The 56,826-nt window shown below is 65.7% G+C and carries 54 protein-coding genes (1 of these 54 only partly in view); 13 read left to right on the top strand and 41 right to left on the bottom strand.

The genetic code is table 11. The features are described 5' to 3' along the window. From cysG to F579_RS0100205, 14 genes are all read right to left on the bottom strand, one after another. Positions 1-149, bottom strand: partial view of a siroheme synthase CysG gene (gene cysG, locus F579_RS0100270; RefSeq protein WP_019024776.1) — the 5' end (the start) only. Its footprint begins 1,318 nt before the window's first position; 149 of the gene's 1,467 nt are visible here — the first part of the coding sequence; the start codon lies at positions 147-149; its stop codon lies off the left edge, out of view. Between the two features lie 2 nt (positions 150-151). Next, complete coding sequence (locus F579_RS0100265) at positions 152-2,842, bottom strand: nitrate reductase (protein WP_019024777.1); 2,691 nt, start codon at positions 2,840-2,842, stop codon at positions 152-154. 1 nt (position 2,843) lies between these two features. Next, positions 2,844-3,215, bottom strand: coding sequence for a nitrite reductase small subunit NirD (gene nirD / locus F579_RS0100260; protein ID WP_018138314.1), 372 nt, complete (start codon positions 3,213-3,215; stop codon positions 2,844-2,846). Continuing rightward, positions 3,212-5,692, bottom strand: a complete 2,481-nt coding sequence (gene nirB, locus F579_RS0100255; protein ID WP_019024778.1) for a nitrite reductase large subunit NirB — start codon at positions 5,690-5,692, stop codon at positions 3,212-3,214. The genes nirD and nirB overlap by 4 nt, the downstream gene beginning before the upstream one ends. Continuing rightward, positions 5,692-6,492, bottom strand: a complete 801-nt coding sequence (locus F579_RS0100250) for an ABC transporter ATP-binding protein (protein ID WP_019024779.1) — start codon at positions 6,490-6,492, stop codon at positions 5,692-5,694. Before F579_RS0100250 ends, nirB begins: the two co-directional genes overlap by 1 nt. 25 nt (positions 6,493-6,517) lie before the next feature. Then, complete coding sequence (gene ntrB / locus F579_RS0100245) at positions 6,518-7,450, bottom strand: nitrate ABC transporter permease (protein WP_019025552.1); 933 nt, start codon at positions 7,448-7,450, stop codon at positions 6,518-6,520. Positions 7,451-7,498: 48 nt separating this feature from the next. Continuing rightward, complete coding sequence (locus F579_RS0100240; protein WP_019025551.1) at positions 7,499-8,803, bottom strand: CmpA/NrtA family ABC transporter substrate-binding protein; 1,305 nt, start codon at positions 8,801-8,803, stop codon at positions 7,499-7,501. A gap of 467 nt (positions 8,804-9,270) precedes the next feature. Continuing rightward, the gene (locus F579_RS0100235) at positions 9,271-10,596 is read right to left on the bottom strand and encodes a nitrate regulatory protein (protein WP_019024782.1); all 1,326 of its coding nucleotides are present in this window, start codon (positions 10,594-10,596) and stop codon (positions 9,271-9,273) included. Positions 10,597-10,722: 126 nt separating this feature from the next. After that, positions 10,723-11,079, bottom strand: coding sequence for a DsrE family protein (locus F579_RS0100230; RefSeq protein ID WP_018862470.1), 357 nt, complete (start codon positions 11,077-11,079; stop codon positions 10,723-10,725). A gap of 91 nt (positions 11,080-11,170) precedes the next feature. Further along, entirely contained in the window at positions 11,171-11,413 is a 243-nt protein-coding gene (locus F579_RS0100225) for a hypothetical protein (protein ID WP_019024783.1), read from the bottom strand. A 70-nt stretch (positions 11,414-11,483) separates the two neighbouring features. Next, positions 11,484-12,122, bottom strand: coding sequence for a TIGR04282 family arsenosugar biosynthesis glycosyltransferase (locus F579_RS0100220; RefSeq protein WP_019024784.1), 639 nt, complete (start codon positions 12,120-12,122; stop codon positions 11,484-11,486). Then, entirely contained in the window at positions 12,115-12,819 is a 705-nt protein-coding gene (locus F579_RS0100215) for a TIGR04283 family arsenosugar biosynthesis glycosyltransferase (RefSeq protein WP_019024785.1), read from the bottom strand. Before F579_RS0100215 ends, F579_RS0100220 begins: the two co-directional genes overlap by 8 nt. Positions 12,820-12,833: 14 nt before the next feature. Continuing rightward, positions 12,834-13,529, bottom strand: a complete 696-nt coding sequence (locus tag F579_RS0100210; RefSeq protein ID WP_019024786.1) for a TVP38/TMEM64 family protein — start codon at positions 13,527-13,529, stop codon at positions 12,834-12,836. Between the two features lie 6 nt (positions 13,530-13,535). Beyond that, positions 13,536-14,900 (bottom strand): replication-associated recombination protein A, encoded by a 1,365-nt coding sequence (locus F579_RS0100205; protein WP_019024787.1) that lies wholly within the window; start codon positions 14,898-14,900, stop codon positions 13,536-13,538. Between the two features lie 136 nt (positions 14,901-15,036). On the opposite strand from F579_RS0100205, the gene F579_RS0100200 reads away from it, so the two are divergent. The 4 genes from F579_RS0100200 (at position 15,037) to F579_RS0100185 (ending at position 19,698) form a co-directional block, all read left to right on the top strand. Then, positions 15,037-16,272, top strand: a complete 1,236-nt coding sequence (locus F579_RS0100200; protein WP_019024788.1) for a GTPase family protein — start codon at positions 15,037-15,039, stop codon at positions 16,270-16,272. Continuing rightward, complete coding sequence (locus F579_RS0100195) at positions 16,269-17,804, top strand: GTPase family protein (protein WP_019024789.1); 1,536 nt, start codon at positions 16,269-16,271, stop codon at positions 17,802-17,804. Before F579_RS0100200 ends, F579_RS0100195 begins: the two co-directional genes overlap by 4 nt. Further along, positions 17,801-19,003 carry an MFS transporter gene (locus F579_RS0100190; protein WP_019024790.1) on the top strand — a complete coding sequence of 401 codons (1,203 nt, stop codon included), beginning with the start codon at positions 17,801-17,803 and terminating at the stop codon, positions 19,001-19,003. Before F579_RS0100195 ends, F579_RS0100190 begins: the two co-directional genes overlap by 4 nt. A gap of 134 nt (positions 19,004-19,137) precedes the next feature. Then, on the top strand, positions 19,138-19,698 hold the full coding sequence (locus F579_RS0100185; RefSeq protein WP_019024791.1) for an SRPBCC family protein: 561 nt from the start codon (positions 19,138-19,140) through the stop codon (positions 19,696-19,698). A 27-nt stretch (positions 19,699-19,725) separates the two neighbouring features. Here F579_RS0100185 and F579_RS0100180 read toward each other — a convergent pair whose 3' ends face one another. Genes F579_RS0100180 through F579_RS0100170 form a run of 3 tightly spaced genes read right to left on the bottom strand, consistent with a single transcriptional unit; the run spans position 19,726 to position 24,358 of the window. After that, positions 19,726-20,946 (bottom strand): acetoin utilization protein AcuC, encoded by a 1,221-nt coding sequence (locus F579_RS0100180; RefSeq protein ID WP_019024792.1) that lies wholly within the window; start codon positions 20,944-20,946, stop codon positions 19,726-19,728. Further along, positions 20,943-23,501, bottom strand: a complete 2,559-nt coding sequence (locus F579_RS0100175; RefSeq protein ID WP_019024793.1) for a nitric oxide reductase activation protein NorD — start codon at positions 23,499-23,501, stop codon at positions 20,943-20,945. Before F579_RS0100175 ends, F579_RS0100180 begins: the two co-directional genes overlap by 4 nt. Continuing rightward, entirely contained in the window at positions 23,498-24,358 is an 861-nt protein-coding gene (locus tag F579_RS0100170) for a CbbQ/NirQ/NorQ/GpvN family protein (RefSeq protein ID WP_012982064.1), read from the bottom strand. Before F579_RS0100170 ends, F579_RS0100175 begins: the two co-directional genes overlap by 4 nt. A gap of 245 nt (positions 24,359-24,603) precedes the next feature. On the opposite strand from F579_RS0100170, the gene F579_RS0100165 reads away from it, so the two are divergent. Then, entirely contained in the window at positions 24,604-24,921 is a 318-nt protein-coding gene (locus F579_RS0100165; RefSeq protein ID WP_012982063.1) for a hypothetical protein, read from the top strand. A 90-nt stretch (positions 24,922-25,011) separates the two neighbouring features. Here F579_RS0100165 and F579_RS0100160 read toward each other — a convergent pair whose 3' ends face one another. The 20 genes from F579_RS0100160 to F579_RS0100065 all read right to left on the bottom strand — a co-directional run bounded on the left by F579_RS0100160 (position 25,012) and on the right by F579_RS0100065 (position 42,492). Next, positions 25,012-25,398, bottom strand: a complete 387-nt coding sequence (locus F579_RS0100160) for a hypothetical protein (protein ID WP_019024794.1) — start codon at positions 25,396-25,398, stop codon at positions 25,012-25,014. A gap of 54 nt (positions 25,399-25,452) precedes the next feature. Beyond that, complete coding sequence (locus tag F579_RS0100155) at positions 25,453-26,499, bottom strand: lipoate--protein ligase family protein (RefSeq protein WP_019024795.1); 1,047 nt, start codon at positions 26,497-26,499, stop codon at positions 25,453-25,455. 3 nt (positions 26,500-26,502) lie between these two features. Then, a complete protein-coding gene (locus tag F579_RS0100150; RefSeq protein WP_019024796.1) occupies positions 26,503-26,922 on the bottom strand; it encodes a hypothetical protein in 420 nt (139 codons plus the stop codon). 142 nt (positions 26,923-27,064) lie between these two features. Beyond that, positions 27,065-28,036 (bottom strand): hypothetical protein, encoded by a 972-nt coding sequence (locus F579_RS0100145; protein ID WP_019024797.1) that lies wholly within the window; start codon positions 28,034-28,036, stop codon positions 27,065-27,067. A gap of 213 nt (positions 28,037-28,249) precedes the next feature. Beyond that, the gene (locus F579_RS0100140; protein ID WP_019024798.1) at positions 28,250-29,578 is read right to left on the bottom strand and encodes an OmpP1/FadL family transporter; all 1,329 of its coding nucleotides are present in this window, start codon (positions 29,576-29,578) and stop codon (positions 28,250-28,252) included. A gap of 250 nt (positions 29,579-29,828) precedes the next feature. After that, on the bottom strand, positions 29,829-31,001 hold the full coding sequence (locus F579_RS0100135; RefSeq protein WP_019024799.1) for a radical SAM protein: 1,173 nt from the start codon (positions 30,999-31,001) through the stop codon (positions 29,829-29,831). A gap of 50 nt (positions 31,002-31,051) precedes the next feature. After that, on the bottom strand, positions 31,052-32,134 hold the full coding sequence (locus F579_RS0100130; RefSeq protein WP_019024800.1) for an NAD(P)/FAD-dependent oxidoreductase: 1,083 nt from the start codon (positions 32,132-32,134) through the stop codon (positions 31,052-31,054). Between the two features lie 37 nt (positions 32,135-32,171). Then, on the bottom strand, positions 32,172-33,263 hold the full coding sequence (locus tag F579_RS0100125; protein WP_038029429.1) for a biotin/lipoate A/B protein ligase family protein: 1,092 nt from the start codon (positions 33,261-33,263) through the stop codon (positions 32,172-32,174). Next, the gene (locus tag F579_RS0100120; RefSeq protein WP_019024802.1) at positions 33,256-34,434 is read right to left on the bottom strand and encodes a radical SAM protein; all 1,179 of its coding nucleotides are present in this window, start codon (positions 34,432-34,434) and stop codon (positions 33,256-33,258) included. The genes F579_RS0100125 and F579_RS0100120 overlap by 8 nt, the downstream gene beginning before the upstream one ends. A gap of 77 nt (positions 34,435-34,511) precedes the next feature. Continuing rightward, positions 34,512-34,949 carry a glycine cleavage system protein H gene (locus F579_RS0100115; RefSeq protein WP_081601199.1) on the bottom strand — a complete coding sequence of 146 codons (438 nt, stop codon included), beginning with the start codon at positions 34,947-34,949 and terminating at the stop codon, positions 34,512-34,514. 37 nt (positions 34,950-34,986) lie between these two features. Further along, positions 34,987-35,394 carry a DsrE family protein gene (locus tag F579_RS0100110; protein ID WP_012982052.1) on the bottom strand — a complete coding sequence of 136 codons (408 nt, stop codon included), beginning with the start codon at positions 35,392-35,394 and terminating at the stop codon, positions 34,987-34,989. Positions 35,395-35,402: 8 nt separating this feature from the next. Then, positions 35,403-35,849, bottom strand: coding sequence for a glycine cleavage system protein H (locus tag F579_RS0100105; protein WP_012982051.1), 447 nt, complete (start codon positions 35,847-35,849; stop codon positions 35,403-35,405). 95 nt (positions 35,850-35,944) lie between these two features. After that, the gene (locus F579_RS0100100) at positions 35,945-36,856 is read right to left on the bottom strand and encodes a CoB--CoM heterodisulfide reductase iron-sulfur subunit B family protein (protein ID WP_019024803.1); all 912 of its coding nucleotides are present in this window, start codon (positions 36,854-36,856) and stop codon (positions 35,945-35,947) included. Beyond that, positions 36,849-37,565, bottom strand: coding sequence for a 4Fe-4S dicluster domain-containing protein (locus F579_RS0100095; protein ID WP_019024804.1), 717 nt, complete (start codon positions 37,563-37,565; stop codon positions 36,849-36,851). Before F579_RS0100095 ends, F579_RS0100100 begins: the two co-directional genes overlap by 8 nt. Before the next feature lie 49 nt (positions 37,566-37,614). Beyond that, positions 37,615-38,487, bottom strand: a complete 873-nt coding sequence (locus F579_RS0100090) for a hypothetical protein (protein WP_019024805.1) — start codon at positions 38,485-38,487, stop codon at positions 37,615-37,617. Further along, complete coding sequence (locus tag F579_RS0100085; RefSeq protein WP_017926707.1) at positions 38,426-39,454, bottom strand: FAD-dependent oxidoreductase; 1,029 nt, start codon at positions 39,452-39,454, stop codon at positions 38,426-38,428. Before F579_RS0100085 ends, F579_RS0100090 begins: the two co-directional genes overlap by 62 nt. Before the next feature lie 23 nt (positions 39,455-39,477). Beyond that, a complete protein-coding gene (locus F579_RS0100080; protein ID WP_019024806.1) occupies positions 39,478-40,884 on the bottom strand; it encodes a heterodisulfide reductase-related iron-sulfur binding cluster in 1,407 nt (468 codons plus the stop codon). Between the two features lie 45 nt (positions 40,885-40,929). Beyond that, positions 40,930-41,604, bottom strand: a complete 675-nt coding sequence (locus F579_RS0100075; RefSeq protein WP_017941141.1) for a 4Fe-4S dicluster domain-containing protein — start codon at positions 41,602-41,604, stop codon at positions 40,930-40,932. Positions 41,605-41,791: 187 nt separating this feature from the next. Then, complete coding sequence (locus F579_RS0100070) at positions 41,792-42,022, bottom strand: sulfurtransferase TusA family protein (protein ID WP_019024807.1); 231 nt, start codon at positions 42,020-42,022, stop codon at positions 41,792-41,794. Positions 42,023-42,162: 140 nt separating this feature from the next. Next, the gene (locus F579_RS0100065) at positions 42,163-42,492 is read right to left on the bottom strand and encodes a rhodanese-like domain-containing protein (protein ID WP_019024808.1); all 330 of its coding nucleotides are present in this window, start codon (positions 42,490-42,492) and stop codon (positions 42,163-42,165) included. A gap of 269 nt (positions 42,493-42,761) precedes the next feature. Between F579_RS0100065 and F579_RS0100060 the strand changes: the two genes are divergently transcribed. The 3 genes from F579_RS0100060 (at position 42,762) to soxB (ending at position 46,639) form a co-directional block, all read left to right on the top strand. Further along, positions 42,762-43,073 carry a hypothetical protein gene (locus tag F579_RS0100060; RefSeq protein ID WP_012982042.1) on the top strand — a complete coding sequence of 104 codons (312 nt, stop codon included), beginning with the start codon at positions 42,762-42,764 and terminating at the stop codon, positions 43,071-43,073. 58 nt (positions 43,074-43,131) lie between these two features. Further along, positions 43,132-44,574, top strand: coding sequence for a M48 family metalloprotease (locus F579_RS0100055; protein WP_019024810.1), 1,443 nt, complete (start codon positions 43,132-43,134; stop codon positions 44,572-44,574). Positions 44,575-44,827: 253 nt separating this feature from the next. After that, positions 44,828-46,639, top strand: a complete 1,812-nt coding sequence (soxB, locus tag F579_RS0100050; protein WP_019024811.1) for a thiosulfohydrolase SoxB — start codon at positions 44,828-44,830, stop codon at positions 46,637-46,639. Positions 46,640-46,707: 68 nt separating this feature from the next. Here soxB and F579_RS0100045 read toward each other — a convergent pair whose 3' ends face one another. Continuing rightward, positions 46,708-47,163, bottom strand: coding sequence for an RT0821/Lpp0805 family surface protein (locus F579_RS0100045; RefSeq protein ID WP_012982039.1), 456 nt, complete (start codon positions 47,161-47,163; stop codon positions 46,708-46,710). A 275-nt stretch (positions 47,164-47,438) separates the two neighbouring features. Here F579_RS0100045 and F579_RS0100040 point away from each other — a divergent pair, with 275 nt between their 5' ends. The 4 genes from F579_RS0100040 (at position 47,439) to F579_RS0100025 (ending at position 51,327) form a co-directional block, all read left to right on the top strand. Further along, complete coding sequence (locus F579_RS0100040) at positions 47,439-47,747, top strand: hypothetical protein (RefSeq protein WP_019024813.1); 309 nt, start codon at positions 47,439-47,441, stop codon at positions 47,745-47,747. Between the two features lie 147 nt (positions 47,748-47,894). Beyond that, complete coding sequence (locus F579_RS0100035) at positions 47,895-48,434, top strand: YjbF family lipoprotein (protein WP_026301088.1); 540 nt, start codon at positions 47,895-47,897, stop codon at positions 48,432-48,434. 17 nt (positions 48,435-48,451) lie between these two features. Continuing rightward, entirely contained in the window at positions 48,452-49,216 is a 765-nt protein-coding gene (locus F579_RS0100030) for a capsule biosynthesis GfcC family protein (RefSeq protein WP_038029224.1), read from the top strand. A gap of 17 nt (positions 49,217-49,233) precedes the next feature. Next, positions 49,234-51,327, top strand: a complete 2,094-nt coding sequence (locus F579_RS0100025; protein WP_019024816.1) for a YjbH domain-containing protein — start codon at positions 49,234-49,236, stop codon at positions 51,325-51,327. A 683-nt stretch (positions 51,328-52,010) separates the two neighbouring features. Here the strand turns inward: F579_RS0100025 and F579_RS0100020 are convergent. The 3 genes from F579_RS0100020 to F579_RS0100010 are packed head-to-tail and all read right to left on the bottom strand — an operon-like array spanning position 52,011 to position 55,790. Next, positions 52,011-54,191, bottom strand: coding sequence for a polysaccharide biosynthesis tyrosine autokinase (locus F579_RS0100020; protein WP_019024817.1), 2,181 nt, complete (start codon positions 54,189-54,191; stop codon positions 52,011-52,013). 22 nt (positions 54,192-54,213) lie between these two features. Next, positions 54,214-54,657, bottom strand: a complete 444-nt coding sequence (locus F579_RS0100015; protein ID WP_019024818.1) for a low molecular weight protein-tyrosine-phosphatase — start codon at positions 54,655-54,657, stop codon at positions 54,214-54,216. 2 nt (positions 54,658-54,659) lie between these two features. Next, positions 54,660-55,790, bottom strand: coding sequence for a polysaccharide export protein (locus F579_RS0100010; RefSeq protein ID WP_019024819.1), 1,131 nt, complete (start codon positions 55,788-55,790; stop codon positions 54,660-54,662). A 389-nt stretch (positions 55,791-56,179) separates the two neighbouring features. Here F579_RS0100010 and F579_RS0100005 point away from each other — a divergent pair. Then, the coding region (locus tag F579_RS0100005; protein WP_019025549.1) for an NAD-dependent epimerase/dehydratase family protein at positions 56,180-56,826 on the top strand (647 nt) is incomplete at its 3' end.

The following is a 56,826-nucleotide window of genomic DNA, read 5'->3' as shown; positions in this document are numbered from 1 at the left end:
TCGGCGGCCTCGCTGTACTCGGGGGAGCGCAGGCGCACCCGCGCCCCGGCCTCCAGCAGCAACGCGGCCTTGCGCGTGGCCACCGGCCCGGCCCCGACCACCAGGGCCTCGCGGTCGTGCAGTTGCATATAAATCGGCAGGTGTTCCATGCTTATCCCTCCCGCGCCACGGGGTTCGTGGGCGCCTCGGCTTCTTCATTCAACAGGGTCTGGATCTCGGGTCGGCAGGAGCCGCAGTTGGTCCCGGCCTCGAGGGCCGCACCCACCGCCTCGCAGCTGGCAAGCCCCTGCTCGCGGATCGCAGTGCGGATGCACGTCTCGTCCACGCCGAAGCAGGCGCAGACCATGCACCCGCGCGCGGCCCGGCCGTTCGGCGGTCGCCCGGTCAGCAGAGCCATCCGTTCGGCATCGCTGATCGTCTCGGCCGCGAACAGGCCACCCAGCCACTCGCGCTCGGGCAGGCCCCGGTCGGGGCCCGCGAACAGCACGCAGGCGAGCCGCCCCTCGTGGATCCGCGCGGCGCGATAGCGTCCCCCGGCGGGGTCGGCGAACTCCAGCCATTCCCCCGGCCCGTCCAGGCGCTCGCGCCACGCATCCATCGTGGGCGGTGCGCCCCGCCCGGCCAGTTCGGTGCGCAGGTGCCGGGGACCACGGGCGGTGACCGCATAGTCGGCCTCCGGCGCGGAGATCGGCTCGCGGCTCAGCACGAAGCCGTGCCAGTCCAGCGCCGCCGGGCGCACGGCCACGGCCGTGTGCTTGAACGCCGGCTGCCCGGAGACGGGGTCGACATGCGCGGGCACCAGAGCATCGACTCGGGCGAGCCGCGCGATCGGCCGGCTCCAGTGCATGGGCACGAACACGCTGCCCGGGCGCTGCTCGCGGCGCACCTGCACCCGCGCCAGCAGACGCCCGTGGCGACTGGTCACCTCGGCGAGGTCGCCGGCCTGGACCCGGAACAGGCCGGCATCCACCGGATGGATCTCGACGAACGGCTCCGGCTGATGCGCACTCAGGCGCGGGGTGCGGGCGGTGCGGGTCATGCTGTGCCACTGGTCGCGGATGCGGCCGGTGTTCAGGCGCAGCGGATAGTCGGCAGCGACGGGGTCGGTCGGGGCCTGCGGAGTCACGGCCGCGAGCCGCGCCCGGCCATTGGCGGTGAAGAAACGGCCATCGGCATAGAGGTGTTCGGCGCCCGTCCGACTCCCCGCCGGCAGCGGCCACTGCACCGGCTCCAGGGCCTCGTACTCGGCGTCGGACAGCCTGGCCAGTGCGCCGATGTCGAAGTCGCGCGTGCCGTGGTTCTCGAAGGCGGACAGCGCCGCATGCTCGCGGAAGATCTCGCCCGGATGGGTATAGGGAAAGGCGTCGGCGAAACCCAGCCGCTGCGCGACTCGGGCCAGCGCCAACCAGTCGTGGCGGGCCTCGCCCGGGGGCGCCCGGAACGGGCGCTGGCGCGAGATGCGGCGCTCGGAGTTGGTTACCGTGCCGTCCTTCTCGCCCCAGGTGGTCGCCGGCAGCAGGACGTCGGCTACCCGCGTGGTCTCGGTCTCGCGCACGCAGTCGGAGACCACGACCAGCGGGCATGCGGCCAGGGCCTGCTCGAAGCGCGCGGCCTCGGGCAGGCTGAACAGCGGATTGGTGCCGATGATCCAGACCGCCTTCACCTGCCCCGACTCGACCGCGCGGAACAGGTCCAGCGCCTTCAGCCCCGGCTGGCGCGCGAGGTTCGGTGCGCCCCAGAAACGTCCGACCCGGTCCAGGGCCGCGTCGTCGAAGCCCATGTGGGCTGCCAGCTGGCTGGCCAGTCCGCCGACCTCGCGCCCGCCCATCGCGTTCGGCTGGCCCGTCAGCGAGAACGGGCCCATGCCCGCGCGCCCGATACGGCCGGTGGCCAGGTGCACATTGAGGATCGTCCCGGCCTTGTCCACGCCGCTGTCGGACTGGTTGATGCCCTGGCAGAAGGCGGTCACGGTGCGTTCGGTACGGGCAAACCACTGGAAGAACGTTGCCACCGCCTCCGGCTCCAGTTCGCAGGCCTCGGCGGTCGCGGCGATCGACGGGCTGGAGGCCCGCGCGGCCGCCAGGGCGTCGGCGAAGCCGTCGACATGCCGCTCCAGGAAGCCGGGGTCCAGCGCATCCTCCCGGCGCAGATGGTCCAGCAGGCCGTTGAACAGCCAGGCATCCGTACCCGGCGCCAGCGGCAGGTGCAGGTCGGCCGCCTGGGCGGTGGCCGTACGCCGCGGGTCGATCACCACCAGCTTCATCTCCGGGCGCGCCGCACGGGCGGCCTGCAGGCGCTGGAACAGGACCGGGTGGGCCCAGGCCATGTTGGAGCCCGTCACCACGACCAGATCGGCCTGCTCGAGGTCGGTATAGCTCCCCGGCACGCCATCCACCCCGAAGGCGCGGGTATGGGCGGCCACGGCCGTGGACATGCAGAGCCGGGAGTTGGTATCGATATTGGCCGAACCGATGAAGCCCTTCATCAGCTTGTTGGCGACGTAGTAGTCCTCGGTCAGGATCTGCCCGGAGACGTACAGGGCGACCGCATCCGGCCCGTGTGCCGCGATGGTCTCGCGAAAGCCGTTCGCCACATGATCCAGCGCGGTCTCCCAGTCGACACGCCGCCCGCCGATCTCCGGGTGCAGCAGCCGGCCCTCGTCGTCGAGGGTCTCGGCCAGTGCCGCGCCCTTGGAGCACAGGCGACCGGCATTCGCCGGATGGGCGGGGTCACCGCGCACCGCGACCGGAAACTCGCCGCCCGGCGTCGCGGTCACCTCCACCCCGCAGCCCACCCCGCAATAGGGGCAGGTGGTGCGGGTCACCGGCTCGGCCGTGGCCATCTCAGCCCGCCTCGCGGCAGGCGACCGGTGCCGCAGCGGGATCGTCCGCGGCGTCGCCCGTGGCGCCGGAGAGATCCAGCCACACCTGACCGTCGGTCACCCGGATCGGGAAGGCATGGGTGCAGCCACTGTCCGCCCCGGTGGCCTCGCCGGACTGCAGGTCGATCACCCAGTTGTGCAGCGGGCAGGTCACGCGCTCGCCGTGGACGATGCCCTGCGACAGCGGCCCACCCTTGTGCGGGCACTGGTCGCGCAGGGCAAACACGCGGTCATCGGCTGTGCGGAACACGGCGATGTCTCCGTTCGGGCCCGCCACTACGCGCGCGCCCAGCGACGGGATGTCCTCGAGCGGACAGATCGCAAGCCAGCTCATGCCGACACCCCCTGGCGCGGGGCCGCGTCCACCGGCTTGATCGGGATGAACTCGTGCGCCGCATGCCCGGCGGCACGTTCGGCCCAGGGGTCCACCTGCGCCACCTCCTGCGACTCCAGGAAGCGGGCGTACAGCGCCGCGCGGTTCTCGGCGTCGTCCACCAGGCGTTCCTTCACCCGGGTCAGGCCGACGCGCTCGATCCACGGGGCGGTGCGCTCCAGGTAGCGCGCATCTTCGCGGTAGAACTGCATGAAGGCCCCGGCGTATTCGAGCACCTCGGCCTCGGTCTCCACCTTGCAGAGGAAGTCGGTGGCGCGGACCTTCACCCCGCCGTTGCCGCCCACGTGCAGCTCGTAACCCGAGTCCACGCAGACCACACCGAGGTCCTTGATCGTCGCCTCGGCGCAGTTACGCGGACAGCCGGAGACCGCCATCTTGAACTTGTGCGGGGTCCAGGAGCCCCAGGTCATCCGTTCCAGCTGGATGCCGAGTCCGGTCGAGTCCTGGGTGCCAAAGCGGCACCATTCGGAGCCGACACAGGTCTTCACCGTACGCAGGGCCTTGCCGTAGGCATGGCCGGAGACAAACCCGGCGTCGCCGAGATCGCGCCACATCGCCGGCAGGTCGGCCTTCTTCACCCCCAGCAGGTCGATGCGCTGGCCGCCGGTGAACTTGACCGTGGGCACCTGGTAGCGCTCGGCCACCTCGGCGATCGCGCGCAGCTCGGCCGGGGTGGTCACCCCGCCCCAGATGCGCGGCACGACGGAATAGGTACCGTCCTTCTGGATGTTGCCGTGGGCGCGCTCGTTGATGAAGCGCGACTGGGCATCGTCCTGGTAGTCCTTCGGCCAGGCCGCCAGCAGGTAGTAGTTGAGCGCCGGACGGCAGACATGGCAGCCGTCCGGGGTCTTCCAGTCGAGGGCCTCGAACACCGCGTCCATGGTCTTCAGCCCGTCGCGGCTGATCGCCGCGCGCACCTCGTCGTGGCTGTGGTCGGTGCAGGCACAGACCGGCTTTTTCGCCGGGGCGTCGGAGTAGTCGCCGCCCAGCGTGGTGGCAAGCACGGACTCCACAAGCCCGGTGCAGGAGCCACAGGAGTTCGACGCCTTGGTGTGGGCACGCACGTCCTCCAGCGTGAACAGCTTGTGCTCGCTGATCGCCTGGACGATCTCGCCCTTGCACACGCCGTTGCAGCCGCAGATCTCGGCCTCGTCGGGCATCGCCGCGACCCGCGAGGCCTCGTCGCCGTGACCGGAGTCGCCGATATGCGCCTGGCCGAACAGCAGGTTCTCGCGGATGTCGGCCACCGGCGTTCCGTCCCGCATCAGCTGGAAATACCAGGAGCCGTCCAGGGTATCGCCGTACAGCACCGCCCCCTGGATACGGTTGTCCTTCAGCACCAGGCGCTTGTAGACGCCGCGCGCGGCATCCTTGAACACCAGGTCCTCGGTGGTCTCGTCACCGGTGAAGTCGCCGGCGGAGAACAGGTCGATCCCGGTGACCTTCAGCTTGGTGGAGGTCATCGAGCCCTCGTAGCGCCCGATGCCGTACTCGGCCAGGTGGTTGGCGCAGACCTTCGCCTGCTCCCACAGGGGCGCGACCAGGCCGTAGGTGGCGCCGCGGTGCTGCACGCACTCGCCGACCGCGTAGATCGACGGGTCATAGGTCTGCATCGTGTCGTTCACCACCACGCCGCGCTCGCAGTGCAGCCCGGCGGACTCGGCCAGCGCGGTGTTCGGGCGGATGCCGACCGCCATCACCACCAGATCCGCCTCGACCTCGCTGCCGTCGGTGAAGCGCACGCCGGTGACGCGGTCCTCGCCCAGGATCGTCTCGGTCTGATGCGCCATGCGGAAACGCATGCCACGCTGCTCCAGCGAGCCGCGCAGCATCCCGGCGGCCTCGGCATCCAGCTGGCGCTCCATCAGGTGATCCATCAGGTGCACCACGGTGACCTCCATGCCCTGGCGCATCAGGCCGTTGGCGGCCTCCAGGCCCAGCAGGCCGCCGCCGATCACTACCGCATGCCGGTGTGCGCGGCTGGCCTCGAGCATCGCATCCACGTCGTGGATATCGCGGAAGGCGACCACGCCCTCCAGTTCGTGCCCCGGCACCGGGATCATCACCGGATCGGAGCCGGTCGCCAGCAGCAGGCGGTCATAGGGCGCCTCGGTGCCGTCCTCGGCGATCACCCGCCGGTTCACGCGGTCGATCCGCTCGATGCGCCGGCCCTTGTGCAGGGTGATGCCGCGTTCGGCATACCAGGCATCGTCGTTCAGCATGATCTCGTCGACGGTCTTCTCCGAGGCGAGCACCGGCGAGAGCATGATGCGGTTGTAGTTGCCCCAGGGCTCGGCACCGAACACGGTGATGTCGTACATGTCCGGCTTGAGCTTCAAAAGCTCCTCGACCGTGCGCATCCCGGCCATGCCGTTGCCGATCAGGACCAGCCGCGGCTTCTCGTTCGCGGTATCCATCACGCGGCCTCCGACTCGGGGTTCTTGTGGCGCTCGTGGAGAAAGCGCAGCACCTCGGCCCGGTAGTGGTTGTATTCGGCGTTGTCGGCCATCGCCAGGCGCTCGCGCGGCTTCGGCAGGTCGATCTCCAGGATCTCGCCGATGGTCGCCGCCGGGCCGTTGGTCATCATCACGATGCGGTCGGACAGCAGCACCGCCTCGTCCACATCGTGGGTGACCATCAGCACGGTGTTGCCCAGCTCCGACTGGATGCGCATCACCTCGTCCTGCAGATGGGCCCGGGTCAGCGCATCCAGCGCGCCGAAGGGTTCGTCCATCAGCAGCACCTTCGGCTCCATCGCCAGCGCCCGGGCGATGCCCACGCGCTGCTTCATGCCGCCGGAGATCTCGTCCGGGCGCTTGTCCAGCGCGTGGCTCATGCCGACCATGTCCAGAGTCTGCAGCACCCATTCGCGGCGCTCGGCGGCGGACTTGGTGCCCTTGAAGGTCTTGTCCACCGCCAGCGCCACGTTGTCGCGCACGGTCAGCCAGGGCAGCAGGGAGTGGTTCTGGAACACGACGCTGCGGTCCGGGCCCGGCTTGCTGACCTCCTTGCCGTCCAGGATCACCGCGCCGGTGCTGGTCTCCAGCAGCCCGGCGACGATATTGAGCACCGTCGACTTGCCGCAGCCGGAGTGGCCGATGATGGAGATGAACTCGCCGCGGTCCACGTGCAGGTCGACGTCGCGCAGCACCTCGCTGGCTGTCGGGCCTTCGCCAAAGGTCTTGTGGACGTGTTCGATGGAGAGATAGCTGGTCATGATGATTCTCCTGTGAGGGGCCGGATCAGCCGGCCTGCGTGCCGCGGGTGACCCATTTGCCGACGATCGCGACCAGGCGGTCGAGGAAGAACCCGACCAGGCCGACGTAGACCAGGGCCAGCACGATGTCGCTGAGCATGGAGGCGTTCCAGGCATCCCAGATGAAGAAGCCGATGCCGACCCCGCCGATCAGCATCTCGGCGGCGACGATCGCCAGCCAGGCGAGGCCGATGCCGATGCGCAGACCGGAGAAGACATACGGCGCGGCGGCCGGGAGCATGATCTTGGTGAAGTACTCAAGACCGTTCAGGCGCAGCACGCGGGCCACGTTGACGTAGTCCTGCGAGATGTTCCGGATGCCGACCGAGGTGTTGATGATGATCGGCCAGATCGCGGTGATGAAGATCACGAAGATGGCCGACGGGTTGCTGGCCTGGAACGCAGCCAGGGAGATCGGCAGCCAGGCCAGCGGCGGCACGGTGCGCAGCACCTGGAACAGCGGGTCCAGCCCGCGCATCGCCCAGGTGGACTGGCCGACCAGCACGCCGAGACCGATCCCGGCGACCACCGCCAGGGCGTAGCCGTAGGCCACACGTTCCAGGCTGGCGAGCAGCTGCCAGGCCATACCCACGTCGTTGCCGCCGTAGTCATAGAACGGATTGATGATCAATTCCCAGGTGTCCGTAATCACCTGACTCGGGGCGGGCAACACGGCTCCCTGGGAGGACGCCATCATTTCCCACAGAAGCAAAAAAAACGCAGTCACGATCACCGGCGGCAGGACTACCGTGGCGGAGTTGCGCAGGCGCCGCGACCAGACGCCGGGATCGGCGGGCACCCCGCCGGACCGGGCCGGAGGTGCTGTCTGTCGGGCCACTGGGGCCGTGGAGGTTTCCCTCACCGCCGGGCGTTCGCGCCCGGCACCGAAGGTCATGGTGCGGTCGATAATGGCACTCATCATCCAATCCTCTTGAATCGTCGGTACAGGTGTCGTCGGGCCGTCGCGTCAGGACGCGATGGCCTTGATCTCCAGGCTGTCGAGGTAGGCCTGCGGGTCTTCCGGGTCGAAGACCTTGCCGTCGAAGAATTCCTCCTTGCCACGCGAAGTCGACTCGGGGATGGCGGCCGAGTCGATGCCGAGCGTGTCGGCCGCCTCGCGCCAGATATCCTCGCGGTTGACCTCGTCTACCAGGGCCTGCATGTCGAGATCCGGCGGCAGGTAGCCCCAGCGGATGTCCTCGGTAAGGAACCACAGGTCGTGGCTCTTGAAGGGATAGGAGGCCTGATCGTTCCAGTAGCGCATGCGGTCGGGGTGGTCCTCGACCACGCGGCCGGTGCCGTAGTCGAAGTGCCCCTGCATGCGGTCGATGATGTCGCCGTACGGGGCATGGATGTAGCGCCGGCGCGAGCAGATCTCGGCGACCTCCTCGATATTCGCCGGGTCCTCGCAGTACATCTGCGCCTCCATCACCGCCATGGTCAGGGCGCGGGCCGCATTCGGGTTCGCCTCCACCCAGTCCGCGCGCATGCCCAGCGCCTTCTCGGGATGGTTGTGCCAGAGCTCGCCGGTGGTGTTCGCGGTATAGCCGATGCCCTGGTTGATCAGCTGCATGTTCCAGGGCTCGCAGACACAGAAGGTGTCCATGGAGCCGACGCGCATGTTGGCGACCATCTGCGCCGGCGGCACGACGATGGTGGAGATGTCACGGTTCGGGTCGATCCCGCCGGCCGCCATCCAGTAGCGAATCCACAGGTCATGGGTCCCGCCGGGGAAGGTCATCGCCGCGCGCACCTCGTCGCCCCCGGCGCGCTTTTCCGCCAGCGCGGTCTTGAACTCGCCGGTATCCAGGCCGACCTTCAGATCGGCGTACTCATCCCCCACCGAGATGCACTGCCCTGCCAGATTCAGCCGCGCGAGGATGCTCATCGGCGTACCGCGACGATGGATCAGGTAGGGCATTGGCGTCAGGATGTGGGAACCGTCGATGCCGCCGCGGCGCGAGCCCAGTTCCAGGTTGTCGCGCACCGTGCCCCAGGAGGACTGCTTCAGCACCTGTACATCCGGCATACCGTGGTCGGCGAAGAAGCCCTTCTCCAGCGCGACGAACAGCGGTGCGGCATCCGTCAGGGCGATAAATCCCAGCTTTGCCTCGGTGGTCTCCGGTTTGCCGTTGCCGGCCTTCGCATAGCCCCAGGGCGCGGCCCCGGACACACCCAGCGCGGTCGCGCCGATCCCGGCGGCCATACCGCCCAGGAAACGCCGGCGCGACAGGCCGGAGGGTTGCTTCGTGTCATTCGTGTAATCGGTCATTGCGGGCTCACTCCCCTTGTCAGCAAACACGTCCAAAAACGAAAAAAGGCGTCGCATCAGCCCGGCCGCGTTTGCAGCCGGGTGATGGACGCCTTTGTCCAGTCCCATGGGAGACCCGGTCATCGGGTCTCCCTGTTGTCAGGCGACGAACCGCCATTGGCTCGTCTTGCTCAGTCTCCTGCAGGAGGTGTGCCAATTAGCTGTTGCTAATCGACTCTCGTGGACCAAAGCCCAACCTGACGCGGAAAAATCGGACGGTTCCCGGTAAACAATCGAATCCTGGCAGGGGAATGACGATCACAAGCGGCACCACCCTGGGGCACGCCGGCGGTGCAGATGAACCGCTCTGGTGCACACCCCGTAGGAGCCGCCTTGGCGGCGAAGCCCCTGCCATTGTCGGACACTGGCAGGGGCTTCGCGGGCAGGCCCGCTCCCACAGGGGCGGAATCCCTTTCCCCGCGTATTAGCTACAGGTCGCCCTTGCCCAGGAGGTCGGACATCGCGACGGTCGCCTCGGCGACCTCGGCCAGGCGCCGGTTCTGGTTCATCGCCGTCTGGCGCAGGAGCTTGTAGGCCTGATCCTCGCTGAGGCCGCGGTGCTGGATCAGCAGCGCCTTGGCGCGCTCGATGGTCTTGCGTTCGGCCAGGGCCTGGCGTGCCGCATGCAGTTCGTCCTCCACCGACTGCAGCCGGGTCGCCTGGCGCTGCACCAGGTCCATCACCGAGTGCCCGACGATCGGGACGTTGAGTACGGTCTCGCCCTCCTCCTGCGTGCTCTCCAGGCCCTCCGGCGCGCCGAAAAACACCGCATACGGCACGCTGTCGCGCAGCTCCGACTCGGCGAGTTGCTCCACCCGATCACGCACGGCGCCCAGGTCCGCGCGATCCGCCGTGATGCGTGCCGAACAGCACTCGTTCAGGTGCATCTCCAGCAGGTCCTCGATCTCCTTCATTGCGTCGATGCGCGCGGTGGTGCAGGCAAACCAGGTCTCGGCGCGGGCCGGGTCCGGCAGGGGATCGCCCCGGAGATCGCCGTGGGTACAGGCCTGACGGCGCAGCCGCTCGACCTCCGCCGCGAAGCCCGCGCCCTGCAGTTCCTGCCAGGCCGCGCAGGCGGGCTTCGGGGCAAACTCGGAGAAGATCCGAAACGAGCGTTCCTGGGCATCGATCCGGTGCAACAGGGACTGGCGCAGTTCGCCATCGAACACGCCCTGACCAAAGCCGGCGGCCCCGATCGCGCGTTCCTGGCCCGCCAGCTCCTTGCCCTGCATGAAGTTCAGCAGGGCCACCAGGGCCCGCGAGACCTCCGGGTCCGTGGCGGAGTCAGCGGCCTCGAACACCACTGCCAGCAGCGACCGGATCAGCTCGCTGAAGCCGCGCATCGCCTCCATCGGCGAGAGCGTGCGTTCGCTGACCTCCGCCCGCAGGCTGGGCAGACCCGACAGGCCATGCAGCGCCAGCGCCATGCGCCCCAGCAGACGGCTGCGCGCGTGGGCACAGGCCCCGGGCTCCAGCCAGCCATCAAGGTGTTCACGAAACGCCTGTGCGGTGGTGTCGGATTCAGCTCGGTACTGCGCCAGTTCGTCCGCATAGCGCTGGCCACCGGAGCCGATCCAGAGGCTGGAGGCACCGCGTTCGCGCTGGAGCTGATGCACCAGCGCGCGGATGCGCCCGACCAGCTGTACCGCCTCCAGCAGGCGCTCCAGGCTCACTACCTCGCACTTGCGCGAGGCGACCAGGAAGTCGCCAATGGCCTCTTCGAAGGAAAAACTCGGGGATTGGGTCTGGGTCATGCTCGTCGTCCGTGGATCACTCCCGGAACAAACAAGCATGCGATGTGCCAGTTCGAGGGGCTGACACAGGAGACACGGGCAAAACGGGCGGGGGATCACACCCCACCCGCGGACCTGCCCGCTCGATCAGAAGCTCATGGAGCGGTCGAACTCGGCAACGGCCTGGACGTACTGACCCATGCCGGCCATCTCGGCGTTCGGCAGAAAGTTGTGCTCGCCGACGTCGCGGCCGTTGGCGCAGGCTTCGCAGGCCCAGAACGGGACGCCTTCCTCGACCAGCGAATCCACGATGTCCTTCATCGCCGGCATGTTGTGGCCGACGATCTTGTCGTAGACATTGCGGTTGGCGATGTTCACGGCCTCGCCCTGCAGCCAGACGGTCACGTCATGGCCCTGCTGCTTGGCCACGTTCGCGGCGATCATGCCGAGGGTGGCACGGGTCGGGTCGTCGGTACCGGCAGTGACAGAAACAATAAAACGCATGGGACTCTCCTTGGTCACGTCAAAGTGGCAGGCACCGTAGCGACCCGGGCCGGGACCGTCGAGTTCCCACAAGCCTCAAGGAGGCGCCGAGTCAGGAAGCGCCTTTCGACGCAATACTCATGCGATAGAGCTTGAAGGCCATCAGCAACCAGGGGATGGCATGCATGATCAGGTCGAGGATATCGATCGGGCGGGTCAGCTCGCCCTGGAAGAGCCAGCGGATCTTCTCGACGATGTGCGGCTCGGGGACATAGGGCGACAGCCCCAGGGTGGCCACGAACAGCGCAAACAGCCACAGTGGGGAGCGGTCAACCCAGGCAACAAAGGCTTTCATGGCGCGCATCCTACCCGAAGCCTGGCCCGGCTTGCGACTGCCCCGGTAACGGGGTCCCGGAGAGGCGCTCTCAAGGCGCCGTTATGCCTCTCAGGAGCGCTGGCGGACAGTGCACCAGGTCTTCCGGGCGGTCGATGTCGGAACGCGATTCCAGCTCAGCCCAGGCAAGACCCCGCGCCCGGGCCCGTTCACGGGTCTGTTTCAGCACCCGGTCGCTGCCCCACTCGATGGCCTCGAACAGCCCGGGTACGGGCCGGGCGGTGGCCAGAAGCACGTAACCGCCATCCAGTGCCGGGACCAGTGCCACGTCCTGCCCTCCGGCCAAGGCTTCACGGGCAGCGATCAGGTCCTCGACACCCAGCGTCGGGGCATCGGAGCCCATCACCAGCGCCGGAAACGGACCCGCCTCCAGCGCATGGCGCATGCGCGCCCCCAGGTCACCGCCCCGCTGCCTGTGCAGGGAACAGCCAAAGCGTTCGGCGCAGTGCTTGAAGAACGGATGATCGGAACCCGGGCTGCACCACAGCTCCACCTGGTCCGGCGCCACCTGACGGGCTACGTCCAGCGCGTGTTCCAGCAGCCGCTCGTGCAGCCGTGCAGCGCCCTCGGCACCCAGCGCGGGGATCAGTCGGGTCTTGGTCCGGCCCGGCTCGGGCGCGCGGGCAAAGACCAGCACGCGCAGCGCATCCAGCGGCCGACGCTCAAGCATCGCCACGATACAGTCGCGCCAGCCCGTCCGGGTTTGCACCCAGCCAGTAGGCCAGGCGCAGCCGCCACATCAGCCAGATCGTGCGCCATGCACCCTGCTGCTCCCAGCGCCGGGACGACGTGACCAGCCGGGTGCGCAGGCACTTTGGGCGTCCCACCGAGCGCTTCAGTCGCCGCGAGAACTCGATGTCCTCCATCAACGGCTGGTCCGGCCAGCCGCCTACGGCATTGAACGCCGAGCGTGTAATGAAGATGCCCTGGTCCCCGGTCGCAATCCCGCTCAGACACGAGCGCAGATTCATCATCGCGGCGATCAGCGCGAATATCGCGCGACCGCCCGACAAGCGGACATCGAAACGTCCCCAGGCGCAATCGCCCCGGGCCACTACGTCGCGCAGCGCATGCACCGCAACCCCGGCCCCGTCCGGGAACGCAGTGTCGGCATGCAGGAACCAGAGCACCTCGCCGCGGGCGCGCTCGGCTCCGGAATTCATCTGCCGTGCACGCCCCGGTGCACTGGACAGCACACTCACGCCGCGTTGTTCTGCCTGCCGGACAGTCCCGTCCGTGCTTCCCCCGTCGACCACGATCACCTCACAGTCGAGGATCTCCCTCAACGTATCCAGCAAGGGCGGGAGGGACTCGGCCTCGTTCAGCACCGGGATAATCACGGACAGGAAGGGCGACTCCCGCGACATGGTTGCCGTGAAACTCAGGCCAGCGACTGGACGGATTTCTGCCCCTGCCAGATCCGGCGCAGCAATCGAGGCAGCAACAGCAGCAGGGCCAGCACGGCGAGAATCGCCAGCCCCAGCTGAACGTGGCTGTCCGCATCGCCCGCCACCATCTCGCGCGTGGCGTGTCCCAGCCAGGCATAGGCGAACAGGCTGGGGATCAATGCGACCAGGGTCGTAACCGTGAATACGGTGAGCGGCATGCGCACCAGGCCGAGGGCGTAGTTGGTCGGGGCGAACGGAAACACCGGCACCAGCCGCGTCAGTGCGACCACGCGCCAGCCCTCGGCCTCCACATCCTCGCGCAGCCGAGCACTGCGCGGACCCAGACGCGGTTCCAGCCAGGGTTGCAGCCAGGTGCGCGCCAGCATGAACGCGATGATCGCAGCAATGGTCGCCGCCAGCAGGCTCAGCGCCCCGCCGGTGAACGGTCCGAACAGCGCGCCCCCGAGCAGGATCCAGAAGGTGCTGGGCAGCGGGAACAGCGCAAGGACGATAAAGGCCAGCACAAACACCATGTAGGCGCCCGCTCCCCAGCTGGCCAGCCACGCCTCGACGTCCTCCAGCGGCAGCAGCAGTTCCGGCCACTCAGTGGTCAGCGCGACCCAGATTAGCGAGCCTGCCAGCAGGATCGCAGCCATCAGCCACCAGCGCTTGGGATGCTGTACCGGCATAGTCCCCTAACCTTCGCCGTCGCCGCCGCGCAGCCGCTCCAGCCGCTCGGCCAGCGCGCGCTCCGTGCCCTCGCGTTTCGCCCGATAAAAGCGCTGATCCTCCAGCCCCTCGGGCAGATAGACCTGCCCGCGCGCGAAACCGTCCGGTTCATCATGATCATAGCGATATCCGGCGCCGAACCCCTCCTCGCGCATCAACTCCGTAGGGGCATTGCGAAGATGCAGGGGCACGCCGGGGCTGCCCGTCTCGCGGATGCTGGCGCGGACCTCGTTCAACGCCGCATAGGCGCTGTTGCTCTTGGGGGCGGCGGCCAGCTCGATCGCCGCCTGGATCAGCGCGAGGTCGCCTTCCGGCCGTCCGAGGCGCTCCATCGTCTGCCAGGCCGCCAGCACCCGCGCCCCCAGCCCCACGGCCGCCAGCCCGATGTCCTCGTAGGCCATGCGCAGCAGGCGCCGGCCGAGATAGCCCGGATCGCAGCCGGCATCCAGCATGCGCGTGAGCCAGTACACGGCCGCGCCGGGATCGGACCCGCGCACCGACTTGTGCAGAGCGGAGATCTGGTCATAGAAGGCGTCGCCCTGGCGATCGAAGGCCAGGCTCTGCGCACCCATCACCGCGCGCAGGGCGTCGGCGGTGATCTCGCCGTCGCGCGCCAGATCCGAGGCGGTCTCCAGCCAGTTCAGAGCCCGCCGGGCATCGCCATCCGCCGCGCGGGCCAGCCGCTGGCGTTCGGTGGGCTCCAGCCGCAGCCCGCGCCCCCCGAATCCGCGCTCGGGATCGCTCAGCGCCCGGTCAATCAACGCCTCGATCGCCTCGGCGCCAACGGACTCCATGCGATAGACACGCGCCCGCGACAGCAATGCACTGTTGAGCGCGAATGACGGGTTCTCGGTCGTGGCCCCGACGAAGGTCAGCGTGCCGTCCTCGATGTGCGGCAGCAGGGCATCCTGCTGGCCCTTGTTGAAGCGATGGATCTCGTCGATGAACAGCAGCGTGCCAACCCCGTTGCGTCGCCGGGCCTTCGCCGCGTCCACCACCGCACGCACGTCCTTGACGCCGGCCAGCACCGCCGACAGCGTCACCAGACGCTGTGCCCCGGCCGCCGCCACCAGGCGGGCCAGTGTGGTCTTGCCGCAACCCGGCGGGCCCCACAGGATCATCGACGGAGTCTGCCCCTGCTCGATCGCCTGGCGCAGGGCGGCATCCGGGCCGACCAGGTGATCCTGGCCCACCATCTCGTCCAGCCGTGCCGGGCGCATGCGCTCGGCCAGCGGTGCATTCGGGTCCGGGCCCTGTGCGGCGGGTTCGGGCTCTGGGGGCAGTCCGCCCGCATCCGGACCGAACAGGTCGCCTTCGGAGGTATTGCTCATCGTTTCAGTGTACCGCGCCCGCCGCGAACATTGGCCGATACATGGCACACTGAGCGGCGGGCTGGCTCACAAGTCCTGCACGGTTGCGCCCTCTTCACTAACGAAAGGTTTCCATGCCGCGAAACGGAATCACAGCATGAAGCTGCCCTGGAAATCCCTCCGCCTGCCGAAGGGCCTCGGCTGGCGCAAGATCATGCAGGCCGTCCTGCGACCCGAAGCGGAGGCCCCCGATGCCGACGTCGTGGCCGAGCGGGCGCGCGAGCAGGCCCCCGTGCTGTGGCTGCTGGGCAAGGTACAGTCCGGCAAGAGCACGCTGGTGCGAGCGATCACCGGCGACTCCGACGTGGCGATCGGGACTGGTTTCACGAGCTGCACCCGGACCGCACGCGCCTATGACTTCCCGGCCGAGGCGCCGGTGCTGCGCTTTCTGGATACGCGGGGGCTAGGCGAGGTCGCCTACGACCCCGACGAGGATCTCGCCGAGCTCGCAGGCCACGCACACATGGTGGTCGCCGTGGCGCGCGCGATGGATCTGCAGCAGGAACCCGTCCTGAATGCCCTGCGGGACATCCGCCGCCGGCACCCGAACTGGCCGGTCCTGGTGGTGCAGACCTGCCTGCACGAGGGCTATCCCGACGGGCGCGATCATCCGCCCTATGCCGAGCTGGACCACAGCCCCGGGCTGGAGGAACTGGCCCGCGCGCGCCGCACCCAGGTCGAGGCCCTTCGCAACCTGCCCGGGACCGGCCCGGTGCAGATCGTGCCCGTCGACATCACGCCCGAGGGCGAGGGCTTCACTCCGACCCACTACGGCCTGGACGCCCTGCTCGACGCCCTGGAGAGCCTGGCCCCCGAACGCATGGGGGTGATCCTGCAGGGGCTGCGCCAGTCCGCAGGCGGTGATGCCCGTCGGCTGCGCGCCCGATCGCACATCCTTGGCTACGCCAGCGTGGCCGCGACCACCGATGCCGTGCCGCTACTGGGCCTGTTCTCCGTGCCGGCGGTCCAGGGGAAACTGCTGCACAGCCTGGCCAGCATCTACGGGGTCACCTGGGATTCCCGCAGCATGAGCGAGTTCTCCGCGGCGCTCGGTTCCAGCACCCTGCTCGGCCTCGGCCTCAGCCACGGCGCCCGGCAGGTCGGCAAGCTGGTCCCGGTCTACGGCCAGACCGCAGGGGCCGCGGCGGCAGCCGCCACCAGCTTTGCCACCACCTATGCGCTGGGCCATGCCGCACGCCACTACCTGGCCCGGCGACATGACGGGCGCGAGGCCACCGCCGGGGTGGAACAGGCCTACCGCGATGCCCTGCGCGAGGCCCTGAACCTCGCCCGGCACCGCCAGGCCGGGCCGTCGGGGAACGACACGCCATGAAACGCCGCTGGCTTACCCGCCTGCAGGTCACGGGCGTCACCTTCGCCGCGTTCCTGCTGCTGTCGCCCTTTCTGGTGGCCTTCGTCCTGGGTCTGCTCTGGCTCTACGAACACAATGCCCTGCTGATCTGGATCGCCGCGGCCGCCATCGCCGCCGGAAGCGTATGGGGCATGACGCTGTGGGCGCGCCACCGGATCAAGGTCCACACCCGCGAGCGGACGACCGAGCCCGTGCGCCCCGCCGATGGCGACTGGGCGCCACTGGAGCACGCCGCCTGGGCCGAGGTAATGCGCCTGAGCGAGCAGGCCAGCGGCGACATCGTCACCGACTACGACCGCCTGCGGGAGGCGGGCGAAGAGACCCTGCGCACGGTGGCCGCGCACTATCACCCGGAGCAGGAGGACCCCATCTGGGAATTTACCGTGCCCGAGGCCCTGCTGCTCAGCGAACGGGTCAGCGCCCGGCTGCGCAAGATTTTGCTGGAGGAGGTACCGCTGTCGGATCGCCTGCGCATGGGCCAGATCCTTCGTGTCTGGGGTTACCGGCCCATGGTGGCATCGGGGCTGTCCTACGGGCGCACGGCCTACAAGGCCTACCGTATTGCGCGCCTGGCCAATCCCCTGCACGCCCTGGCCGCCGAGCTGCGCGACCGCTTCTTCAACGAGCTCTCTGGCACCGCACGCCAATACCTGCTGCAACGGGTCGCACGCATCTGGATCGAGGAGGTCGGCCGCGCGGCGATCGAACTCTACTCCGGGCGCCTGCAGCACGATGCCGACGCCCTGGCCGAGATCGCCGACGAGGAAGCCCGGGCGAGCGGCCCCGCAGAGGAGGCATTCCCGGGCCAGCCGAAGATACTGGTCGTGGGCCAGCCACAGGCCGGGAAATCCACGCTGGTCAACGCGCTGCTGGGGGAATACCGAGCGGCCACGGACGTGCTGCCGCTGACCGCCGAGCAGGAGGGCTACCTGCTGACCCTCGCGGACGGCCAGGAACTGCTGCTGGTGGACACCCCGGGGCTCGGTGACCGCATGGACGTGGATACCCTGGTTGACGCCGCCCAGACTGCGGACCTGGTGCTCTGGGTCACACCGGCGCACCAGGCCGACCGCTCCCCGGACCACGAGGCGCTGCAAGCCGTACGGCGCTTCTTTGCGGAGCGCCCGGATCGACGCCAGCCCCCCATTCGCATCGTGGCCAGCCACATCGATCGCCTGTCGCCCGCACGCGAATGGGAGCCACCATATTCGATCGACCCACCGGAAGCTCGGCCCAAGGCGCAGAGCATCGCAGCCGCGCGCCAGGCGATCGCCGCGGATTTCGACCTGCCCGAACAGGAGGTGATTCCCGCCCGGCTCGATGGCGCAACGCCCTACAACATCGACGCCCTGGCCAGTGAACTGGAAACGCTGATCCCGGCCATGCAGCAAACCCGCAAGACTCGGCTGCTGCGCCACCCGTCGCCCCGAAGCTGGGGTCAGATCTGGCGCCAGACCCGCAAGGGGGCCGGCCGCCTGCTGGGTCGCCGATGACCCTCCGTCCACGCCAGCACCAGGGCGACCCCGCCCTGGACTCCCCGACCGCCTGGCTCGCCTGCGGGCTCTCCCTCGTGGCGCTGTTCGTGGCCTTTGGTATCGCGTACAGCTACGGGGCGTTTTTCTCCTCCATGGCGCAGGAGTTCGGCACACGGCACGGCGGGTCCGCGCTGTTCTTTTCCGTAACGGCGCTGTTGTTCTTTGGGCTGAGTGGTGTAACCGGCCCTCTGTCCGACCGTATCGGCCCGGGGCCACTGCTCATTGCGGGTGGCCTGTTCATCGCGGCGGGGCTGGTTGGGACGGCACGTGCCGGCGAGCTCTGGCAGGCCTACCTGGCCTATGGCCTGGGCGTGGGCATCGGGGCGAGCTGTGTATTCGTGCCCGTCGTGGCCGCGGTCGGGCGCTGGTTCGCCCGCAGGCGCTCCATGGCTCTCGGCATCGCGGTGTCCGGCATCGGGTTGGGCGTACTCGGTTTCGCGCCCCTGTCCGCCTGGCTGATCGAGCTCCACGGCTGGCGCTCGACGTACTATTTCTACGCGCTCGCGGCGGCCATCATCCTGCCGCTGGCCGGTATCCTGTTTCCGCGGCCCGGGCGCGCGCCGGATGGCACCCACGCCGCCACCACCCGCTGGGGTGGGCGCCGCTTCGCCCAGCTTTATCTGGCAACCTTTCTGCTGAATACGATCCTGTACGTACCGTTCGTGCACCTGCCGCCCGCGGCCGAGGCGGGCGGTATCGATCCGCTGCGCGCGGCAGGGCTGGTCGGGATCATCGGGCTGGCGAGCGTGGTCGGGCGGCTGGCGATCGGCATGCTGGGCGATCGCTATTCCCTCATGCATCTCTATCGCGGGTGCTTCGCCCTGATCACGCTGAGCTTTCTGATCTGGGGCACCGCAGGCAACTATGCCGCCCTTGTGCTGTTCGCGGTGGTACTCGGATTCGGCTATGGCGGGTACATCGCCCTGACCCCGGCGATCCTGGCCCGCCTGTTCGGCCTGTACAGCCTGGGCCGCCTGCTGGGCATGACCTACACCGCCGTGGCCCTCGGTGCGGCGCTGGGTCCGGTCCTCACCGGGCTCGGGGTCGACCTGACCAGCAACTATCTGATGATCCTGATCGTGCTCCACCTGATCGGCCTTCTGGCCGTTCTCGCCACCCTGCCAATCCGCGACGACGCGTGCCCAGCGCGACAGTGACCCCTGAGGTCTTTGTCTATTATCACGGTCCACCCGCCTGTCGCGGGGCCACCTGAACCCCGGTCGCATCCGGGGATCGAATCTTCAACAGGCTGTCGAACAGGCCGATATCCGAACACCAGGAGGTATTTGCGATGCGAACGTTGTCCGCGCTCCTCCTGACCGCTTCGATCTCATGGGTCCCCGGTGCCGCATACGCCGTGGAAGTGCTCAACCGGCATTTTGATACCGATGGTGACCGATACGAGCTGGAAGTGACCTTCCAGGTCGAAGTCCCACCCGAAGCCCTGTGGTCGTACCTGACCGACTACGACGCGCTGAACCGTTACTCGGAATCCATCCGCGAGAGCCGGCTCGTTTCCCGATCCGATGACCAAGCCGAGGTCGCAAGCGTCGTGCACAGCTGCGTGTTCGTGTTCTGCCGGACCATCCGCCGGCACGAACGGGTGACCGAGTACTACCCCGAACGCATTGATGCCGAGGTCGACCCGGACAACAGCAATCTGCGCTCGGGCGCCACCCGCTGGGATCTCCAGCCCGAGGCCGGCGGCACCCGCCTGACGATACAGATGCATGTGGAACCGGACTTCTGGGTCCCCGGCTTTATCGGCGAGACGCGCATCCAGCGCGCGACCCTGCGGGAGACGACCGAGCTGCTGCGCTACATCGAGCGGGATTATCGCGCCAGCCGCTAACGCGCAAACACCCGCCGAATGGGTCCTCTACGAGCGACCGAACAATGGGTGCCCTGCCAGCAGCCGTTCAAGGCGATTACGCAGTTCGTCGCGCACCGGGCCGGCGCGATCCGCATCGAGACGGGAGGTAAAGAGGGACTCGTACCATTCCTCTTCTTCGTCCATGTCCCAGTCGACCTCGCGCAGCAGGGCCTGGCCGGACTCCGGGATCGCGGCGGGGAGCTCGCGGCCGGTCAGCAGGGCCCAGACCCCGGTCCAGCAGCGCGCCAGCGCCAGCGGGTGATAACCACCGCCACCCAGCACCAGGAGCTTCGGCGTGCCGTCGGCGTGGCGCGGGCTGGTCTCGATTACGTCGTCGATGCAGGCGAGGAAGCACTGGGTGGAGATGCCGAACTTGCCGAGCGGATCCGGCAGCAGCGCATCGGTACCGGCCTGGACCACGACCGCATCCGGCTGCCAGCGGGTGCGCACGGCCTCCCATACGGCCGTGAAGGCGGCACGAAACTCGCTGTCGTTGGTCTCCTTCGGCAGCGGCAGGTTCACGGCGTTGCCCAGCGGTCCGGTGTCCTCGATGCGCCCGCCCTCGAAGGGGTAGCCGTACTCGGTGTCCATGTGCAGGGAGACGGTGAGCACGTCCGGGTCGTCGCTGAACGCGGCCTCGACCCCGTCGCCATGGTGGGCGTCGATATCCAGATAGAGCACGCGCTGCCCGGCCTGACGCAGGCGCAGGATCGCCAGCGCCGGGTCGTTGAAGTAGCAGAACCCACGGGCCTGGTCAGGGGCGGCGTGGTGCATGCCGCCGGCCGGGTTGAAGGCCATGCGCCCGTCCAGCACCACCTCGGCCCCCTGGATGGAGCCCCAGGTGGCGGTCGCCGGGGTGGAGTAGAAACCGGCGAAAAACGGGTTCTCGAAGTTGCCGATGTTGTGGCGGTCGCGGTAGCGCTGGAAGACCTTGCCCAGCGCCTCGGCGCGCTGCATCGCGGCCACGTACTCGCGGGTGTGGAACCACTCGAGCTCGGCCGGCTGTGCCTTGCGCGATACAGCCATCTCCTGCGGCGTGATCGCGTCATAGGCCTCGATCAGGTCGATGGTCAGCGAGACGCGCGGGATCCCGAGCGGGTGGTTGTCGCCGTAGCTGTGGCCGCGATAGCGCGGGGCATGCAGCAGGATCGCGTGACGCCGGGCCGGGCCACGCTCCGAGCCTTGAGCCTCGATGGCGGTATCGATCGTTTCGGGGGTGGCACTCACTGGCGCAGCCTCAGGTAGATCTCGGGCAGACGGCGCGGCAGCTCGTCCACGTGGTCGATGATGGTGTAGTGGCCGGGACCGAAGATCGCCGGCAGGTACTCGGAGCCGGACGGGTCCAGGGTGATACAGAACGGGTGCACGCCGGCGTCCACCGCCTCCTTCATCGCCATGCGCGTGTCCTCGTGCAGGTAGCGCTGATCGCCGCCGTCGTCGTAGTCGGCCGGGCGGCCGTCGGACAGGATCAGCAGCAGCCGGCGCTGGGCCGAGCTGCGCTTGAATGCCTCCAGCGAGTGACGAATGCCCGCGCCCATGCGCGAGGCCAGACGCCCGGAAACCCCGGCGATGCGGGCGCGGACGGTGTCGTTCAGGTCCTCGTTGAAGTCCTTCAGCCAGTAGTAGTTGACCTGGTCGCGCTGCTTGGAGGCGAAGCCGGAGATCGCGTAGGGGTCGCCGACCTTCTCGATCGCCTCTGCGAACAGCATCATCCCCTCACGCACGCGGTCGACGATCTTGCCCTGCCCGCCCGGGTGACGTGCCATGATCGAGGTGGACATGTCCGCCAGCATCATGACGCCGGTGTCGCGGTGCTGCACCGCACGGCGGCGGTAGATGAAGGCCTTCGGCGACAGCCCCGCCTTCTTGTCGGCGATGAAGTCGATCACCGCCTCGGTGTCGAGCTCGTCGCCGTCCATCTGCTTGCGCTGCGGCGCCAGGCGCATCGGGCGCTGCATCTCCAGGCCGCGGGTCAGGCGCTTCAGGGTATCGGCATTCTCCGACAGGATCGTGGCCGCCAGCTCCGGGTTTTCGTCGTCCAGCACCCGCTCGTAGAGATTCACCCAGTCGGAGATATAGCGCTGCTCGCGGTAGTCCCATTCCGGATACGGGATGCCGTCCTTCTTCGGGGTGTAGGGAGCGGCGCGCTTGGCCACCTGGGCCGGCTGCGGGATACCCGTGCCGATGCGCCCGCCGGTGCCGGAGGTCTCCTGCTGCGGGGTCTGGATGTCGGCGTCCGGGTCCTTCTGCGCCTGCTCCGGGGCCTGCTGCGGCTGCTCTTCCTGCTTCTCGCGCTCGAACTGGTGTTCGTCGTGCGCCTCGTGGTCGCGGAAGTCGGCCAGGCTGCCGTCGCGTTTGCGCTGCGGATACACCGGCAGCGACTGGTTCAGCGACAGCCCGGGCAGATAGGCCTCGGCGCGCTCCTCGATGGTGATCTCGGGGAAGGCGTCGTCGGCGAACAGCTCCTCGCCGACTGCCCAGGCGGTGACCACATCCGCGTCCGGCTCCAGCACGCGCGCCAGACGCGGGTCCTGCGCCTCGCCCCGCAGCAGGGCCTGGTGGGCCTTCAGCGCGAAATCGAAGTACACGCCGGCCGCGCCCTCCGGGCGCTCATAGGCCTCGGCCAGCGCCACCAGGCGCGGCAGGAAGTTCGGGATGCGCGGTGCCAGGCGCGCGTTCACGCGCAGGTCCTCGGCCAGGTCGAACAGCACCTGGAAGCGGAACATGCGCGCCTCGAATTGCGCGAACAGCGGGCGCCAGGTAATACGCGAGCGATCATCCAGCGGCGGGTGCTCGGCGCCGGCGCGCTCGAACAGCCGCTCGACGTCGGACTGCGCATAGGTGTCGAAGGCCAGATGCGCGGCCGCATGCTGGGTGGCGACCATCGCCTCCTCGCGCGAGTCCATTACCGCCGGCATGTACAGCCGTCGGCCGTCGGTCTCGAGCATCGGGCGGCCCTCGCCCGGCTTCCAGCTGGAATCGGCCAGCGGGATGTCGGCATCCAGCCAGGCCAGCAGCACCAGGCGCAGGAAGCGCCCGTGCATGCGCGGGCGAAAGCCCGGCAGCGCCTCCAGTAGCAGCTTCAGGCTCTCGTCGCTCTCCAGGCGAAAGTACGCTTCGCCGCGCGAGCGCCCGGCCTTCAGCAGGTCCGCGCCGCGACGCGCCCAGGACAGCAGGCCCTGGTCGCCGACCAGGTTGCGGGCGACCGGGGCACCCTCAAGATAGGCATCCAGGGTCAGGCCGCGTTCGTCGAACAGCGTCTCGGCCGGCTCGATCAGCGCGCGCAGGCCCTCGATACCTCGGCCGGCGGAGAGCTTGTCGAACGGCGTCTCGAAGTAGGCACGGGCATCGGGCAGGCTGCGTTCGCACCAGCGCAGGCCGATCTCGGCCCACTCGCGCTCGCCGGCCTCGCCCCAGGCGTCATACACGCGATCGGCCTGGGCCAAGAAGCCTTCCAGGGCGTCGGCGGAGTTGACCCACTGCTTGAAGCGGGCGGCCTGTTCCAGCCACAGGTCCACCGTCTGCATGTGCTCCGCGAGCCGCGCGGAATTGCGCATGAAGCTCTTGCCGGCCTCGCGGTCGTGGAAGAACAGCTCGCGCACGGTCTCGATCCAGCGCCGCGCGGTGGCGGCACCGAACGCGCGGATGGCCGGCAGGGCCTCCTTGGTGTCGCGGTGGGCGACGAAGCTGATATCCTCCAGGTGCTGGAGGATCTCCTCGATCTCGACGAGATCTTCGGCTTCCGTGTTCGCCCCGCCACTGTTGCGGGCCTGGTCGCTCACGCGGCTTCGGACTCGGGGAAGTGGGCGTCGAAGATCTCTTCCAGCGCCTGAATCAGCTCGGGGTCATCGGTGATCGGGGCGATCATCGCGGCGCGGCAGGCCACGCGCGGGCTCAGACCCGCCTGCATCAGCTCGCCGGCATAGGCCAGCGCACGGGTGGAGGTCGCCTCTTCCAGTCCGTGGTCCTTCAGGGCCCGGGCCTTGCGGCCGGCCGCCACGAGTTTTTCCACGCGATCGGCATCCAGACCACCAGATTCCTTGGCCACGATCTCGCGCTCGACATCCTCGGCCGGGTAGTCGAAGTGGATACCGACAAAGCGCTGTTTGGTCGAGGGCTTCAGGTCCTTCAGTACCGTCTGGTAACCGGGGTTGTAGGAGATCACCAGCATGAAGTCCTCGTGCGCGTCGATGATCTGGGACTTCTTGTCCAGCGGCAGCTGGCGACGGTGGTCGGTCAGCGGGTGAATGACCACGGTGGTGTCGGTACGCGCCTCGACGATCTCGTCGAGATAGCAGATCGCGCCCTCCTTGACCGAACGGGTCAGCGGGCCGTCCTGCCAGACGGTTTCCTCGCCCTCCAGCAGGAAGCGGCCGACCAGGTCCGAGCTGGTCAGGTCCTCGTGGCAGGATACGGTGACCAGAGGCTGGCCGAGGGTGTGCGCGACATGTTCCAGGAAGCGGGTCTTGCCGCAGCCGGTCGGGCCCTTGAGCATCACCGGCAGGCGCTTCGAGTACGCGGCCTGAAAGATCTCGATCTCGTCGCCCTGGGCCTTGTAGAACGGGGCATCGCCCGCGTCACCGGGCTTCTCGATCACGTCACGTTCCACACCGCGGATACGGTTAATCAGGTTCTTCATGGGATCTCCGATGCCGACCGCGGGGGCCGGGACTGGTGTATGCGCGGGAGCGGCGTTACCCTCCGCCGGGCTGGCGGCATGCCCCGTGGCATCCCGTCGTGTTCCCGCAGGCTTTGTTGTATCATTGGCTGTTTATATTCTATCGAACCTGCGCACTTCCATGAACCAAACGCCCTTCCCGGTACGGGATCGGGCAGGTGAAGGCGCCCGCAACTCGGATTCAGCGCGTCAATAGAGGACCCGGTATGAAACTTGTCAAACTCGTCAAGCTGAACAACCTGCAGTACAACCCGAATCGCGATCCGGAAGTCTACCGGCGCCCGATCAACGAGGAATTCCGGGTGCAGGCCCTGCTGAACGGCTCCGGCACCGCCCAGTGCAAGTTCTCGGTGGAAGGCGAAGCCCTGTGCGAGAGCAGCGTGTCCCTGCCGGGCACCTTCGACTGCAAATTCAGCTTTGATACCGCCGGCACCCGCGTGGGCGACCTGGTGATCGAGGCCAACGGCGAGACCTACCACGAGAAGATCCGCATCGACGTGCTGGAGCACGCCTGGATCGGCTAAGGCCGTGCGATGCCCCGCGATCCGCATCATGCGGATCCGCGAATCAAAAAGGCCCCGTGGCTAACGCCCGGGGCCTTTTTGATGGGGCGCTCAGCCCCAGTCGTACATGCGGATGAACTCGGGGAGCTTTTCGACCATCTCCTCGCGATCGAAGAAGCGATCGGCCCGCGCCAGGCGCATCTCGTCGCGGATGTCCTGGTCCCCGCCAAAACAGAACACGGGCAGGTTGATCTGATACTCCATGCGCAGGATGCGGATTACGTCCAGCGGGTCGAACACCTCGATCTCGTCCAGATCCAGCAGCAGGAAGCGGTAGAGCAGCACCTCGTTCCAGGCGCCCAATTCTTCCAGATCGGTCACCGGGTGCAGATGCCAGTCATCCGGCAATGCGGCGCGGATCTGCTCGATCATCGCCTGATCCTGGCTCATCAGGATCAGGCGTTTCTCCAGCCGGCGCTGAATGGTCGGTTCGGACATCGGTTCGCCTCGTAAAGCTTTTTGGGGAAGTATCCAGCGGCGTGCAAAGCAGGATCAGGCGGCGGCGATCCCTCGGTAGAGACCGTCGATGCGCGCGCTGACCTCGTCGACGATCACCGCGTCGAGCTGGCCGTTCAGGCGCGAGCGCACACGCAGGCGCTCCGGCGACTCGCCCACCAGGGTCTCGCGCAGTACGCGATCCACGCTCGGGTCCTCGCACCAAATGCGTGCAATGTGTGTCCCGGTGATATGCAAGCGCAGGCGGCCGCAATGGCCGCTCGTCTCGAATACGTGGTTCTCGCGATTCACGCGGATGCCGTCGCGGATGGCCGGCCCGCCCTGGCTATCGGCCAGGTCGGCGAGCTCCTCGCGCCCGGCCGCCAGCCACTCGTCGTATTCCGCGGCACTTGGACGGTAACGCCGCGCAGGGGTACTGAAGCGTCGCTCCAGCACCTCGCTCAGGGCAGCCTCCAGACGTTCCGGGGTCGGCGCCGCCTCCGGGCACTGTGCGGCACAATCGGTCATGCCCTCCTCCAATGCCGGGCGCAGCCATTCGCGGTAGCCGTCGCTGGGTGCATGCACGCAGGCGAGAAAGCGTTCCACCGGGAACCGGCGCAGGAAGCTGGCACCAAACACGCAACCCTCGTTCAGCGTGGCCGCACCGGTACCCATGATCTTGCGCCCCTGTACCCAGACATCCTGGCCGCGCGCCTCGACGCCTTCCAGGCCCAGCTCGCGCAGCACATCCATCGCGATGCCCAGCCCCAGCGCGAACAGGTGGCGGTGGCCACGGGCGAGGACCTGGCGCGGCTGAATCAGGAAAAAACAGGCCTGGTCGGCATCCACCCAGACAGAGCCGCCCCCGAGCGGACGGCGCACCACGGGCACGCCATTGGCCTCGCAGGCGGCCAGGTCCAGATCCACGGCCGCGTCCTGACTGGCGCCCACGGAGATATGGGCCTCTCTCGAGTGCACCCACAACACACGCAACGGCGATTCCGGCGGCGTGCTGCCCGCCAGACCGGTATACAGGGCGTGGAGTTCTTCCGCGGAGCGGGCCCCGGCATCAATCCATTCCGGGGTGACCGTGGATGCGACCAAGGATCAGCCCTCGGGTTTGTCCTGCTCGGACGGGGCCTCGTCGTCCTTGCCGGGCTTGTAGAAGTAGCGGAAGTAGAAGTCGCTGCGCGAGAGGTCCTCGTACAGCTTGGCGCGCTCTTCGACGCCGCTGCGCATAATCTCCACCATGGCCATGGCCTGCTCGCCATCGATGATGTGGATCCCGCCGGTCAGTTCCTGGTCGGTATTCAAAAAATGCGCGGCCAGCTCTTCCGGTTCCTGGATATACACCAGGAAGGACTGGCAGTCGGGGTCCTCGAGATCCAGGGGCTGCATCACGATCTTGCCCAGCCAGGCCAGGCGCGCGACCTGGTTGAACTGGTGGATATCGAGCTTCTTGCCCTTCTTGTACTTGTTGAGTTCGTTACGGATCTCGCCGATGTTGGCGATCTTCATCGATTTCATGGGGCGTGCGTCCTGCCGCGAGTGAACCGGGAGCATAAACAAGTCCAGCCCCCGGCCGTAAAAAAACCCCGGCGGACCGGGGTTCTTGAGAGGAACCCTGGGCTATTAGCTGGGTTCGTTCGCCATCCCTGGCGTTATGCTTCTACCAGTCGAAACCGTCGTCTTCGGGCTCCTCAAAGCCGGCCACCTCGCGCAGGGCATCTTCCAGCGCGCCCGGGACGCGGCGAAGCTGCATGAAGCTGTGATCGCCGAGCATGCGCAGGTCCGGCCAGTGCAGCGCCGCACGGAAACGCATGTGCAGCGCCTCGATATCGCCCCCCTCCACCAGGATCTCGTATGGCACGTAGGCGGTGTGGCGAAGCTCGCGCACGTCGATCGTCTCCAGGGTGTTGAGGTCGGTGGCCTCGGAATCGGCGCCATCATCGGCCCGAATCGCCACGCCGATCAGGGTGGCGTCCGTTCCGGGGATATCCACACGATAGACCTCTGACACGCCGCCACGACGTTCCCCAAGACCGGCTTCGAGCTCCGCCAGCGCGGCGTCACGCGAGGCGTGGCTGCCCAGGTCATACGGGGCATCGAACCGCTCCATACCGAAGGTGTAGCGGTAGCGCTGCAGCTCCCTTGGGGTCATGCCGTCTTCCGAGCCAAAGTGCTGCTCGTCGCCCAGCACGTCGGCCAGGCGCGAGCTGACGTCCGTCACCGAGGCGTCGATGCGATAGGCATGCCGAAAGTACTCGAGGTTGTTGTAGCTGACCTGAACCTCGCCTTTAGTCGCAGTCACGGCGACCCGGATGGGTGCGATGTACGCCGCCCGATCCTGGGAACCCGCCACCGCCAGCAGGTCATCGTGGGTCACGACGATTACATGGCGATCGTCGCTGACGGCATACTCGCCCAGGGTCTGGAAATCGGCCCCTTCCAGTCGCTCACGGACCGTCTCCGCCTCGCTACTGACATCGGAGCCGGACGTGGTATAGGCCAGCACCAGCGGCCGATAGACATCGTCTGCAAACGCTGTGGCAGCTGCGCCCAGGGTCAACAGGCACGCGCCGATAACCGCGAGAACGGCAGGCACGCGAATGCCTCCGCGCAATGCGTGGATTGCTCGCATGGGATTCTCCTTTGGATTTTGCTAGTTCGAGCACAGGCTCGATCAGGATGCCTTCCGACGAAAAGGCCCGGGCCCCACCCCCCGATGGGTCCCGGTGTCCGACACTGCCCGCCTTCCTTGGCGGTACCGGCCCCTCCTCCAGGGCCGGCAGCTCATCCCGAAGCCCGCGCCGGGCACCGGTACGGCCGACTACGGCCGCCCGGGCGCCATCGATCAGAAGCGGTACGCGTACCCGATCTCGAGCTCGTACTGCCGCATCTCGATCTCGACCTCTTGCCCTTGGTAGAACAAGTTCTCGCCCCTGACCCGCTGACGTGGCGCATACATGGCAGCGAAATTCAGTTCGTGCTGTCCGAATTCGCGGGTAAAGCCGAAGGTAAAGTGGTCTTCCATCACAGCGGGCGCGAGGATGTTGAGGGTCACATCGTCCGAGCTGATCGGGTTCTCGCCTCGGTTGTAACCTACCCGCCAGATCCAGCCGTTACCCCCGTCGATCTGGGCACCAAACTTGAACACATCTACGTCATCCCAGCCAAACCCAGGACCATTGGATCCACCGAATCGTGAATCGGGATCACCCGCCATCACGCCGTAAATATTGGCGGACGGATTGGCAATTGCATCAATCTCGGAATAACGGATCCTCTGATAATCGGCAGAGAGAGTCACACGGGGGCTAACATCCACCGAGAAGCCAAGCCCGTACGTCGACGGTATGTCGAACTCCCCGCCATTTACAAACAACCCGGCGTAGCGGTCGAAATCGCCAGCCCGGATCTTGGAACGATAACTCGCACCTACCCGAGCCCCTTCGGCCAGTTCGGCCTGGACGCCGATCTGTGCACCATATCCCCAGCTCGAATCTGTCCGACCGCTACTCAGGTTGTCCGGATCTTCGCTCCACTCACCAAACGATCCGATCCCTTCTGCGCTGAAGCGCTGGTAGCTAATAATCGGGCTGAAACCCACGCTCACCCGGCCATCGGCAAACTTCTGGGCATAGGTCGGGATGATCGCAAGCTGTTCGAGGTTCACACCTGCGGTGCCATCACAGAAAACTCCCGCGCCAGACTCGGGTTGGCCATCGCCACTGCAGTCGCGGGAGATCGCTGGATAATCCGTATTCATCCCGCCATTACCGAGCAAGGCGATACCCCAGGAGCGGTCGGCATCGATCTGCTGAACAAAGGCGAGAGAAGGAATAAAGAAGTTATTGCTGTCGCTGTCGACACTTCCACCGGCGAGCGGGAATTCACCTTCCTGTGCTTGCCGGTGGGGGTCACTGGCCTCGAACGACCGTTCCGGGCGGAAGTAAGTGAGCGAGCCGTCGATGCGGGACTCCATGCCTGCGATACCGGCGGGGTTGATGCCGGGGGCGTAGGCGTCCTGGGAGATGGCCATGCCGACCCCGCCCATGCCCTTGGCCTTGGTGCCATAGCCGTGCGAGAAGTAGCCGTTGGTGGCATTGGCGACGCCGGCGCTGCCCATTGCAAGGCCGACCGCGACCGTCACCAGACTGCGGCGAATGATGCGTGCTTCCATGTTGTTCTCCTTTGGTGGTCTTCTTGTTGTATGGCCCGGCACCTCCGGTTACCTGCGGCCCCCTTGTCTGCCGCCGGTCCGGTTATGTGGTGCAGTGACCGCTCGCGGGTGGACGACCCATCCCCCCGGGAGCTCTTTCGACGGGGCCCCTGAAATATCCCCGCTCGAAACCTGAATATTCAAAACGTCTAATCAACCCCCCTGACGTGCGAAAGCCCCGGAGACCGGGGCTTTCAGACTACATCGAGTTTTATGCGGACTTCTCGTCCTCGGCCTCGTCGGCATCGAAGTCGAAGGTGCCGACATCCTCCCCGGCCATTTGCCGCTGGACGAACCCGACGTCCGTCGAGTTGAGGGCGAACGGGAAGGACAGGATGTCCGTCGGACTGGAATCGCCGTAGGGGCGGTTACAGGCCGAGACTTCCTCGTCCGACTTGCCGGGGCAGCCGGAGGTCTGGAACGGCTTGCCGGAGGCGATCAGTTCGTCGACCTCGGACTGAGGCAGACCGAAGTCCACCACCTGGCCGTCGGCGTTGAACTTCATGTCGTCGATGCGGCCGCCGGCGTAGTCGATCACGAAGCGGCCCAGCTGAACGCGGCGCCACTGGTCACGCGGGACCGGGTTCCAGTCTTCCATCAGCGAGCCCTCTTCCGGGAAGAAGGCGAACATGTGGTTGTGGCCACCCAGGTCACGGATGCGCTGGCAGACCTGCAGGATCTCTTCCTCGGTCTCGCCCATGCCGCAGATAAGGTGGGCACCGAACTTCTCCGGACCGAAGATCTCGGCGGCCCACTCGATCGCCTGCCAGTACTTGTCCCAGCTATGCGGGCTTTCGACCGACTTGCCACGGGTGCGCTCGAAGATCTCCGGGGTCACCGCATCCAGCGCGACCGTAAAGATGTCGGCGCCCTTGTCCCGCAGGAGCTGGAGGTCTTCGTAGCTCATGGTGGTCGGGTTGGACAGGATCGACACCGGGATGTGGTTGACCTCGGCGACCCACTTCTCCAGAAGCTCGACGGTGTCGGCGTCGGAGTTCGGGTGCGTGATCATGGAGATGCACATGCGCTCGAACTGGCCGGCATCGGAGTTGTTCTTGACGCGCTCGATCACCTCGTCGTAGCGGGCGGTCGGCCAGTCCACGCGGATGAAGTTGCGGTCGGCGTAGTCACGCGATTCCTCGCGGTGGCGCGCCAGGCCGCAGTAGGAGCAGTTCGCGCGGCAGCCTTCCGGATAGGTGACCAGCAGGTTCAGGCAGTGGGTGCAGGACGTACGGTGCATGGTGCCCGGCACCAGGCCCAGCGTGATCGCAGCCGCCGTGGACATCTGCACGTACTCCGGCGAACGCATGTCCGGGGTCTTGATGTGATAGTCGGGCCGGTAAAAGTTGATCGGCGCGACCATCTCCTCTGCACTTGCACTCATGGAATTCCTCCAGCGTTGTTCACCGGGTGCGGGGCACCCGCCAACCGGGCCTACGCGGCCTGGTCACCATCGTTGAAATACTCGGAAAAAGCAATCCATCCGCGGCGCTGCGTGGCATCTTCCTGCGCCCGCGGCGTCCGCCAGTGTTCATTCAGGAACGCGCGGCGCTTGCAGGCGCGTTCCAGGGCCGGACCGTACTGATCGCGCATCTCTTCATCGTAATCGTCGAAGGCCTCGGCGTCACCCTCGAGATGCGCGATCGCGGCCTCGCCTGCCGCCTCGCCCGACACCACCGCCGCGGCAATCCCGGCCCCGGTAATCGGATGGGTAAACCCGCCCGCATCGCCCACGAACAGGACATCGCCCTGGTACAGCGAATCACGCAGCCCACCGACCGGGATCGCGCCGCCTGTGCGGTGACGAATCTCCTCGCCCAGCAGTCCCTGCTCGACGAGCTGGGCATGCAGGGATTCCAGCGGCGTCTTCATGTCATTCTCGATGCGCTTGTCCGCGCCCAGCCCCAGGTTCGCCCACTCCCCTTTGGGGAACAGCCAGGCGTATCCACCCGGGTAGTCGTCCGACAGCCAGACATCGGTCGCGGTATACGGCTTTTTGAGCGGCACCGTGTACTGCCGGGTCTGCACGACCGGCAGCGCGGGCAGCCCCAGGGACTCGGCCACCGGAGAATGCGGGCCATCGGCGGCAATCAGAACACGGTACTCGACTGAGTGTTCCTGCCCCTGGTGCTTGACGGTGGCCACATGACGCTCGGCATCCACGCGCTGCAGCGGGGTCGAAGTCACCAGCTGCGCGCCGTTGGCCTTCGCCGCCTGGATAATCGCGCGGTCGAACTCGCCGCGATCCACCATCAGGCCGGGGAAGTCGGAGTGCTCCACGGCCCCGGAGGGAAGGAAGCTCTGCATCGAATCGATGCGCTGCAGCAGGACCCCGTCTGCCTTGGCATAGGCACCCATGGGATTCGGGATGAACTCCGCGCACTGTACCGGCTCGCCGAAGGCCTTGTTGCGCTCGACCGCCAGGACCGACAGCCCGGCCGCCGCGCACACGCGCGCCGCCGAGGCGCCGCCCGGCCCCAGCCCGACGACCAGGACATCGACCTTCTCGGGGAGCATTACTGCTGCCTCCCGGCGAGTACCGCGCAAAGGGCCTTCATCCCGCCGGCTCCTCGGTCTCGGCCATCGCCAGGGCCGACTGGATCGCCGCGATAAAGTCATCCACCGCCAACTGCAGCATCTCGACGTCGCGCTCGGCAAAGAAGGCTCGCACGCGCTCTTCCATCTCGGCCTGCGGCGTGTCGCGCAGGGCCGCTTCCAGGTCGGCAATGGTACGCGCAGGCTTCACGAAGATGTCACCCGTCAGCCAGAGCTGCTTCAGACGCTTGCGCTCCGGGTCCAGGGCGACACCTACGCGCATCAGACCGCCGTCAGACTTGAAGATGCTCTCGAACATCGGGGCATCGGTGGCCGGGCGGTTGCGCTGGTAGACCCATTCTTCGGTGTCGATCTCGGCCAGGGCCTGTTCGAAGGACTCCTGCTCCTCGGGCAGCAGATCCGATGGGGCCAGCTCGACCGCGAACTCTTCCGCAAAGGCCTTGGCAATCGCGTCCTTCACATGATCCAGATCCGGGCGTTCGCCCAGCAGGGTCGCCAGATTGACCACACGATCACGGGCCGACTCGATCGCCTTGTTGGAGAGCTTCTCGGCCGGAATCCGCAGAATGCGCAGCATGTCCTCGACATCGAACTCGATCAGCAGCGTGCCCTGATACATGATCGAGTCGCCATCGAATGCGCCGCCCGTGCCGGAGATCTTGCGACCTTCGACCTCGATGTCATTGCGCGGGCGGAACTGTGCGTCGACGCCCAGCGTGCGAATCCCGGCGGCCGCGGCATTGCAGATGCGCGCGGCGATCTGCCCCATGTCGGCCGTCCCGAGAAACCGCTTGTCGAGGTACAGCTCCCAGCCCAGCTGGGTGGAATCAAAGTAGATCGCGCCACCACCGGTGATCCGGCGCTGGATCGCAATACCGTGTTCCTTGCAGTACTCGGTGTTGATCTCCTGGTCCACGTTCTGGTGGAAACCCACCAGCGCGCAGGGCTCGAACTGCAAGAAGCGCAGGGTGTGCGGCGATACGCCTTCCTGATGGCACTCGAGCAGGGCCCGATTGAAGGCCATGTTCTCGGCCGCCGCGCGCAGTCCGGTGTCGAGGACACGCAGGGTCTTCTGATCACGTTCAGACATGGCAACCGCCTCCGGCCGCGACATTGCCCTCGGTGACGATACGAATCCCGCCCAGGCCCTGGCGCGCCTTGCGTTCCTGCTCGCGACGCCGGGCCTCCTCGGCCACGATCGTATCCAGGTCGATCTCGACACCGCTCTCGACCGCAGTACCGTCCGCCATGACCTCGTCGCCCACGGCGATCGAGCAGCAGGCCGGCGTCACGCGGACCTTCTTGCCCAGACGCGCGGCCAGTTCGACCACGCCCTCGGCCGGGTGCGCAATACCGGACAGACCGGCCATCACCGCATAGCTGTCGATCTGGCTCTTGGCCTCGCCCGGCGGGCGCGCGCAGCCGAGCAGCAACGGGGTATCCCCCAGGCGCTCGCGCGCATCGTGGAAGAAGCGCCCGACCGCATGCACGTCCGGGGTCTCGAAGGGGCGGCTCGCCGGGGCGTAAAACGGCATCACGACCACCAGCACCACGGCGTCCGGCAGGTGGCGCGCAAGCATCTCCAGCGCGTTCCACTCGCCCAGCAGCTTGCCGTAGTGCAGGCCGATCACGATGTGCGGCACCACCTTCATATTGGTGTTCACCAGGCTCTCGAGCGTCTGCTCGAAGTCATCCACACTGCGGCGCAGGTGGTAGACCTGCGTGATTGTGTCCTGGGCGCCGATCACATCCATCATCGCTGCGTCAATGCCGGCCTGCTCCATCGACGTCGCGATGTTGTCATCGACCAGCGCCGTGTGCAGCGCGATACGAAATTCCGGGAATTCGTCCTTGATACGACGAATCGTGGAGTAGTACGGGTCGTACTCGACCTCGTTACGGTGGTTCGAGCCACCGGTCAGGAGCATACCCTGGGCACCGGACTCGATCACGTTGTTTACCTGCGCCCAGAGGTCTTCCGGCGTACGCACCGGGATCATCGGGTCGAGGATCTTGGCCTTGCAATGGTCACAGGCGAGCTTGCAGTCGCCTCCGGTGATCGACATCGCCGGCCAGGCGCTCTTGCCGCAGTCCGCGAGTTCGCTGGACTGGTACGACTTGAACGTCGGGGTATAGAAATGAACCGATCCGGGATCGGAGCCCCGCTGAACGCTGTGCTGAAGGTCATTCACCAACGCCGCATCGACAGGGATGTCTTCCAGGGGTTCGACCCGCTGGATCACCTCGTTCCAGGTCGTCATCAGCTTGCTCCGGATACCACAGAATCAAAAAAGGCCGCCGAACACTGGGGAACGGCGGCCCGAGGCTCGGCAGGGGCTTAGCAGCCGCCGAAACCGTCCGCTTCCATCTTGGCCTCGAACGCGGCCAGGGCGTCGGAACCAGTCTTCAGGTCGCCGACTTCGCCGTCCCAGTCTTCCGGCTTGAGCTTGATCAGCCAGCCTTCGCCGTAGGGGTCTTCGTTGATCAGACCCGGGTTGGCGGCGACCTTGTCGTTGGTTTCGGTGACTTCACCGGTCACCGGGGTCTTCGCCGGACCCACCCACTTGCCGGATTCGACGGTGGTGCAGGACTTGTCCTTCTTCACGGTCTTGCCAACTTTCTTGGGGGTGAAGGACACGATGGTGCCGGCCAGCGAGCACGCGTAGGAGGTCAGGCCCACGGTCGCGGTGCCGTCGCTTTCCTTGCGCACCCACACGTTGTTTTCAACGTTGTACATCAGATCTTCCGGAATATCACAACCCCGTACTGCGCCCATGTTTTCCTCCAAGCGTGAAAGTAATAATGCGGGAAAATTAAAACGTTATCGTTTTATCGCTACGCAGAATCAGGTCCGCCAGCTCGCTCGCCCGATTCACTTCATCGACCTCGTCGATGAGATCCGAAGACGCGTCGATTCTATACCCCGGCAAAGCGGGCTGGCAAACGTGCAGGCGCACGCCTGCGCGTTTTGCGTCCTGGATAAAATCCTTGATCAGCTTGCCATCTTCCATGGCTCGCAGGTCATCGGCTACCCCCTTCTCCATCAGGCGAACGCCCTCCATGGTGAAGAAGATATAGACGTCTACATCCATCGAGGCCATCACCGCCCCAAGATAGAACGGCGTCGCACAACGATGCGGCGTCGACGGACCCGAGGTCATGATGATCACGACCGTCTGCTCGTCGTTGTCCAGATAGTAATCGTTGCCCAGTTCAGCCATCGTTCTCTCTATCGCAGCTTGCGCTGACACTCGATGTCTTCATCTTTGGCGCGCTTGCAGTAACCTTCCTCGGCCTTGTCGCCGGTCAGAAACTGCTCCAGTGCCGCATCGACGCCATCGGTCGCTTCGACGCGCGCGATCCACGCATTGTAGGGGTCCGAGTTCAGCAGCACCGGGTTCTCCAGCACCTCCTCGTTGCCCTCGACGATCTTGCAGTCGATGAAGTTCGGGATCGGTCCGGCCCATTTCCCGCTCTCGATCGTGGCGACCGGCTTCCCGGGCGGACGTCGGGTACCCGGGCGACGCACTCGTACGTGAATGATCTTTCCCGCGATAGTCTGCGAAAGGTCGGTCATCCCCACGGTCAGGGTGTCGTCATCCTCGCGGCGCAGCCAGATCTGAAACTCGTCGTCGTAGAACAGTTCGGGATGAAACTCGCAACCGTTGCAGTCCATGTTTCGCCTCGTTCCTGGCATCGACACAAAAAACGGGCGCCTGGCGCCCGTTTTTCGAAGATACTACTGGGCCATTCGGGCCTCGAATCAGGGGATCAGATGACCCCCTTCTCCTTAAGAAGCCCGATGGAGTCACTCACGTTCTCGTGGATACCCAGCTTGCGCGGGGACAGCCCCATTGCCAGACCCAGCAGCTGCGTGAAGTACAGGACCTTCACGTCGGTCTTGATACCGAACTCGGTCTCGGCACGGACCTGGTGCATCTCCAGACCGGAATGGCAGGTCGGGCATTCGGTGGCGATCACCTCGGCACCGGAATCTTCCGCCGACTGCAGCAGGTTCAGCACCAGCTGGGTCGAGGTGTCGGAATCCGACAGCGTATGCGCACCACCGCAGCAGGAGGTCTTCAGCGGAAAGTCCACATTGACCGCACCGGCAGCACCCAGCAGGTCATCCATGAAGTGCGGCTGATAGCTGGAATCCGAACCCGGGCCGTTGTCCTTCTCGGGAAAGATCTGGCGGGGACGGGTGTACATGCAGCCGTAGTAGTTGGCGATCTTGATGCCGTTCAGGCTCTTGGTCATCTTCTGCTTGATGCCCTCGGGCCCCAGCTCTTCCATCAGCCACTCGAGCAGATGCAGGGTGCGGACGTCACCGGTGTAGACCGGGTCGTCGGACTTGCGCGCCAGATCCTGGACGGTGTCCATGGCATCCTGGGAGGTCGCGGTCTCGTACTCGGCCTTCTTCAGGTTGTGGTAGCAGCCGTTGCATGGCGCCATCACCGTGTCCATACCCATCTGCTCGGAGGCAATCGCCATGTTCCGCGCGGACAGATAGGTCTGCAGCATCGGGTGAATGTTCTTCACCTCCATCGCGCCGCAGCAGTTGTAGTCGCGCAGATTTTCCATCTCGAGCCCCAGCGCCTTGACCAGCACGCGGGTGGAGCGGTCATACGGACCACCCGAGCCCTCGAGCGCGCAACCCGGATAGTAAGCAACCTTAGCCATGAGCGGCCTCCTTCTGTTCGCGCACGTAGTTCTTCAGCACGTCCCCGGTCTTGCCCCAGGACTTGGTGCGCGGCGTATGTACGGTGTTGATGCCCATCGCCATCAGATGCTTCACCGGCAGGTGCTTCATCATCCGGAAGACGAAGACCTTGATCCAGTCCTGGATCAGCGGCTGGCCGGTCTTTTTGAAGAAGTTCTGCATCACCTTGGAGTCTTCGATGCGGCCGGTCTTGTAGATCTGATCGGCAAACTCTTCGTCGAAGATGGTGGACGGGGCCTTCTCGGTGATCCCTTCCTCTTCCATCCAGTGCGACAGCGCCTTCATCACGCCTTCCGGCTTCACATCCTTCGGGCAGATGTTGGTGCACTTGTTGCACGACACGCACTGCCAGATGATGTCCTTGTCCTTGACCAGCTCTTCCTTCATGCCCAGGCGGGTCAGGTAGATCCAGTAGCGCGGATTGAACTGCACGTTCTGCGCGTACATGGTGCAGGAGTTGGTGCAGGACCCGCACTGCCAGCAGCGGTGCACGTTCTCGCCACCCGCAAAGCCCTGGATCTTCGTCTCGAAATCGTCGTCGTAATCGCGAACGGTGCGCGGGGCGATCATCGTGTTCCAGTGTCCGGACACGTCCACGCCGTCGACCACCAGCTCGTCGTGCTGCTGGAGGCGCTCGTCCTCGATCAGTGCCTTTTCATGTATTGCCATGACGTCTCTCCGAAAACCTGTGCAACCAGGCTCAAGTTCGTTCCGTTATTCAATGCAGCGACGCATCGTGACCTTTCAGGCGGCCTTCCGGGGAGTCGATCCCCAGCAGCTTCACACCCAGCTCCAGCGGGTCCTGCTTGGCCCCGAACTGGTTGTCGATCATGCCCAGACTCATCGACAGTGAACGTGCGTAGTCCGAGTAGGCCTGCACCCAGACCAGATCCGTTACAAACGGCAGGTCGCGGTAGAAGCCTTCCTCGGCCAGCGCCTCATAAAACCAGCGTCTGGCCCCCTCGATCGCCCCGACGGTCTCGCCAATCGGAATCGACCGCAGGGTGTCGTTGCCGCGAATAAACTCGCGCAACGCACCAGTCGTCGTCCCCGTATCCCAGACCCAGCGCGTGGCCAGCGGGACCGTCTCGGGGTCGGCGAAATGCAGGATCTCGGCACCGAAGTCCCAGATCCCGCGTCGCAGTTTCTTGTCGTCCCCGGCCAGATCGGTAAATGCCGCCAGCCGCGAGTCCAGATCCGTATCCGGGCGCACAAGTGCGCGCATCCCGTCTACCAGCGCGCCCTGTCGTTCGGCCATCACACCCGCCAGCTTCCGGCGAACGGCGAAGACCAAACCACCCAGGATGCGCAGATCCTCGGCATCCATCTCGTCGCCCTTGGCGACGGTCGCGGCGAAGACTTCATGCTTCGCCCGTAATGCCTCGATGAAGGTTTCCAGCCCATCGACCCCGCCGGCTTCGGCGATGGCCTCGTTCAGACTGTTCAGCTTCGTCGCGAGGATCTCCTGATCAAAGGTCACCTGCAGCGGCTCCGGGTTGACACCCGAAGCCGCCTCGTCGCTGACGACCTCAGCCGGCTTTCGAAACCAGCGCATGCAGGTCCGCAACCGCGCGGCCACCAGCAGCGGCACCCTGCGCGATCGAGTCATCGATCGTCTCGGGGCCATAGGCCGCACCGCAGGAGTAGATGCCCTTGCGGGTGGTGCCACAGGTGTTGGTGTACTGCTCGGCCTTCTCGATAAAGCCGTGCTTCTCGAGGCCGACACCGAAGACCTGGGAGATCTCCGGGTTGTCGGCGTTCGGATCCATGCCGATGGCGTGCACGACGATGTCGAACGGGATCACGATCGGGCGCTTGACCAGGGTATCCTCACCCTTGACCAGCAGGCGACCATCGCCGGAGGCCGTCACTTCCGCGATACGGGCCTTGACGAACTTGGTTTTGAACTCTTCCTGGGACTTCCAGTAGAACTTGTCTTCGTACAGGCCGAAGGTGCGGATGTCCATGTAGTAGATGAACACGTCCGTTTCCGGCGACAGTTCCTTGATCTCCATGGCCAGGTTGGCGGAGACGGTGCAGCAGATCTTGGAGCACCACTCACGACCGATCTGGCGATCACGTGAACCCACGCAGAGCAGGATGCAGACCCGCTCCGGCACACGGCCGTCGGACGGGCAGGCGATCTTGCCAGAGGCGACCATCTGTTCCATCTGGGTGGTGGTCAGCACGTCTTCGTACGTGCCAAAGCCCCACTCCGGCTTGTTGATGGAATCAAAATGGGTAAAGCCCGTGGCCAGCACGACGGCACCGGCCTGGACCGACTCGCCGTTGGTCAGCGTGGCGGTGAAGTTACCGGCCTCGCCCTCCAGCTTCTCGACCTTGGCGCCCTTGTGCACGGTCGAGTTGGAATCGTCTTCCACGCGCTTGACCATGCGGCCAATGGCGTCCTTCGCCCACTCGCCAGAGGGGACCAGCTTGGCGTAACCCGACAGGATCGGGGCGCCGCCCAGGACATCTTCCTTCTCGACCATCACGGCCTTGAAGCCGGCCGAGGTGACATTGGCGGCGGCGGCCAGCCCAGCCGGGCCACCACCCACTACTAGAACAGTATCTTGCTGCATCAGACTTTGCCCCCGTAAGCGAGCTCAGGATTGTAGAGGTATTCGATATTGCCGGCCTCGACTTCCTTCAGGTATTCCTGGAAGGTCTTCTTGGCCTCGTCCCAGGAGATCCCCATCTTCTCGACCAGGTCTTCGCAGGGCGATGCGTGCCACTGCAGCTGGACGATCTTGAACGGATCCGCGCCGCAGGCCAGGGCCGCGAACTGGACTTCCGCCATGATCGGAATCTGGAAGTTCTGGTTGTGGGCCTTACCGATCCACTGGTTCTTGTCCATGGTCGTGACGCAGCCGGTGTCGTTGGCGAGCATCACGTCGGCGTTGGCTTCCTCGCGGGCCACGCGGATCTTGCGATCCATCGTGAACGAGCGGGTGAACTCGCGTTCGGAGATGATGTGGCGGAAGCCGAAGCCGCAGCAGTCGTACCAGGTGGAATAGTCGATCACCTGCGCACCCAGGGCCTGGGCGGTGGAGGTAATGATCGCGGTACGGTTGCCACCCAGCACGGACGGGTCGTACACCGCATCCTCGTGGACCATCTTGTAGTAATGGCACGCCACGTGGGAGGTGGTACGGATATTCGATACGTCGATGGTCTGCAGCTCGGAGGCGATGCGGTTACGCATCACGTGCACCCACTCGGAGTAGTGGATGATCTCTTCCGGGATGACCAGCTTGCCGTCGACCAGGCGACCCAGCTTGCCAAGGATCTTGGTGACCTTCTCGCGCAGCTCGGCGGACTCAACCAGATACTTGCGGATCTCCTTGTAGTTACCAAAGGAGGTGCCGCAATGGACGAGCGGGTAGAAATGACCCAGCTCGTGGCCGTGCTGCTTGCCGGAGACGTAGGCCTGGTGGAAGTTGCGCAGGAACACCGCTGCCAGCGACTCGACGTTCCCGATACCGGAACCGTGGTAGTTCCACGCGGTGCAGGAGGTCTGGTCGGTCTCGTCGAGGTAGTCCTTGCCCGGCTCGAAGCCGAACTTGTTCATGAACCACAGCAGGGAGGTCGGGTAGCCCGGGATGTTCCCGCACTGGCCACAGGACTTGTGGTGCCAGAGCTGCTTGGTCGGGACCTTCTTGTCCCAGCCGAACAGGGTCTTCACCGACATCGGCTCGTGCTGGTCCTCGATGCGGTGGATGATGATCTGACCGTCTTTTTCGAGCTCGTACATGTGCTCGCGGACGTCATCCATGCGGTCGCCGAGGTCGACCGTGCGGCGGTCGACGTGCTTGCGCACCCAGTCGGTCGCCTTGATCGCGTCTTCCTTGGACAGGTCGGTCGCCTGGAAGAAGGAACCGTGACCGGCGATGCCCTGACCGTCGGTATTGTGGAAGCCGGGCTTCATGGTGCCAGCACCGGCACCTTCGCCGTTCTGGTTGTGATTGCCTGGGGTCTGTTCACTCATAACGCTTCTCCTGATGTCCTGGAGTGGAGTCGGAAACGGGACGACTTACTCGTCGTCTTCCTCTTCCTGCTCCTCGAGCCAGTCTTCGTAGTCCTCGCGCTTCTCGTCGATGAAGTCTTCGATCACGTCGAAGAGGTTCTCGTCCATCAGCTCGAGGGACTTGAGCACCCCGGTCATTTCCCAGATGGTGTACATCTCGACCGAGGTCTTCAGGGACACTTCCCAGGCGGTCTCGACCGTCTGCAGCGTCTTCACCGGAATCGCCTTGCGCAGGATGCGCAGGTCACCTTCCACCTTCTGGATGTTGGGGCCCCAGTCGGGGAAGTGGTCGGGCTGGATCATGTCGGGCGACAGCTGGTTACCCGTGGTGATCAGCTTCAGCATCACGCGACCGAACGGACGGAGCACGTCCTTCGCGGATTGCATTTCGTGCTTGATGGCCACTTCGCGCATAATCGCGACCAGGCCACCAGGGGAATTCTTGAACGGGCAGCGAGCGGCACAGGTCATGCACTGAGCGCAGGCCCAGATCTTTTCCTGCATCGCGTCGTAGATCTGCTCGACGTTTTCGGTCCACAGCAGCTGGACGATCTCGCGCGGGGAGTAGTCGTAGAACTGAGCAGAGGGGCACGTTGCCGTGCAGATGCCGCAGTTCAGACAGCCGTTGAGTTCGTGGTCGTAGCGAAAATCTCCGCGGATGTCGTCGAAGATTTGCTGCATCTCAGCGTATGTCGCCATATGTCACCTCTTCGCTGTTGGCGATGCAGGTTTCTTGAGAACCTTGCTCAGCCAGCCTAGACCTCGTCCAGGCACCTATCCAGTTACCGCATGGCAACCGTCGTTTTTCAGGAATCGGGGCGGTCGATCCTTGCGGATCGCCGCCCCGTTTCAGGCACTTAGAGACGCCTTAGGACTTCTTCACGAGGAAGTAGAACTTGCCGCCTTCTTCCTTGTGTTCCATCAGCTCGTTGCCGGTCTGCTTGGCGAAGGCCTGGAAGTCCTTCACGGCACCCGGATCGGTGGCAATGATGTGCAGAACTTGACCGGTTTCCATGGCCGCCAGGGCCTTCTTGGCGCGCAGGATCGGCAGCGGGCAGTTCAGGCCGGAAGCGTCGAGTTCTTGGTCAAAGTTGGCCATGGTGTGTCTCCTTTAGTGCGTTACCAAAATCAGTTGGATGCTGAGGCACGAACCGGGGTGGTTTGGGGACCACAACGATCGAACCCTTGCCAGCCGAATTCACCCTTATAGGGGAAATGGGATCGGAATACAACCGAATTCTAATCCGGGGTGACGACCGACTTGCCGGCCTGGGCCCACCCCACGATACCGCCACGCAGGCTGTTCGCGGTCTCCAGCCCTTGCTGCGCAAGGAACGCGCAGGCCTGGGCGGAACGAGCGCCACTCTGGCAATACAGGACCAGCGGCGTGTCGCCCCCCAGGAACTCGTCCTTGCGCAACGGCAGGACCGTCAGCGGCACCAGTTCTGCACCGGGAATGACGCCGCGGGACGTCTCGCCGGGGGAGCGTACATCGACAAGCCGAAAGGACTTGCCTTCCGTTCGCCACTGCTCGAGTTCGTCGGCCGTAATCTCCGAGAATCCGTACATGCGCGCGCCACTCCAAGTGTGCTGAACCGCATTTGCCTGCCTCGCTCGCGGGACTCCGATAAAGGCCCCGGTCGCGGAGGATGGGCGCGGAGAATAGCGAAACGGGCCGCAAATGCAAACTTGTCCGCCCGCCAACGGGTGGTTTGTTCTCTCGCGGACAGAAGTCGTGCTATCTTTCCGAGTTGAAGGAAATACTGATGGACGCAACCGGCTCTCGGGCGGGCTCGTCCGGACGATCAACCCCTGATTCATTCGCGGAGGACTTTGCGGTGGACAAGAGCGAATTCCAGGTCAACGGCCATTACGCCGTGACCATGAAGGACGAAAACGGCAAGCTGCGCCCGGCCAACATCTACGTGCACAGCATGGAAGACGAGTACATGATCGTGCGCCGCACCTCCGGCGGTGACGTGGGTCTCCTGTTCAAGCTGAAGTACGACGACGTGGTCAAGATCGTGCGTACCCACAAGGTGCTGGACCGCAAGAAGTTCATGATCCCGGAAGCGATGCTCAAGCCGAAGCTCTGGGAAACCCGTGACAGCATGCGCACCTACTCTTCGGCTCCGGGCCTCGGCAAGTAACCGACCCCGCGATGCCAAGACCCTTCGGAGGCCGGCCCCAACGGCCGGCCTCCGTCGTATGAAGACACGGCTTCTCACGCTACTTTCGACCCTGCTCCTGGTACTCACGCTGGGGGCTCCAACGGTTTCGGCCTCCGGGACCGCCCTGCCCGATCTGGGCGAGGCCTCCGGTGGCGTACTGACCCCCGCGGAAGAGCGCGAGCTCGGCCGCTCCCTGCTTCGAGAGATCCGGCGGTCCCTGCCACTGGTGACCGATCCGGAAGTTTCCTTCTACGTCGACTCCCTTGGCCGGCAGCTGCTCGCCAATGCCCCTGACGCAGATGGCCCGTTCTACTTCCTGACGATCGACAACGGTCAGGTCAACGCCTTTGCGATGCCCGGCGGAATCATCGGGGTGCACTCCGGACTGATGCTCGAGGTGCGCGACGAGGCCGAACTGGCCGCCGTCATGGCCCACGAAATTGCACACGTCACCCAACGCCACCTGGCCCGAATGTTCGCGCGCGGGCGCGAGGTCAACTTCACCACCGGCCTGGCCATCCTCGCCGGGGTCCTGGCATCGATGGCGGATCCAACCCTGGGCTCGGCCATCATCACCGGCGGTGTCGCGGGCGGTATCCAGCAACAGATCAACTTCACCCGCGCCAACGAGGCCGAGGCCGACCGCGCCGGCATGCGCATACTGGCCAGCGCCGACTTCGACCCGAACGCGATGGCGGATTTCTTCGAGCGTCTACAGGAACTCTCGCGCGGCGTTGGCGACGCGGTGCCCGAGTACCTGCGCACCCACCCGGTCACGCTCGACCGTATCACCGACGCCCGCAATCGCGCGGCCGGCCTGCCGGCGGTGGACACGCGCAACCGCGGCCCCGAGTTCCAGTGGATGCAGGCCCGCACCCGGGCCCTGAAGGACCCGCGCCGTGCGATCGAGATCCATCGCGGGGCCTCGGACCCGGCCCCGCACCAGATCTACGGCGCAATGGTGGCTCACCTGGAGCGCGGCGAACTGGACCGCGCCGCCGAACGGCTGGAGGAAATCCCGGTCGAGGAGGCCCCCGGGATGACGCTGGAGCTGGCGCGCGTCGCACTGGAGCGCGAACGCGGCAACCACGAAGCGGCGCTCGAGATCCTGAATGACCTGGACGCGGTCTACCCCGGGCACCCGGTCATCCGCGAAGTGCTGGCCCGCGTGCACCGAGATCTCGACAACCCCGACCGCGCCATCCGCATCGTCAACGAGATGATCCGCAATGAACGCGCGCCCAACCCCGAGTTGCTGCGACTGAAGGCAGACATCGCGGATGGGGCCGGCTATATTGCGATCAGCCGCGAGGCCATGGCGGAGTTCTTTTTCCACCGCGCGCAGTACGAAGAATCGGTACGTCAGTTCGAAGCCGCCATCGACGCACGCGATGCCAGCGAGCGCGATATCCAGCGGATCGAAGACAAGCGAGACACGGCCAAGGAAACCGCGCGGCAGGCGCGCGAACAGCGTCGCTAGGGAGACGCCGCACCCCACGAAGGATCGGGGCACGCTCAAGGGCAGACATCAGCATCCGTCACAGCCAGAAGCCGGGGAATCCGGTTCTGGAGGCACTGCGGGCTGAATACGGCTTCATACCAGCCAGGCGTCGCGCCAGTCGGCATGGAGGCTCCGTGCCCAGGGAATGTTCCACAAAGATGCAGCGTCTAGACTGCTGCTTCGAGAAACCAATAAATCACAATAAACGACAGTAGAGAGAGGTAGGACCCTCATGCATATCTCACGCCGCGAATTCATGCAGCTGCTGGCCGCCGCCAGCGTGGCCGGTTTCCCTCTGGCGGGCTGCGCCAAGGCCACCAATGGCAAGTACGGCACCTCGGGAGACCCGTACGACATGCTGGATCGTTTCGGCAATGTGCACCTGCTGCACTACACCGACTGCCATGCGCAGCTCAAGCCGATCTATTTCCGCGAGCCCAACGTGAACCTGGGCGTAGCCGATATGCGCAACCGCCCGCCGCACATCGTTGGCGAGCACTTCCTCAAGCACTATGACATCGAACGCGACAGCATCTTTGCCCACGCCTACACCAACCTGAACTTCATGGAGGCGGCCGAACAGTACGGTCGCGTCGGCGGCTTCCCGCAGCTGAAGACGCTGGTCAAGAAGTTGCGCGACTCCCGCCCCAACTCGCTGCTGCTGGACGGAGGCGACACCTGGGGTGGTGGTTCGGGTACCGCGCTGTGGACCAATGCCCAGGACATGGTCGATGCGCAAAAGCTGCTGGGCATCGACATCATGACCGGCCACTGGGAATTCACCTACGGCGCCGACCGCGTGGAAGAGGTCGTCAACGGCGATTTCGCCGATGCCGGGATCGACTTCGTCGCTCAGAACGTGCGCGACGTGGACTGGGGCGACCTGATTTTCAAGCCGTACGTGATCCGCGAGTTGAATGGTGTCAACGTCGCCGTGATCGGCCAGGCCTTCCCCTACACCCCAATCGCCAACCCGCGCTGGATGATCGAGCAGTGGTCGTTTGGCATTCGCCCCGACGACATGCAGCAGCAGGTCAACGCCGCGCGCGAAGAAGGCGCGGAGATCGTGGTCGCACTGTCGCATAACGGCATGGACGTGGACATCAAGATGGCCGGCATGGTCGAGGGTCTAGACGCGATCATGGGCGGTCACACGCACGATGCCGTCCCGCAGCCGCTGCCGGTGGAGCGCCCCGATGGCGGCACCTGCCTGGTCACCAACGCGGGCTCTAACGCCAAGTTCGTCGGTGTGCTGGACTTCGATTTCCGCGACGGCGAGATCAAGGACTGGGAATACCGCCTGGTCCCGGTGTTCGCCAACCTCCTGGACGAAGATCCGGAGATGGCCGAGTTCGTCGACAACATGCGCAGCCAGGACGTCACCTATGACGGCGACACCTTCAACATGGAGGAGAAACTCTCCGAAGAGCTGGCCGTCGCCGAGGACCTGCTGTTCCGCCGTGGCAACTTCAACGGCACTTTCGACCAGCTAATCTGTGATGCGCTGATGGAGGTCCACGATGCCCAGATCGCGTTCTCGCCAGGCTTCCGCTGGGGGACGACCGTACTCCCGGGCATGCCAATCACCTTCGAGCACATCATGGACCAGACCGGCCTGACCTATCCGGAGACCACCCGCAACGCCATGACCGGTGCGCAGATCAAGGACATCCTGGAAGACGTCGCCGACAACCTGTTCAACGCCGACCCGTTCTACCAGCAAGGTGGCGACATGGTCCGCGTGGGCGGCCTTCGGTATGCGATCGATCCGGAAGCCGAGATCGGCAACCGAATCTCCGATATGGAACTGGGCGGCGAGAAGGTCGACCCGGACAAGGAATACGTCGTCGCCGGCTGGGCCAGCGTCCAGCAGGAGCCGGCGGGCGGTACCGGCACGATGATCTGGGACAACGTCGCCGAGTACCTGCGCAACCAGTCCAATGGTGTTCGCATCAGCGAACTCAACGAGCCCAAGGTCAAGGGTATTGGCGAGGACAACCTCGGCTATGTCCCGACAACCGAGGACATGTACCGACCCTCCTGATCCTGCCACAGGCCCAGGAACGAGAAAGCCCCGCGATTGCGGGGCTTTTTTGTAGGAGATGACCGTTACTACTGATTGACCCAGCGTCCCTGCGCATCCCTGCACGCCGTACCGTTTACCGTTTCCGGCTGTCCGTTCATCGTCGTCTGCACCTGGTACTCGCGGCAGTCCTGCCCGTGCGCCTGATAGGTGCGCGTGGGGGTAGCCTGATACTGGTATCCGGTATTGGGGTTCTGCCAGGTGGATGCCCGGTGATCCGGGTTGTGCTCCAGGGTATGCGAAACCTGCTGGCGATCGACCTGGTCCATAGTGCGCCCCACGGAGCCGCCGATCGCTGCGCCGGCCAGCGTACCGGCGATGATCGCCGCGGTCCGCCCCCGGCCACCGCCGATCTGGGAACCGATGACACCACCGGCCGCACCGCCAATCACCGCACCGGTCTGCTGTTTGGTGGGCGGCGTCTGGCAACCGGCGAGCAGAAAGGCCACGCTCGCCACCGCCGCTAACAACACTGTCTTTTTCATCTCTGCCTCCGTTGCGCGGCCACAGGGCCGCGCTGCACAACTGCATCATTCAAGTTAGCGGCGAAGACCTGAACGCTGCGTGAAATTCCGGGGGCACAAGGTTGCGCGACTGAATGTGACCTCCAGGCCGCAAAACTTCCAAGCCGTTCAAAACACGTATGAGAAACCTCGTATTCATGTCTCAGAATCGCCCACCTCCGCTGTCGCCTTCAGGCATCTCTTCCTAGACTGTCCTCCGGTAAAAGACACCCCCCGGTGAAGTGAGGAACGTGACCATGATCAAGAAGATATTCGCTACAGCCATTGTTGCCAGCGTGTTCGTAACCGGCCCCGTGATGGCGCAGTCCGCCGGCGCGGCCGCCACCGGTGGTGCCAGCACGGGCGCCAGCGCGAGTGCCCCGCAGGGGAATCCCAGCTCGCCGGTCGCCGGTGGCACCCCCTCGGGTGGCATCTCCGCAGCGGCGCGTTCGGAACCGGGCGCGGTGTCGCGTATTGCGACCCGCTCCGGTCGCCTGGTGGGCCTGATTGCCTCCACCGGTACGACCCCGGGAACCGGTACCACACCGGCGACGGGCACTCGGTAACGAACGCCCATGCGAACCAATTCGCACTTCCTTCGCGAAGGCCGCCTCCGGGCGGCTTTCGCATGTCTGGGCCTTGGGATTTTCGTGAGCCTGGTCACGGGCTGCGGTAGCGGCGGTCCCACGCCACTGGGGGCATCCCTGCAAAGCATGGTCACGGGCGGACCGGATGTGAGCTCCCGGGCAGAGGAGATTCCCTATGCCTCGCTCGCGGTTCGGACCGAACACCATCAGGGGTTGCTGATCCTTGGGGCCATCTCCGACGAAAACACCTTTTGGCCGAGCGCCGAGGGCCTTTCGCTGCAACTGCGTGACGGGGGGCTGTTTGCCACATCCGGTCTCGAACAGGACCTGCTGGGAACACACCATCCCGACACCGATGCACCTCCCTGGCGCCAGGCAAGCCCCGACACCTACCGGGTCGAACGCCATGTCCGCGTACCCTCCGGCGCCATCGTCCGCCATGTCGGCGAGGGCACCCTGGACTGCGGGACAAGCACATCGCGGGACCTCCCCCTCGCGACCCTGGAGCTCGAGCGCTGCCGCGAGCGTATCGACTGGGAAGGTGCCGGAACGACTCGCGCCGATCTCTGGCGCGACCCCGAAACCCGCGATCTATGGGCATACGACGGCCAGGCCTGGCCGGATGGTCCCTCGATCGCCTGGCAGGTGGCTCGCCCCTGGTGGTAGCCCTCGCAGGAGGCATGATGCAACACCATTTTCGTCCCATGTGGCTGGCCCTGGGCTTGCTGGCCCTGGCCCCTACGGTGGGCTCGACCGACGATACGCCGGTCGAACCCTCGCTCGCCGAAACCTGGGTGGCCTGGCAGGAAGAACTGTCCGAACCCATCGACTGGGCCTATGGCTTCGCCCTGCGCAGCCGCGATGTACGCCCCATCGACCACGAACGCAGACGGCTTCTGGCCGAAATCGAGCTGGTCGGCCAGACGATGGACATCGGCGGACGCCCCGAGGTGGCCCGGGCGCTCGATTCCTGGAGCGAAACGGTCGACGCGATGGAGACGGCACCCAATGTACGCAGTGCCGAGCGCCTCGACCTGCCCTGGCTCCTGGCCAATCTGCGCCACGCGCCCGACCCCACCGGCATGGAGCACATTGGCTACTGCACCCCGCCCGACTGGGTGGAGCTGTGGTCACTGGATGGCGTGGACCGCCATGAATGGACCCCGGGGATGACCCTTCAGGACCTGCTGGCCAAGCCCTCGCGCGCCGCGCTGCGCGGGACCGACACGGCCGCCGTGGTTTCGCCGATCGGCGAAGTCCACGTATTCGGCGCCGCGCCCTGGAACCGCGAGGACATCGCGATCGCGCCCGGGACCCGGGTAATGACACACCTCCATGTCCGTGACCTGGGGGGGTCGGTAGAGGGTGATCTGCTCAACCAGCGCCTGCCCCGTTTTCTTGCGACCCGCTTGCCGGGCGACAACTGCACACTTCGGAAATTGCCATGAACGCTACACCTTTGCGCATGCGCCGCCGCAGCCTGGTGGTAGCCGTGCTCCTCGGCCTGGGCCTGCCCACGGCACAGGCCGAGGAGTTCGGACTCGGCCAGGGCCAGCGGGATACCGGCGGTATTGGTCTGATGCAGACCCCCACGGCCCGCACCGGTGATGCCGGTCACTTCGCCGCCGGCTGGAATCGCACCTACCCCTACCGTCGCTGGAGCGTCTTCGTACAGCCGCTCGACTGGATGGAGCTCGGCTTCCGCTATGTACAGGTCGAGAACCGGCCATACCTGGCCGCCGGCGATGACGACCGTTACAACATCGACAAAGGCGCGGACATCAAACTCCGTCTGGTCGAGGAGAGCCGCTATATCCCGGAAGTGGCCGTCGGGTTCCAGGACCTGGGCGGCACCACCCTGTTCGGGGGCGAGTACCTGGTTGCCAGCAAGCGCTGGAACAACTTCGACTTTTCCCTGGGGCTGGGCTGGGGTTATCTCGGCAACCATGGCGATATCGAATCGCCGCTTGGCTGGATTGACGACAGCTTTGACGAACGGCCACGTTCCGCCGGCGGCGGTCAGGGCGGCGAGGTCGCCACGCACCAGATGTTCCGTGGCCCGGCGGCCTTGTTCGGTGGGGTCGAGTACCAGACCCCCTGGGATCGCCTGCTGCTGCAGGTCGAGTACGAGGGCAACACCTATCAGCACGAGCCGCAGGACAACGCCCAGGAACAGGATTCCCGCTTCAATTTCGGGGCGCGACTGAAACTGACCAACAGCATCGAACTGCATACCGGCTGGCAACGCGGCAATACCGCGATGGTGGGCCTGCATTTCACGACCAACCTGGCGCGGCTCTCGCAGCCCAAGGCCGACGACCCGGCCCCGGTCGATCCCGCCCATGTGGAGCGTCGCGACTGGGATGCGGTGGCCACCGACCTCAACACCAATGCCGGGATCTACGTGACCGAGATCCGCCAGGTCGGCGACACCATCGAGGTCACGGGCGAACCAGCCCGTTACCGCAACCTGAAGCAGTCCGAAGGGCGGGCCAACCGTCTGCTCGAGGCGCAGGCCGATGCCGGCATCCACACCTTCCAGTACCGCTGGCAGACACTGGGCCTCGATCTGCGCGAGAGCCTGCATGATCGCGAGGCCTTCGGCCGCGCCCTGGCCTCTGCGGATCACGAGACCGACTACCGGCACAGTGTGCGGGTGCGCGATATCGAACCCACGACCAACAATGATCGTGGCGAGGTCCTCTACGAGGCCGAACCCCGGCGCTTCGAGTGGGGCGCAGGCCCATCCCTGGAACAGAACTTTGGCGGCCCCGACGGCTATCTGTACCGGCTGTCCGCCTATCTCGACGCCAGCTATCACCTCGCCCAGGGCACCTGGATCTCGTCGATGCTGTCGACGACCCTGGCGGACAACCTCGAGAACTACGAATACATCGCCGATTCCGACCTTCCCCGCGTGCGCACGCACATTGGCGACTACCTCGCCGAGACCAGCGTCGGCATCACCAACCTGCAGGCCAACCATACCAAGCGCCTGGGCAAGAACTGGTATGCGATGGGCTATGGCGGCATTCTTGAAACAATGTACGCGGGTGTCGGTGCCGAGGTCTTGTACCGCCCGTTCAACAGCCGCTGGGCCATCGGCGTGGATGCCAACTGGGTACGTCAGCGCGAGTTCAACCAGCAATTCGGCCTGCGGGACTACGAGCAGGTGACCGGGCATGTGACCACGTACATCGACACCGGTGTACAGGACATCCATGCACGGGTAAGCGTGGGCCGCTATCTGGCCGGCGACCTCGGGACCACCCTCGACTTCTCGCGCGAGTTCGCCAATGGCGTACGGGTCGGCGCCTGGTCGACCTTCACCGACGCCGGGGACGATTTCGGCGAAGGCAGCTTCGACAAGGGCCTGTACCTGTCGGTCCCCTACGACTCCTTCTTCTCGACCTCCAGCCGCAACCGGGCCAACATCGCCTGGCAGCCCCTGACCCGCGACGGTGGCGCCCGCCTGAACCGGCGTCATCAGCTGTTCGACATCACCGAAGAACGTCAGGTCGGCCGCTACTGGGACGAGCCCGACGCCACCTGGCGTTAATCCCCCGGTGTCCGGGGCATCGCGTCCCGGACACCCCTTCCCTCCGGTTGACGAGACGCCGAGTCAGGCGCGTGTGCGTTCGCACTCGCGCCCCAGGCTTCCCTCCCCCTTGCCACCTCCGACGCAGTCGGGACAATCCCGGCACACCTGCGCATACGCGCTGGTCGCGAATCCATGACAGGGCAGCCCGGCACCAGCCGCTCCTTCCACGGAACACCAGGACTGTCGATGGCGACTTATTCGTTACGCTCTCTCGCCTCGGCGCCCCACCACCCTCCGCAGGCAGACGCGTGCGTTCTGATCGTCCGACGACCCTCAGTCACACCCGCCTGTTCGGTCTCCTGCCAGGCGAGGCGCTGATTGAATCGCGAGTCCGCGCTCGACTCGCGTTTGCGTGCGAACAAGCCGTGGTGACGGCCGTGCAGTCATTCTGCACAAGGGAGCCGCAACGGCGTGCCCGGGGGCACGCACTTGCCTGCCCCAAACCGGACCGGCAACCGGCACCACCACGTTCGCTGTACTAGCTCCGCCGCGCCTGCGGCCATCGCGACCACGAACACCCAAGGCTCGCGATCCGCGCCGCATTCCCCGGTGGGCGATGTTCGACAAACAAAAAAACCCCGGCAATCGCCGGGGCCACGGGGTAATCCATCGGGGCCGCCGCTTCGCGGCCCCGCGATCCGCTACTTGTAGGAGTAGTGATAATAGCCGTAGCCGTAGCTGGTCGAGGCCTTGTACTCGATCGAGTTCAGGATACAGCCACGCACGTCGACTCCCGCTGCATCGAGACGGCGCCGTGCCGACTCGATCTCGCGTAGCGGGTTCAGCTGGAAGCGCACCACCATCAAGGTGGTCGAGCACTGGCGTGCGACCACGGCGGCATCGGTAACCGCCAGGATCGGCGGCGTGTCGATCAGCACCAGGTCGTAGTCGCGGCTGAGCTGTTCCAGCATGCGGCTGAAACGGTCGCTCATCAGCAACTCCGACGGGTTCGGCGGCGCGCTGCCACGGGCGATGTAGTCCAGCCCCTGGATATCCGTGCGGCGCAGCACCCCTTCCAGGGATTCCTGGCCCGCCAGAAACTCCGAGAGTCCCCCGTCGCTGCGCTGACCGAAGGCGTGGTGCACATGTCCCTTGCGCAGGTCGGCGTCAATGATCAGCACGCGCTGTCCCGCCTGCGCACAAACGGTCGCCAGGTTAACCGAGACAAAACTCTTGCCCACATTCGGGCTCGGACCGGTAATCACCAGCCGGTTGTCCTCGGCCTCCAGCATCGCGAAATGCAGGCTGCTGCGCAGGCCGCGCAGGGCCTCGATGGCGTCATCGGCCGGGTCGATCGAGGCCAGCACATCCCCTGGAACGTCATGCCCCCGCGACTGGTGGCGCCGTTTCACCCGGCGCAGCAGATTCTCCTGCGCCCTGGAACGCGGCACGCTGGCATACACCGGCAGGTCGATCCCCTCGATCTCCTCCTGTGATTCCACCCCGCGGTTGAACATCCCGCGCACCAGCACCAGCGCAATCGCCAGGCCACCGCCAAATACCGTGGACAGCATCACGATCATGTTGCGCTGTGGTTCGACCGGGGACAGCCCTGCCTGGGCATCGTCCAGGATACGGACGTTCCCCACCGTGCTGGCGCGGGCAATATCCATCTCCTGCATGCGATTGAGCAGCTGGACGTAGATGTCCTGGTTGACCTCCACATCCCGGTTGAGACGCAGGATCTGCTGCTGGGTCTCCGGAAGCGCGCTGACCTCCTGGTTCAGCCGGTTGCGCTCCTCCTGCAGCTTCTGGCGTTTGTCGATCAGGGCCGCATAGGTCGGATGGCTGGCCGTGTACCGCCGGGAGATCTCGGCCTCCTCGAACTCCAGCTCGTTGAGCTGACGTTCCAGGTTGACCAGGCGGTCCAGCACGGCACGGGTCTCCTGCGAGAGGTCCACGCTGTCGCGCTCTGTGCGGTACTCGTTCAGCGCATCCTCGGCCGTTTGCAGCTGATCGCGCACATCCGGCACCTTCTCCTCCAGGAATTCGAGGCTCTTCTCGGCCTCGGCGGCCTTGCGCTGAACATTCTGCGTCAGATAGATCTGGCTGATGGTGTTCAGGATGCGCTGGGCCTGCTGCGGGTCCGGATCGGTCAGGGTCAGGCTGAACACGCCACTCTCGCGGCCCTGCTGCCCCGCTTCGAACTGGCCACGCAAGCTGTTGATCGCCGCCAGGCGCGAGCGCCGCTGGATATCAAAACGCGCCCCCGGCCCCGCATCCATTTCGGCCACACGCAGGCGCACATCACCCTCGAAGAACTCCACGTCCTCGCCAATACGCCCCTCGCCCAGTTCGTGATCCCCGTTGATCAGGCGATAACGATCGTCATCCAGAACCTCCAGCGTAAAGGTGCGCCCCTCGTAGGCTCGGGCCACCTGGAACTCGCCCACGTTGATCGACTCGCCCGCCCAGACACTGGACTGAGCAAAGGCGGGGCGCTCCATGCCCCGGCGAACGAGGTAATCGCCCACCACCGGCATACGGTGCGGGCGTACCACCAGATCCAGCGCCTCCTGATCGACCGTGCGCCCGAGGACCATGCGTGAACGCAGGATCTGCAGCTCGGCCTCGACGCGCGGCTCCTGCCCCAGCATCTCGCGCACACTGGACAACGGGCTGCTGAAGCGTCCCATATCCTCCACCTGTACCAGCGCATCCGCCCGGTAGATCGGGGTGGACAGCGTCGCGTATACCGCGCCTGCAATGGCAAACAGCGCCGTAATGAAAATGATCAGCCACTTGTGGTCCAACAACTGGCCAAGCAGTCGGCCAATATCCAGTTCGCCTTCCGGCACCCCGGGGGAATGGTTCTTTGTCATCGGGATTTACCTGTGTCGGAGATCATCGGTTCAGCCGCCGCGCCCAGGCATCGGCAGCCTCCACGAGTAGGGCATGAGCCTGCGCAAAGACTTCGGGGCTCTTGCCATAGGGATCGGGAATGTCTCGGCCACGGCCACCTTCCAGCCAGTGGCCAAATCGCATCGTCTTGCCGAGCACCTCGGGGTGGCGCCCGCCGACGGCCTGGCGCTGGCCCTCGCTCATGACCAGCACCAGATCGGCGTGATGCAGCAGATCGGGCTCGATCTGACGCGCCTTGTGCGCCGTGACGTCCAGACCCGCGGCCTCGGCCAGGCGCCGCGCCTCGGGGTGGACGCCCTCCCCGACCACGGCCCCGAGGCCGGCGGATTCCACCGAGCGATCGGGCAGACGCTCGCGCAGCAGTGCCTCGCCCACGGGACTGCGGCAGATATTGCCGGTACAAACCACCAGAATCCGGTTAAACATGGCTAGAAGTCATCCGACAGGCGGCGCACGTCGCGCGTGGTACGGGAGGATTGGTAGACAGCGCTTACCGTGGGCAGCAGCTGGCTGATCACGCGATTCCAGCGGCCCAGCGACGTTGTCGTCACATACACGATGTCCAACGGCTCCAGCTCGAACTCGGCCCCCAGCATCAGCGCTGCGGAATTGCGCGCATCCAGTTGATACACGGTCGCGAGCTTGTCGCTCTCCGGTGGTGCACGGCGGATCACGAAGATGCCGCTGGCGTCCGCCCGGTTCTCGTTAAACCCTCTGGCCTGGCTGAGCGCATCCATCAGCGTGAGCTGACCGCGGCCCAGGGGCAGCCGCTGCGGCTCACCGACCTCGCCCATCACGTAGACCTGCTGGCCAGCGGTATCCGGGACGTGCAGCACATCGCCATCGCGCAGGAGCCGGTTCTGCGACATGTCGCCATAGCGCAGCATGTCGTAGAGCGAGATCACGATCTCTTCGCCTTCCCGCGTCAGGATCACCTCGTGCCAGTTGGCATCGTCGGAAAGCCCACCCGAGTGATGGATCGCATCCAGCACGGTCAGCGGGACATTGGTCACCGGCTGCACGCCGGGCTCGCGTACAGAGCCCGTCACCTGGACCTTCTGCGAATTGAAGGCCGCCACGCGTACCTCGACCTGGGGCTCGTTCACGAAGGTCGCGAGATCGCGCGCAATCCGGTCGCGCACCTGCGACACCGTGTACCCCTCGACTTCCACGCGCCCGATATAGGGGTAAAAGATCGTGCCGTCCGGGTGCACGGTATTCCCCGACTCCACGGCCGATCGCTCGCTCCCGGCGGGGATGGTCAACTCGGGGTGTTCGTACACGATGACAGCCAGCACGTCGCCGCGACCGATGCGGTAATCGTATTCAGCGACGTCCTGCGCCATCTCGTCGCTTACACGGCGAAGGTCCGGCGGGACCGAGCGCGTCTCCTGGGCCCGGATCAGACCAAAGGTTATGGGCTCGATATCGACCAGGTCCTCGACCGGGGCACTGGAGGTGCGTTCGGCAATGTGCCCGCCAGGGGCCCAGGCACACCCACCCAATATCACCAGCAGGCTCAGCAACAGGACCCAGCGTACGGGGGGGATCACGTTCATGGATCTTCCTCTTTTGCGCATGGCCGCAGCGCCCTGGCGCCCACGGCTGCGTCGTCACCTTGCGATTCATCCTGGCGAGCCCCACCGGGTCCGCCTCAAGCGGGCCGACCATGTCACGAATAGGTCGGATCGTCGTCGAACTGGCGCAAAATATCGGCAGCCAACCCCTTGCAGGCAATGCCGCGATCCGAAACTTACGGGGCGAGTCACAGCTTCGACGGATCGACCTCACGTTTCCCGGAACCGGCGTTGCGGGGCCATTCCGGCCGATGCTTGAATCCATCGCGTTCACCCCATGAACGAGTGACCCGGACCCTCGTCACAACGCCCCTGGGCAAGCGAAACGTCCGGACACGTCAGTCCCATCCATCTGACAAGGAAGAGGCGACATGAAAGTCTTGATCACCGGCGCGGCAGGATTTATCGGCTCCCATCTGGCCCTGCGCCTGCTGGAGCGTGGCGACACCGTGATCGGTGTCGACGACATGAACGACTACTACGACCCGAGCCTGAAGCGGGCCCGACTGGACCGCATCCGCGCCTTGCCGGCGTCCCGCCAGCGCTTCGTGTTTGAACACGAAGACATCGCCGACCGCGAGGCGATGGAGCGGGTGTTCCGCGAGCATCGCCCGGAACGGGTGGTCAACCTGGCGGCTCAGGCCGGGGTGCGCTACTCGCTGGAGAACCCGGCGGCCTATGTCGACACCAACCTGGTCGGTTTCGGCAACATCCTGGAGGGCTGCCGGCACAACGGCGTGGAGCACCTGGTCTACGCCAGTTCCAGCTCCGTCTACGGCGCCAACACCACGATGCCGTTCTCGGTGCACGATAACGTCGACCACCCGCTGAGCCTCTACGCCGCGAGCAAGAAGGCCAACGAGCTGATGGCGCATACCTATGCGCATCTGTACCAGCTTCCGGTGACGGGCCTGCGCTTCTTTACCGTCTACGGCCCCTGGGGCCGGCCGGACATGGCGCTGTTCCTGTTCACCCGGAAGATCCTGGCGGGCGAGCCGATCGACGTCTTCAACTACGG

Origin of the sequence: Thioalkalivibrio sp. ALJ21 (assembly GCF_000378605.1) — a bacterium.
Classification (GTDB): Bacteria; Pseudomonadota; Gammaproteobacteria; order Ectothiorhodospirales; family Ectothiorhodospiraceae; genus Thioalkalivibrio.
This window is presented reverse-complemented; position numbering and strand designations above follow the sequence as displayed.

What these genes read in the sequence shown, in the direction of transcription:
- F579_RS0100030 (WP_038029224.1), top strand. Translation starts at nt 48,452, where the DNA reads ATGCAACACCATTTTCGTCCCATGTGGCTGGCCCTGGGCTTGCTGGCC.
- F579_RS0100025 (WP_019024816.1), top strand. Translation starts at nt 49,234, where the DNA reads ATGCGCCGCCGCAGCCTGGTGGTAGCCGTGCTCCTCGGCCTGGGCCTG.
- F579_RS0100075 (WP_017941141.1), bottom strand. Translation starts at nt 41,604, where the DNA reads ATGCAGCAAATCTTCGACGACATCCGCGGAGATTTTCGCTACGACCAC.
- F579_RS0100200 (WP_019024788.1), top strand. Translation starts at nt 15,037, where the DNA reads ATGAAGCTGCCCTGGAAATCCCTCCGCCTGCCGAAGGGCCTCGGCTGG.
- F579_RS0100190 (WP_019024790.1), top strand. Translation starts at nt 17,801, where the DNA reads ATGACCCTCCGTCCACGCCAGCACCAGGGCGACCCCGCCCTGGACTCC.
- F579_RS0100130 (WP_019024800.1), bottom strand. Translation starts at nt 32,134, where the DNA reads ATGCTCCCCGAGAAGGTCGATGTCCTGGTCGTCGGGCTGGGGCCGGGC.
- ntrB (WP_019025552.1), bottom strand. Translation starts at nt 7,450, where the DNA reads ATGAGTGCCATTATCGACCGCACCATGACCTTCGGTGCCGGGCGCGAA.
- F579_RS0100120 (WP_019024802.1), bottom strand. Translation starts at nt 34,434, where the DNA reads ATGACGACCTGGAACGAGGTGATCCAGCGGGTCGAACCCCTGGAAGAC.
- F579_RS0100015 (WP_019024818.1), bottom strand. Translation starts at nt 54,657, where the DNA reads ATGTTTAACCGGATTCTGGTGGTTTGTACCGGCAATATCTGCCGCAGT.
- F579_RS0100095 (WP_019024804.1), bottom strand. Translation starts at nt 37,565, where the DNA reads ATGGCAATACATGAAAAGGCACTGATCGAGGACGAGCGCCTCCAGCAG.
- F579_RS0100125 (WP_038029429.1), bottom strand. Translation starts at nt 33,263, where the DNA reads ATGTCTGAACGTGATCAGAAGACCCTGCGTGTCCTCGACACCGGACTG.
- F579_RS0100145 (WP_019024797.1), bottom strand. Translation starts at nt 28,036, where the DNA reads ATGCGAGCAATCCACGCATTGCGCGGAGGCATTCGCGTGCCTGCCGTT.
- F579_RS0100220 (WP_019024784.1), bottom strand. Translation starts at nt 12,122, where the DNA reads ATGCTTGAGCGTCGGCCGCTGGATGCGCTGCGCGTGCTGGTCTTTGCC.
- F579_RS0100240 (WP_019025551.1), bottom strand. Translation starts at nt 8,803, where the DNA reads ATGACCGATTACACGAATGACACGAAGCAACCCTCCGGCCTGTCGCGC.
- F579_RS0100105 (WP_012982051.1), bottom strand. Translation starts at nt 35,849, where the DNA reads ATGGACTGCAACGGTTGCGAGTTTCATCCCGAACTGTTCTACGACGAC.
- F579_RS0100045 (WP_012982039.1), bottom strand. Translation starts at nt 47,163, where the DNA reads ATGAAAAAGACAGTGTTGTTAGCGGCGGTGGCGAGCGTGGCCTTTCTG.
- F579_RS0100225 (WP_019024783.1), bottom strand. Translation starts at nt 11,413, where the DNA reads ATGAAAGCCTTTGTTGCCTGGGTTGACCGCTCCCCACTGTGGCTGTTT.
- F579_RS0100195 (WP_019024789.1), top strand. Translation starts at nt 16,269, where the DNA reads ATGAAACGCCGCTGGCTTACCCGCCTGCAGGTCACGGGCGTCACCTTC.
- F579_RS0100235 (WP_019024782.1), bottom strand. Translation starts at nt 10,596, where the DNA reads ATGACCCAGACCCAATCCCCGAGTTTTTCCTTCGAAGAGGCCATTGGC.
- F579_RS0100135 (WP_019024799.1), bottom strand. Translation starts at nt 31,001, where the DNA reads ATGAGTGCAAGTGCAGAGGAGATGGTCGCGCCGATCAACTTTTACCGG.
- F579_RS0100215 (WP_019024785.1), bottom strand. Translation starts at nt 12,819, where the DNA reads ATGTCGCGGGAGTCGCCCTTCCTGTCCGTGATTATCCCGGTGCTGAAC.
- F579_RS0100265 (WP_019024777.1), bottom strand. Translation starts at nt 2,842, where the DNA reads ATGGCCACGGCCGAGCCGGTGACCCGCACCACCTGCCCCTATTGCGGG.
- F579_RS0100170 (WP_012982064.1), bottom strand. Translation starts at nt 24,358, where the DNA reads ATGAAGAACCTGATTAACCGTATCCGCGGTGTGGAACGTGACGTGATC.
- F579_RS0100065 (WP_019024808.1), bottom strand. Translation starts at nt 42,492, where the DNA reads ATGTACGGATTCTCGGAGATTACGGCCGACGAACTCGAGCAGTGGCGA.
- F579_RS0100230 (WP_018862470.1), bottom strand. Translation starts at nt 11,079, where the DNA reads ATGCGTTTTATTGTTTCTGTCACTGCCGGTACCGACGACCCGACCCGT.
- F579_RS0100150 (WP_019024796.1), bottom strand. Translation starts at nt 26,922, where the DNA reads ATGAAATCGATGAAGATCGCCAACATCGGCGAGATCCGTAACGAACTC.
- F579_RS0100100 (WP_019024803.1), bottom strand. Translation starts at nt 36,856, where the DNA reads ATGGCTAAGGTTGCTTACTATCCGGGTTGCGCGCTCGAGGGCTCGGGT.
- soxB (WP_019024811.1), top strand. Translation starts at nt 44,828, where the DNA reads ATGCATATCTCACGCCGCGAATTCATGCAGCTGCTGGCCGCCGCCAGC.
- F579_RS0100160 (WP_019024794.1), bottom strand. Translation starts at nt 25,398, where the DNA reads ATGTCCGAACCGACCATTCAGCGCCGGCTGGAGAAACGCCTGATCCTG.
- F579_RS0100185 (WP_019024791.1), top strand. Translation starts at nt 19,138, where the DNA reads ATGCGAACGTTGTCCGCGCTCCTCCTGACCGCTTCGATCTCATGGGTC.
- F579_RS0100115 (WP_081601199.1), bottom strand. Translation starts at nt 34,949, where the DNA reads ATGGGCGCAGTACGGGGTTGTGATATTCCGGAAGATCTGATGTACAAC.
- F579_RS0100040 (WP_019024813.1), top strand. Translation starts at nt 47,439, where the DNA reads ATGATCAAGAAGATATTCGCTACAGCCATTGTTGCCAGCGTGTTCGTA.
- F579_RS0100035 (WP_026301088.1), top strand. Translation starts at nt 47,895, where the DNA reads ATGGTCACGGGCGGACCGGATGTGAGCTCCCGGGCAGAGGAGATTCCC.
- F579_RS0100110 (WP_012982052.1), bottom strand. Translation starts at nt 35,394, where the DNA reads ATGGCTGAACTGGGCAACGATTACTATCTGGACAACGACGAGCAGACG.
- F579_RS0100020 (WP_019024817.1), bottom strand. Translation starts at nt 54,191, where the DNA reads ATGACAAAGAACCATTCCCCCGGGGTGCCGGAAGGCGAACTGGATATT.
- F579_RS0100070 (WP_019024807.1), bottom strand. Translation starts at nt 42,022, where the DNA reads ATGGCCAACTTTGACCAAGAACTCGACGCTTCCGGCCTGAACTGCCCG.
- F579_RS0100140 (WP_019024798.1), bottom strand. Translation starts at nt 29,578, where the DNA reads ATGGAAGCACGCATCATTCGCCGCAGTCTGGTGACGGTCGCGGTCGGC.
- nirD (WP_018138314.1), bottom strand. Translation starts at nt 3,215, where the DNA reads ATGAGCTGGCTTGCGATCTGTCCGCTCGAGGACATCCCGTCGCTGGGC.
- F579_RS0100010 (WP_019024819.1), bottom strand. Translation starts at nt 55,790, where the DNA reads ATGAACGTGATCCCCCCCGTACGCTGGGTCCTGTTGCTGAGCCTGCTG.
- F579_RS0100210 (WP_019024786.1), bottom strand. Translation starts at nt 13,529, where the DNA reads ATGCCGGTACAGCATCCCAAGCGCTGGTGGCTGATGGCTGCGATCCTG.
- F579_RS0100055 (WP_019024810.1), top strand. Translation starts at nt 43,132, where the DNA reads ATGAAGACACGGCTTCTCACGCTACTTTCGACCCTGCTCCTGGTACTC.
- F579_RS0100250 (WP_019024779.1), bottom strand. Translation starts at nt 6,492, where the DNA reads ATGACCAGCTATCTCTCCATCGAACACGTCCACAAGACCTTTGGCGAA.
- nirB (WP_019024778.1), bottom strand. Translation starts at nt 5,692, where the DNA reads ATGGATACCGCGAACGAGAAGCCGCGGCTGGTCCTGATCGGCAACGGC.
- F579_RS0100080 (WP_019024806.1), bottom strand. Translation starts at nt 40,884, where the DNA reads ATGAGTGAACAGACCCCAGGCAATCACAACCAGAACGGCGAAGGTGCC.
- F579_RS0100205 (WP_019024787.1), bottom strand. Translation starts at nt 14,900, where the DNA reads ATGAGCAATACCTCCGAAGGCGACCTGTTCGGTCCGGATGCGGGCGGA.
- F579_RS0100165 (WP_012982063.1), top strand. Translation starts at nt 24,604, where the DNA reads ATGAAACTTGTCAAACTCGTCAAGCTGAACAACCTGCAGTACAACCCG.